The sequence below is a fragment of the Acinetobacter modestus genome (genome assembly GCF_014636095.1).
GTDB classification, from domain to species: domain Bacteria; phylum Pseudomonadota; class Gammaproteobacteria; order Pseudomonadales; family Moraxellaceae; genus Acinetobacter; species Acinetobacter modestus.
Genome location: NZ_BMDV01000006.1, coordinates 172,126 through 229,796, shown reverse-complemented (window position 1 = coordinate 229,796; position 57,671 = coordinate 172,126). Strand labels below are relative to the sequence as shown.

The following is a 57,671-nucleotide window of genomic DNA, read 5'->3' as shown; positions in this document are numbered from 1 at the left end:
AAAACGAGGCATTGTACCTTTAATTGGTCGTGTTTTAATTTTTCGATTTGTTTGAAATTCGATAAACAATTCTGGAGAACAGCTGAGTAGCTCAAAATCATGTATCTTGAGATAGGCAGCGTAAGGTGCATGGGTGAGCGCCCATAAATCCTGTGCTCGATCTAATAATGAACCTTGTGTTTTTGCAATAAACTCTTGAGTTAAATTAATTTGGTAGCAGTCACCAGCTTTGATATATTCCTGCACTTGATTAAATGCATGTAGGTATTGTTGCTTAGACCAGCGCGGATAGCATTTTTCTAATAATGAGAAAGGTGTCTTTTGAATATTGATTGGTTGATTGAGTAGATTTATGACATTTTGATAGATACTTTCAGCTTCATTTTCATTACTATAAAAATACCAAGCATCATCCTGAAACTTTAAAAAAGTCGAATATAGACCTAAGAAAAAACAGGGTTGATTTCGTGAAACCATCCTTATAAATTGATTTGCACTATAGTCATAACTAAAAAAGCCAATATATCCACCACTAAAAGTAGTTTTCATTGAACTTTCTGAATTGGCTTGAAAATTTAAAAAATCGCTAATAGGTAAAGTTGCTTGTTCATTCTTATATTTATTAAATTGAGTTTTATAAAATTTTTTTAGTTCTGACTGTTCTAATACTAAGAATTCTTGAGGCAAAAAACCAATTGTCGGAGTGTGATTATCATATAAATAAACTAAACCAGTTAGTTCATTCAGTTGTATAAGAAGGTCAAATGCAGAGGTGAGTTGCGTGTCAAGTTTTTGCTGAAAATGAGACATATAACAAAAATATATTCATATACATTTGGAAAATATAATTGTACTACAATCATCTAAACTCTACTGATATTTATCCTATAGATAAAAGCTTGAAAAATATTTGTGAAATGTATTGTGATTCTATCTACTGAAATTGCAAAACAAGTTGCAATTTTCATGAATTGATTTAAGAAAGCGCAATTGTTTACATTTTGCAGTGATTTGGGCGGATGATAAAAGGTCGAAATTGGATATTTGACTATGATTTTCTAAAAGTTCTGATTAAAAAATTATAGTGCTTTCCAGATGTTAGAAGATATAAGTTAAAGTGATGCATGAAAAAAGTATCATGCCGTTTATCGGGTTATTTATAAAAATCGATTAACAGTAGTTGAACATAAAATAACAAACCTGTAATTTAGTACTTGCTAAACGAACTACTCAAGGATTGGAAGTTCAAGTTGTCATTAAGAAAAAAACGACCGTGGACAGTTTAGAGTAGTGAAAGTCAAAAAATAAATGCTCTTGGGAGAGTGCTCAATGAAAATGTTTACTAAACTAGCTTTAGTTTCTTCAATGGCGATTAGCGCGAATGCAATGGCTATGCAGTCAATGGATGATGCTGCACTAAGCGCTGCAACAGGTCAAGACGGTATCAATATTGGTATTGGTATTTCTCGAATTGATATCGAAAAAGTTTTAATTCACGATAACGATGGTTTACAAACATCAACTGGTATTGCTGGTGCTACTGGTACTGCATCAACAACATCTTCTGGTGCGATTGTTATTAAAGGTAATGGTCAAGGTACTGCTGCAACGAACCCTAACTTTGCAAATGGTATTGTAATCACAGCTCCTATGAACGGTGGTGCGTTAGATACAACTCGTACTTTAGCATCTCATAACCTCATGGATCTTACAATTGATGCAGATAAGGGTACAGGTACAGGTAATACAGCATTCCTTAACGTTGCTGCAGCTGTTTCAGGCTTAGATATCTATATCGGTGAGATTGGTGTTTCTGCTTCTAATGTTCAAGGTGCTACAGTTCGTCGTGGTAATGACTCAGCTAACTATAATGCGATCTTGTCTGGTTTAACACTTAAAACAGGTGTTACAACTGCAAACATCCAATTAGGTGCTGCTCCACAAGGTGCTATGATTGTATTAAATACAACGATGCAAGGTGGTTTAGAACTTACAAACTTAGGTATTATTGATAGCTCAACTAAACAAGGTCTTGCTGATGGTACTGCAGGTAACCGCGCAGCAGGTCAAATTTACTTAGATAGTATTAAAGTTGTTGATTCTAACGGTGCAAATTTAACTGTTAATGCAAAAGTAAGCGTAGTTGGTAAAGAAACTGGTGCTACTAACCCGAATGGTTACCTTCAAATCGTTACTGGTTCAGGAAATGCTGCTGGTTCTTTAGTAGCTAGTGACTCAAGCGATATCTATATCAAAGGTGTTCATTTAGGTAGTCAAACTGCTGCTTCTATCGGTGACGTAGAAGTTCAAAAATTAACTACTTACTATAATAATGGTACAGCTAACGTAGCAGGTTCTATGATCACTATCTCTGGTCACTAAACCTTCTTTAAAAAAAGCGCACAATGTGCGCTTTTTTTATTTTTCCGAGACATAATTTTGTCTTGAAAAAAATCAATATAAAGTCAATGATGTCTATATCACAATAAATTACTTAAATACTACTAAGTTTTATCTTTGAACTACATTTCGTCAAAAAAAACTAAAAAAAAGCTGTTTTTTTTTATAAAAAAAGGTATCTTCAACATGCAGGGACGTAGTGTTTAAAAGCACTAAAATAAAATGAATAAGGCAGGTTGTGCCACGGTTAGAAAAAGAGACTTATGTTAGAGATCGCTTTAGGCTCAGCATTGATGTATTATTTTACAACGCAAGCCTTCGAAATAGAAAAAAAACCAGAGGGGACTGTATATTATACAGAGACCTTGGATTCTCGTAATCCTTCTTTTTCACGGAATCATCGTGAGGCGGTGACGATTAAACCCGCTATAGAAGATCAGTTCCGAGGAATTGTCCGTCAGGCTTATGATTATAGCTGTGGATCAGCTGCTTTAACTACTTTGTTAAATGGTTATGGTGGTTTAAATCTTACCGAACAACAAACGATGACTGGTTTACTTCAATACGGCGAATATCAGCGTATTATCGAACGTCGTAGTTTCTCACTATTAGATATGAAACGCTTTGTTACGGCTCTTGGATTAAACAGTGGTGGATATCGTGGAGAGTTCTCTGACTTAACTTCATTGAAGCAGCCAGCAATTGTTCCTATTACATATGCTGGCTTTAAACATTTTGTTGTGTATAAAGCATATAAGAATGGGCGAGTGTATGTTGCGGATCCATCATTAGGCAATATTAGTTTTGATGAAATTCGCTTTAAACAAATTTGGGATAATAATACGCTTTTTATCGTTGATATTCCTGAGCAGTACCGTAAAAACTTATTAGCTTTACAAGATTCTGATATGCGTCATGTAGAAGATGCTACGGTAAATAAATATGCTCTTGCTGAGATTCAGTTTCCGACACAAAAATTTGAACGCATAGCTGATAAAGCATCAACAATGCGTCGAGTATTAGATGCTGATCCTGCTTCCGCTACTTACAATCAACCAATTACGACTTTTATGCGCTTATATTACAAGCGGAAGTAATTTAGAAATCATTAAAATTAATGTATTAATAGGATGTAACGCAAAATGAAAAGTCCATGGATGAATATCAGCGTGTTGGCATTAAGTATGAGTGCAATCACAACAACACTTTATGCTGAGGAGCAAAAATCAACGGAAGTTCCAGCTGAGCAAACAACACAAACGAATCAAGCTTCTGATGCAGCCAAAGAAGATTCGGCTGTAGTAGTCGAAAACCAAGCAAATCAAGCAGCAAATGCATTACAAAAGCAAGAAGGCGATGCAACAAAAGAAACGAATTTACAAGAGGTTTTTACATCGAATGAACGTCAATATTCATTAATAAAGAAAGGTATTATTTCTTCATACTATGATATTGATTATACCTATTATAGAGATAGTAGGTTGGATCTTGCTACAGGTGATAGTACAAGCGCTTTAGCTAGACTGCGTGTTGAAGAAGATGCAAACCATACATTAACTAACACATTTACGACACAATATGGTTTACTCGATAACGTAACTTTATCTGCATCTATTCCACTCATTGCAAAAAAAGATTTGTTGCAACAAAAGACTGCTGCGGGTTTAGGAGATGTTTCTTTTGGTGCTCGTTGGGAACCATTTCCACTAAAGCAAGGTCGTCTCCCATTAGTATTGTTTGGTAGTTTATCAACGAAAACGGGTGATAGCCCGTATGAAATTGGTATTGATGAGTTATCCACAGGTAAAGGGTATTATTCTGTCGGTTTTGGTGCGAGTACTCGTAAATATATTGATCCTGTCGTGCTATTTACATCTGTTTCAGCAAACTATGGCCTGAAAGAAAGTGGTTTGAATCAACTGCGAGGAGGTGGTTCAAATGGTCCTCGTATTCTTGAAAGTTTCGATCCAGGTTTAAGTGGTGGGTTTTCATTTGGCTTCGCTTACTCATTTAACTATGACGTATCATTAACGATGTCTTATCAACAGAGCTTTAATACTGGAGCAAAATTCTATTTTAAAAATAATGAAAGTTATCAATCGGCGGATCAAAGTAGTGCCATGTTGTCATTTGCATTGGGCGTAAGGGTATCACCAGAGACAATTGTAAATGGTACCGTTGCTATTGGGTTAACGGAAGATGCGCCAGATGTGTCCTTGGGCTTATCATTCCCACTCGATATTATAGGTTTCGGTAAAAAAGTTCGTTAAGGAGATGTAATGGTGAAATACCTAAAATTATGTCCTTTAACGGCAGCAATTATTTTAGCAAGTTTATGTAATATTGCTAATGCTCAATTAGGACAAGACTTATCTGTAGATTTGCGCTCACTTTCGTTAGGTAATGCTGTTACGGCTGATCCACCAGGAATTAGTGCAGTACACTTTAACCCAGCTGCACTGGCGAAAATTGATGGTCTACAAACTGATGTGCAAGGTATCTTAGCTAACTTTGCAATCAAAAGAGAATACTCGGCGCCAGCTGGATATAATGTATTTGGTTACTCAGATGATCCGTTGGTCTGTAATGATGGTCCAGAAGTTAAAACTGGAATATGTACCGATTTTAAAGGAACGGTAAATGGTGATGTTGAGTATGCAAGTATTTATGTCCCAATCTTGAAGAAAATTGTAGATTTAGGACCTAATTCGCCACTAGCCGCACCTACTGCAGCAATTGCATATAAACCACCTGGATCAAAAGTAACTTATGCAACAGCAATGTATGCACCTTTAGTTGCCGGTTTTGGTGCTGAAGATGGTAATCCAAGTAACTATATGGGGCAACAGGTTGCCTTAGAGCGCATCACTTATTTATCACCTTCTTTTGGTTATCAAGTGAATGATCATCTGTCTATTGGTGCATCATTCGGTATGTCTTACCAAGCAATTGCACTTAAAACGGATCTACGATTTCCAAATGAAATGATTGGCGTACTACGAATGGTAGATGAAGTAGTGTGTACTCCGTTTAAGAACAATGGAGACATTATCACTGATTTACTATTATTTGGCATATGTAATGCTAAAGAGGGTATGAATCCATTTAGTAAAATGGGTGCAATGGATGTTTCATTGGAGCAATCATTAAGCCCAAGTTATAATTTAGGCGTATTATGGGAACCTACAGATGACTTCAGTTTTGGTATGGTTTATCAAAGTGAAGCCAAAATGCGACTGCGCGGAAAATATTTAATTAATAACGCAACTGCGCCTCAGCAACTTGTCGCTGGTCTAAACTCATCAGCAACTGGTCAGATTTTAGCAGCAATCCTTGGCTTACCAGGTTATGTACCAGATGTGGAGTCTGGTCTAGTAGCTATGGATTTTAAATATCCTCAGCATTTTAAAGCTGGTATAAAATATAAAATCTTCCCTGATTTACAAATGAATTTTGATCTTGGCTGGACAGACTTTGCTGCATGGGATAAATTCAAATTCGAATTTGATCGACAAATCTCTTTATTGAAAGTTGCTAAACTTCTTTCTGCTGATGTAACAGAGCGTTCGCTATCTTTACCTCTAAAATTTCAGTCTTCTTGGCGTTGGGGGATTGGCTTCGAGTATTCAGCAACAGATCGATTAAAGTTACGTATGGGCTATGAACCTCGTACAAGTTCGATTCCAGATGACAAACGAAACACGATGGTGCCTATTAATAATGCTCAATTGTTTGGTTTGGGTGTCGGTTATCGTTTTGATCAGGATACAGATGTGGATTTATCAATTGGTTTTCTACGTAGTCGTGATGATATTCCTGCAAATACTAGTAGTCTTGCCAATAAAACAGGGGTTGATAATATTTTGTTAAACCCATATGCAGGCTTAGATATTAAAACCAATACTAAAGTAACTTTGCTTGGTATCAACTATAGAACAAAATGGTAATGTTAACGACTATGATAATAAAACAATCTAAGCTTGCAATATCTGTAATTATTACTGTTATTGCAAGTACTTCGGTTGTATATGCGGAAGGTTTTTATACAATTATTGGTCCTGATGGAAGACCAATGATTATTCCTAAAAAACCAACAGAAAATGAGACGAGTACAGATAAGGTTATACATTCTATTAATGTTGATTCTTCAGCAGCATCAGAAAAAAATCTAGCAGTTGGAAATAATGTTAAATTAAATTTACCAAGAATATCAATGTCTCAACAAGACGCTGTTAAGAATACAGTTAAAATGCAATCACCTTCAGAATCAAGATTAGCGTCTGAAGCGGAAGTACTACATCAACCAAAATCTCAAAATTTTATAAATACTTCAAAAGAAAAGATTAATGCTAATACCAATAACAAGATAACATTAAAATCAATTGTTGATACTAAAAGTCTAACTAATATTGAGGCAGAATCATCTGCTTCATCTGCTTCATCTGCTTCATCTGCTTCATCTGCTTCATCTGCTTCATCTGCTTCATCTGCTTCATCTGCATTCATACAAGTAGATGGTGTTGAATATGTCAATAATGAATATTTAGAAGATCAGGAATTTAATTTAGAGGGTAAAAAGCGCTTTTATAGTATGCCTGATGGTACAGGACGTATAGAGACAATAGAGCGCAAAAAAGGTGTAAGTCGATCAATTTTGGATAAAATATTAAACAAATCAAACCAGAATCTAAATTCAGTTACTTTATCTAATAATTATGTGCGTTTATCTGAACAAGATTTATCTTTAACATTTGAGAATGATCGCTGTTTCTTAGAAAGTTATAGTAAAAATAAAACAATCAAGAGTTTAGTTCCTGAAAAAGAAATTGGCTTATGGCCTCGTAAACCTATAACAGAAAAATTTGAATATGAACTGGTTAAACTTGATCAAAATATTCAATACATGCAATTTGATTCTTATGCATCTAATACTGATAAACCGACATATTATTGGCCTCTGGTGATTTTTTTAGATAAGTCGGGTTGTATATTAGAAGGTGTAAGTGGGTTTAAGAATCGGAAGATTCCAGCAACATTATTACAACATGCAGCTCTTCAGGGCGTAATTAAGATACCACCTAAAAGTTATTATATGATGATGACTCCATTAGCGTCAGCCGTGGATGTTCCAGAGCAGGAACTTTCAAATCAAGGACAGATTAAGATTGCTGCTTTACAGTAAGCATTAATAGGATGAACCCATGACAAATAAGAAAATTTTATTACCTTTTGCTTTAACTGCATTAGTAGCTTTTCTACAAGGCTGTGGAGGTGAAAGTGCTAAAATTAATGAAGATCCAAACAAGGGTGTTAGTGGGGTAACAAGTAGTACAAGTTGTCTTGTAGGTAGTGATAATTGTTTACAATTTGTGATGGATTATCCTATTTCGGGTATCAATTTTGATTGTAGTAGCGATAAAATAAACCATTTTGCCACTAAACTTGAATCTGATGATCTTGTTAAAGGAGCTTGTAAATTAGGTGATGAGGTTAGTTTCTATATTCAGGGTGAAGGTGCTCGTAAAATTGATCTAGGTAAAGTTAAGTTAGATAATATTTCTAAATTAATTACTAAAAGCTTACCTAGAATTCGATTAATTGACTTAGCGATTGGCTTAACAGGTAAAACCCCTACATCTTTAGTAAATAGTAATGATGAAACAGTTCGTGTTGCTATAGGTATTGCTAAAGTTTTCCAAAGTTTGAGTGTTGAGCAAAATAATGTAATTGGTGATATACAGCGAGTCGAATTAACTAATGAGAGAAAAAACCAACTTACTAAAATAAGTAAAGATATTGGTATGACAGAATGGGCTAATAATGAATATATTAGTGTTCTAAAACCATGGCTAGATGTAGGAGCAGTTCCTGATGATGAAGCACTAGATGTAATTACAAAATTAACTAATTTAACTAATGTTGGTGTTTGGGAGGCTGCTTTACCTATATTTAAACCAGGTGGTGACATTCAATTAACTGGTGTAGATGGTTTCTTTGGATGTAATAAAGGGGTATATGATGATTGCGTATTGCCTAAGAATAATTTAATACATTCAATGGGAAGCTTTAATTTATTGTCTGATCGCCAAGGTTATGTAATTGGTTCGGGACAGCAATGGCGAGGTGCAGCAACTATTATAAATAATATGGTTTCACCTCCACTTGTATTGATCAATAAGGTAAAGCCAGTAAAACTACAAGTGAATGCACAAAATGAATGGTTAAATCCAATTTCTAGAGAGGTTAATGCTACTAAACCTTTACATTTTAGTTTAAATAATAATATGAACGATGATTTAATGCTTTATCAAGGTAAAGTCATTAATGATACAACAATGCCAGGAACAGAAGCATTTTATAAAAAATTATTAAATACTAAAGATAATGAAACAGTAAATCTAAATCATTTAACTTTGTGGCAACAAACTATATCGGGTGAGTCATATCGTGGTGGAATGGATATTATTAGAGCTGCTCCAGCGAATTATCTCGATAAAAATATTTTTAAGACTGAGAAAAATGTTAAAGTCGGACAAACATATATCTTTCCATTTTATGCAACTTTGAATTTTAAATTTCAAGATTCAAATACTCCACCTGTGAAAATTGGAATAGTGATCGACGAAAATGGTGATATCCGTACAGATATTAAAAATAATTCAACTGAAACGGACATGTCAGGAGTTTGTGGTAAACCGAAAACATTAAATCCAGATGGAACAATAACGGATACTAATGATCAAATACAATATCGTATAGGAACCACGGGTGCGACTTCGAACTTAGTAAATGAAAAGTCTATTACTGTTCGTATGATTTTATCAAATCCTAAATTTTCTAAAATTGATGGAACAGTGTTTGGATTGAATTTAAGTGCTGGAACAGGCGCAAAAATTAACTTATATAATTTATTAGCAGGTCAAAAGATTGTTAGTCTCACCAATTTTATGAATAATCCTGTAACGTGGTCAAATACATTTGCACAAGCTCAAGCTACTTATATTAATATATACGAAAATAGTGAAACGGATAAAAATCAATATGTACCACCTACAGATGAAGAACGTGCACTTGCGAAAAGGAATTCTGGTACAGTGACTATCGAGCTTGCCAATCAAAATATCCCAGAATGTAATGCTATTAGAACTAAGTAATATTCTATTATACTAATTTTAATCAACTAAAAGCCTCATTTTTGAATGAGGCTTTTAGTATTAAGAAAACTAAAACTATTTATTTAACCTGTACGATCTAAACGTGTACCTAATGTTTCTAAATGAGAAGGAAATAATCCTAGTTTACGATCTGCAAAATAATGTTTTAAAGTTTGTTCTACACTTGGAAATGCGAGTTCCGCCCAAGGGATATTATGTTCTTCAAATAAACGGCATTCGAGACTTTCTTCTCCAGCTCCAAAAACACCATCTTTCAATTGTGCTTTAAATAGAACATAAATTTGTCCAATACGTGGAATATTGTACATACAATATAACTGTTCGATTTCAGCTTCAGCTTCAGCTTCTTCTCGTGTTTCACGAGCAGCACCTTGTTCCATGGTTTCAAATAACTCCATGTAGCCTGCAGGAAGTGTCCATAGCCCATAACGTGGCTCAATAGCTCGCCGACACAATAAAACTTTATTATCCCAAATGGCTAATGCACCGCAAATAACTTTCGGATTTTCATAGTGGATGTTGCCACAGTGTGTACAGACGAGCCGTGTTTTATGATCACCTAGCGGGATTTTTGCTTCAGTTTGATGTCCACACGCAACGCAAAAGCTCATAATTATCATCAGCTACAGAGATAACTCAGCATAACTGAATTTTGATCACTTCGCATCATGATCTATGATTGTGATTGAAATTTCAGTTATGATGATTTGTAAGGAAAACGAGAAAAAGAGATGAGTCATATGGAAGAACCATCGTTAATACAGCTTTTACAACAACGGTTGCGTTTTTCCAAACGAATCCAACAAGCTGATGCAGCGGTTTTAATTGCAATTACACAAGAACAGCAACCTAAGGTCTTACTCACACGTCGTTCAATCCATTTATCTCAACATGCAGGTGAGGTGTCTTTTCCAGGAGGAAAGCGTGATCCGAGTGATACCAGCAATATTGTGGTGGCGTTACGTGAGGCACAGGAAGAAACAGCGCTTAATCCGTTCGATGTCAAACTGTTAGGTGATTTGCCAATACAACGAGCCCGTAGCGGTTTATCTGTGAAACCGATTGTAGGATTAATCCCTGCGGAGGTGGACTTAATTGCTCAACCTACAGAAATTGATCGTATTTTTTTTGCACCATTACAGCAATTAATTGATGCACCACCTTTACCCTATGAAGTACGTTTAGTTCGACAATCAATTTATTTTCCAAGCATGCAAGTGGAAAATGAAATTGTTTGGGGTTTAACGGCTCGGATGTTGGTGTCTTTATTTCAGTATGGGCTTGGGCATCAAAAAAAATGGCCTTTTTTAGTGAATCCACCACATTTTGGATTATCTAAATTCTAATCACGTCTTATTAAAATAGAGTAGTATTTTGTCATGATGTACACATATCAAGGATTGAGCCCTAAAGCATTACATGAACCTTGGGATGGCTGGGTAGCACCGAATGCAACGGTGATTGGTCAAGCTGAGTTAGGTCGCCAAGTCAGTATTTGGTTTGGTGCTGTTGTACGAGCGGATAATAGTGTCATTCGGATTGGAAATTTCTCGAATATTCAGGAAAATGCAGTTTTACATACCGATGCAGGCATTGAACTGAATATTGGGGATTATGTGACAGTCGGTCATCAAGCAATGTTGCATGGCTGTACGATTGGAGATAATTCTTTAATTGGTATCAATGCTGTGGTTTTAAATAATGCTGTGATTGGTAAAAATTGTATTATCGGTGCAAATGCATTGATTCCTGAGGGTAAAGTTATCCCTGATAATTCTGTAGTCATGGGGGCCCCAGGAAAAGTGATCAAAACATTAGATGAGCATGGCGCTGCACGGTTACGCTTGAGTGCTTTACATTATGCTGAACATTATAAGAATTTTTTAGTATTGGAAGAGTTTAATTTCTAATAATTACGAGTTGATATATTGTGTTTCTTTAGCCAAGTATATCCTTGGCTTTTTTGTATCTATAAAAAGCCAATAACTCGCTTAGGGCGCTTGAGTGGGGTATGATACTCGACGTTTTTTATCTCTTTTAAGCTAAGGTTTTTGCATGAAGTTGCTTGCATTGGAAACTGCAAATGAGCACTGTTCAGTTTCATTAATTGATGATGTTCAAGAACTCTATTTTCAATTAGATGAGCGACCAAAAGCACAAACGCAAACCATTTTGCCATTAACTGAACAGGCGCTATTACAGACTCAAACTCAATTGGCTGATTTGGCTGCAATTGCGTTTAGTCGTGGACCAGGTTCATTTAGTGGTGTACGTATTAATGCTGCGGTTGCTCAAGCTTTGGCATGGTCACAAGATTTGCCTGTTATTCCTGTATCAAGCTTGCAAGCGTTGGCGCAAGCTGCATATCGTTTGACAGGATTACAGCAGGTTACAGCTGTTTTAGATGCGCGTATGCAAGAAGTTTATATTGCTAATTTTAGTCTAGATGAAGATGGGATTATGCATGCTGTCGATGAAGAAAAATTATTAAATTATGAACAAGCGACCGCATATCGTAAATTTATCGCGATTGGCTCAGGTTCAGAATTGATTAAGCCAAGTCAAATAGACTCGCAAGAGGCTTCCATTCTAAAAACGTCTGCAACAGAAATTCGAGCAACTGCGCAGGATATTGCAACTATTGCGCGAATTTATGCTGTACAAAAAAAATGGGTTGATGCTAAGCATGCACTACCTGTGTATTTACGTGATGATGCATGGAAAAAAATTCCAGAACAAAGTAAAGCGAATTAAGGTTAATTATGGATCTTTTATTGCTATTTAAAGCAGCAATTATGGGTTTGGTGGAAGGGATTACTGAATTTCTACCGATCTCAAGTACAGGGCACTTGATTCTAGCAGGGCAGTTGCTAGATTTCTGGACGCTTGAAAAGCGAGAAATGTTTGCTGTTGCAGTACAAATTGGTGCAATTGCAGCTGTAATCTATGAATATTGGGGAAAGCTGTGGGGCGCATTAATTGGAGCACTCACCGGTCAAGAACAAGGTCGCCGTTTAAGCCTGAATTTAATTATCGCTTCTATTCCAATTGTGATTATCGGATTGACCTTTGGCGATGTGGTGAAGGCTTATTTGTTTAATGCAGTTACGGTCGCAATTGCGCTCATTGTCGGTGGTTTCGTCATTTTATGGGCTGAACGCCGCCAGCATAAAATTATAAGTCCTGAAGTTGAGGATTTGACATTCAAGCAGGCAACGCTGATTGGTTTGATTCAATGTTTTGCGTTAATTCCAGGGACTTCACGTTCTGGTTCAACCATTATCGGTTCATTATTCTTAGGCATTTCACGTAAAGCAGCGGCTGAATTTTCATTCTTCCTCGGTATTCCTGTATTGATGGGGGCAGGCTTACTGGATATGTATAAAATGCGTCATGAATTACATAGTAATGATATGGCTATTTTAGCAGTTGGAATTATTGTTGCCTTTGTTTCAGCTTTAATTGTGATTCGTGCACTAATTCGTTATGTCTCTAAGCATGATTTCACCGCTTTTGCTTACTACCGTATAGTCTTTGGTTTATTTATTTTGGCGACATGGTGGACAGGTTGGGTGCATTGGTAATGCAGATGATCTGTTGGTATCAGATGGAGTACGCGGAGCAATTTCAACAACTTCAAACTCGTTTAGCGAGTTTGGATGTCGAACTAAAAGGTCAAATCGTTGAAAAAGTGAATGCGCGTTTCCTTCGTCTGAATCCAGAAATGGCTTTAGTTTTAGATGAAGATGGACTCAGTCTGGCTGCGAATGGGATGAAAATGCAACCTGATTGGCGTGCTGAAATTCCTCGTTTAAAACGAGCCAGTCTGAAATCCGAAATGATTGCAAGAGCATGTCAATTAGGTGAAAAACCTAGCTTAATTGATGCAACAGCTGGCTTAGGTCATGATAGTTTATTGATGGCTTACTTGGGTGCTGATGTGCGTTTAATTGAACGTCATCCCATCCTATTTGTATTATTAGAATATACCAAAGCTCACGCAGAAAGAGATCCTTTTTTGCAATCTGTTATGCCACGGATTCAACTCATTTATGCTGATTCAACTGATTATTTACATGGATTAAAGCAGCGAGATGAACAGATCGATGTCGTTTATTTAGATCCGATGTTCCCACAGCGAGATCAAAATCACCAAGCACAGAAGAAACAGGCACAGGTCAAAAAGCAAATGCAATTATTGCATATGTTATTACCTGAAGATGGTGAAATGGATTTAGGTGATGAATTATTGCATCTTGCCAGTAAAATCGCTAAACGCGTTATTGTAAAACGACCACGACATGCTGTTTATTTGGCCGATCAAGCTCCAGATCATCAATGGCTAGGTGATGCTTGTCGTTTTGATGCATATTTTCCTAAAAGTTCAACTTAACTTTTATCCAAGTGATTGTTTAGCTTAGGTGAATGCTCGGTAAAGATTTGTGATATAGTGCAAAAGCATGATTGATAAAAAATTCTTGTCGAGCTTAAATGAAGGAAAGACATTGTTCCTTTTAGGAAAAGTCATATTCATTTTATAAAAGATAGACATATTCTCAATCTAAGCTTGAAAAGAGAAATACCCGAAGAACTTTATGATCGACCTCAAACCCTCCATTAATATCTGGCATGATTTTAAAAGTAACCAAATTGCTGGAATGTGGTTGTTCCTTGGGTCTCGGCGTTCTTTACAGATTGTTCATCCATCAATTACGCAGCTGATTATTTGGGGTATTTTAGGTGGTTGTACCAACTCACTTTATAGCTGGTTGGTGGCAGGGCAAATTGGTGAATTCAACCCTCAAGGTTTGATTGGTTACGCACTTTGGCCTTTTATTGCCTTAATTGTGGGGATTTTCCTTTCGCAACGCATGAACCAAGCCCGTTTAATGCTTGTACCCGCATTATTATGGTTAGTGCTTGATACCAATATCTTATTATTACAGTGCTTGATCCAATATTTAGGTTCAAATGGCTATCTAAATTTCATTCCCGATACAATCTATAATGGTTTCTTACCACCATTATTTGTTGGGCTATTTGTTTGGCAAAGTCTGGCTGTGATTTGGGTATTTTCACGGGCATTAAATTGGCCGTGGTGGGAGCGTGCTTTAGTTTTTATTGCGACTATTGCAACAATGGTGGTTTGGCAACTTTCGGTAAAAGATCAACCGATTTGGAAAGTTGAAGAAACACCACCAAGTTTTGCTGAAGATGCTTTTTATGCACAAAGTCATGTGCTGGACAAAGCTTTAGATCAAATCCAATATGGTGATATTGCGAAAAGCCATTGGTATTTTATGGGTGTAGCTGGGGATAGCTACGCTGATGTTTTCAAATCTGAAATTGAGCGCATTAGAGAGCAATTTGATACCCGTTTTGGAACGTTTGGACGTTCCATTATGTTGATTAACAATCCTGCGACACGTTTAGATGTTCCAATTGCATCTAAAACCAGTATTGAGTTAGCGTTGCGTCGGATTGGTCAGCAGATGAACCGTGATAGCGATGTATTATTTCTTTATATGACATCCCACGGTGAGCGTAATCATTTTGAAATCGAAAATGCACCATTAGAATTAGGGCAAGTCGATCCGAAATGGCTACGTGAAACGCTTGATAAATCAGGGATTCGTTGGCGAGTGATTGTAATTTCAGCTTGTTATTCAGGAAGTTTTATTCCAGCGTTACAGTCGCCTGAAACCTTAATTATTACTGCTTCAGCCGCAGATAAAACCTCTTTTGGTTGTAATAATGAAGCGGATTACACTTATTTTGGTCGTGCTTTCTTCGATTTGGCGATGCGTGAACAATCCTCAATGAAAAAAGCATTTGATCAGTCTAAACAAACTGTGACACAGTGGGAAACAGCTCAAGGATTTGAACCATCTGAGCCGCAATGGGCCATTGGTCGTAACATGGAATTGATGTTGCCACAACTTGAGCCGTATTTATTCCCAACGCAAAATATCACAACAACAGACATTACAAAAACACAGGATAATCAACATGCAGCTACTGCAAAAAAATCGTTGTTTTGAGGGTGAACAGCGTATTTATCAACTGGAATCACAGCATCTTAAAGGTCTAACCAAAGTTGGAGTGTATTTACCTCCTGCTGCTTTAGAAGGAAAGCCTTGTTCAGCATTATTTTATCTTGCGGGTTTAACTTGCACTGAAGACACCTTTGCAATTAAAGCACATGCACAACGTATGGCAGCTCGGCTGAGTCTGATTTTAATTAGCCCTGATACCTCTCCGCGTGGAGAGGGAGTTGCACAGGGCGATCATTGGGACATTGGTCAGGGTGCAGGCTTTTATATCAATGCCATTCAACAACCTTGGGCTGAACATTACCAAATGGAGTCTTATTTGGTTGATGAACTTTATGCACATGTTTTACAAGCATTTCCAATTATTGAAAGTCAGATTGGAATTTTTGGACATTCAATGGGAGGTCATGGTGCATTAACCTTGGCGTTTAAATACCCAGAGCAATTTAAATCGGTTTCAGCTTTTGCTCCGATTTGCGCGCCAAGTATTTGTCCGTGGGGAGAAAAGGCATTTAGTCACTATTTAGGTACAGATCAACAGCAATGGTTAGCACACGATGCAACGGCTTTAGTCCAGCAAAAGGGTGGAGTTTTTGAGGAAATTTTAATTGATCAAGGTCTAGAAGATCAGTTTTATGCTCAATTAAACCCTGAAAAGTTTAAGCAAGCTTGCTTGGATGCAGGGCAACATTTAACTTTACGCCAGCACAAGGGCTATGATCATGGGTATTACTTTATTCAAAGTTTTATTGATGATCATCTACAATTTCATGCGATTCAGTTAGAAAAGGGAATGGCTTAAAAAAAGAAGCTCGATTGAGCTTCTTTTTTTTAATGATGCTGCCATTCAACAATAAACTCTTGTTGTGCCATACGATTTAAATGATCAATAACCACCTGTTCTAGACGAGCAACATCTTGTTGCTGATTTTCAATCAATACATCTAAATGCTGTTCTTGTGGTGTAAGCGTCACTGTTGCTGTAGGCATAAAAATTTTTGAATACAGCTCAGTCTCTGATACTTCAAATTTGTGCTTCCAGTGATTCAGTAAACGTTTACTGATACGTTTACCTTCGTGAGTTGTAATTTGTGTCGTACTATTCATTTTTTAACTTCATATTTTGATTTCACCATTAAAAATAGCAAAATCATATGCAGTTAAAAACAGTATTCATGCAACGTGTTGTTGCAAGTTTGCAATGTCGTAATCGTATCTTTGTAACAGCCTAAAGCCGATGAATTTGTTATAATTCAATTATCATTTTTCAAAGTTTGCCAGGTCATTCATGTCCAAGCCTTATTTAATTGCTCCTTCGATTTTATCTGCTGATTTTGCACGTTTAGGTGAAGATGTAGAAAAAGTTTTAGCTGCAGGTGCAGACGTTGTGCATTTTGATGTCATGGATAACCATTATGTACCAAACTTAACTTTTGGTGCAGGTATTTGTAAGGCATTGAAAAATTATGGTATTACGGCACCAATTGATGTGCATCTGATGGTTTCACCTGTTGATCGTATGATCGGTGATTTTTTGGAGGCAGGTGCAGATATTATTACTTTTCATCCAGAAGCAACGGATCATATTGATCGTTCTTTACAACTGATCAAGGCGGGTGGTGCTAAAGCAGGTTTAGTTTTCAATCCAGCTACCCCTTTACATTATCTTGATTATGTTCTCGATAAAGTAGATCAAATTTTATTGATGAGTGTGAACCCTGGTTTTGGTGGGCAAAAATTTATTCCAATGACATTGGAGAAACTTCGCCAAGCACGCAAACTCATTGATGCCAGCGGTCTTGATATTCGCTTAGAGGTTGATGGTGGCGTCGGTCCAGCAAATATTCGTGAAATTGCTGAAGCGGGCGCGGATATGTTTGTAGCTGGTTCTGCAATTTTTGGTCAACCTGATTATAAAACTGTAATTGATCAAATGCGTGCAGAATTAGCTCAAGTTGGTGCAAAAGAAATTTAGTGTTTTCATACTATTTTTCACACAAGGTTGTGGATAACTTTGTTTATAACTGGGTGGATAACCGTGTTGATAAGCAAGTGGATAAGATGTTGTTAAAATAAACAAAATGAATTCAGTTGTTTATATTCTCAACAGGAATATCAAAAAAGGACAAATTTTTGTCCTTTTTTTGTGCGTCAAGTCCTTTATTTTGCTTTATTTTTGTTCATAACGTATTTTATCCTTTTCGCTTGATAAATCGGCAATCCTGTTGCTTAAATGCATGAAATTAGCATAAGTTGAACATAAAGTAGATTGTGCATAAGATAGAAAGAAATTATGCTAAGTAAATCGCATTCATTTGATGATTGATCCAAGGATATTTAGTGCAACTTCATAAAAAATACAAGCATCTATGGTTTGTATTCCTGATGATATTCTTCATCGGGGGAAGCGGTGCGTCTATTGCAGCAGTCCAAACGATTCAACTTGATCAAAAGATGCCTACAGCGCAAGTGATACCATGTCATGATCAACAAATGACACGTCAGCATCATCAAATGGATATGTCGCATGATGTAACCAATGTCGTTAAATGCCATGATGGTCATATGCAAGATCAGCAACATTGCCCTGATTGTAATAATATTTCGCATTGCCAAACGATTAATTTTGCACTCGATCAACAAATTCCAAGCCTGTCTGTCTCCCCTTTTTTTGAGCTAAACACATATAAAAATACTGCGTATCAAGCTCGTCATCTTGCAGGGCATTGGCAAGAAATTTTACGTCCTCCTAGAACCTAATCTGTCTTAGAAGCTCTTTTTCGCTTCAACGAGCGATTTAAAAATAGTTCACAGATTAGGAAAATATTATGTCCTCAAAAATATATGCTGGTGTCATTGCTGGCTTAAGTCTAATTTTTGCGCCTTATAGTTTGGCTGCAATAAAAGAATATCATCTGAACATTAATCAAGGAATGGTCAATGTCACTGGGAAATCTGTCAAACGTATTACGGTAAATGGCAAATTTATTGCGCCGTTATTAGAGTTTGAAGAAGGTGATGAAGCGGTCATTCATGTGCATAATCAACTCAAAGATCAAGATACGTCATTACATTGGCATGGATTACTTTTGCCAGGATTGATGGATGGTGTGCCTGGTTTTAATGGCTTTAAAAGTATTAAGCCGAATGGCAGTTTTGAGTATCGTTTTAAAGTTCGTCAAAACGGAACTTATTGGTATCACGCGCATAGTAAAGGACAGGAACAAGATGGCCTATATGGCCCTTTGGTAATTTATCCGAAAGGCAAACAACCTGTCGCGACACATGAGAAAGCTGAGCGAGACTATGTGGTGATGTTGTCTGATTTCCATGAAACGGAAAGTGACAAGATCATGGCGAATTTGAAGAAGTCGGCTGAGTATTATCAAAACCAACGTGAAACAGTGGGTGATGTATGGAAGCAGGTGAAACAAGACGGTTTAAAAGCAACTTGGAAAGATCGTTCGATGTGGAATCAGATGAGGATGCTTAAAACTGATTTATCTGATGTCACTGGTTATACCTTCTTGGTGAATGGACAAACACCACAACAAAATTGGACTGCTATTTTTAACACCGATGAAAAGATTCGTTTGCGATTTATTAATGCTTCAGCGATGTCTTTTTTTGATGTACGTATTCCAAACTTAAAAATGACGGTGGTTAGTGCCGATGGTCAGCCAGTGAAACCCGTTCCTGTGGATGAGTTTCGTATTGGCACAGCAGAAACTTATGATGTGTTAGTGGAACCTAAGCAGGCACATTATCAAATTGAAGCTGAATCAATCGACCGTTCTGGTTTTGCGATTGCTTCATTGCACAATAGCATGACACCGAATACGCAAAAGGTTCAGATTCCTAAGGCGCGCCCACGTGTATTTTTGACGATGGAGGATATGGGTATGGATCATGGTTCGCATGGTCAGATGGATATGAGCGACATGGATCATGTTTCAGATCAGCCAATGAATATGGCCAATATGAATCATAGTCAGCATCAGATGCCTCAAGCTAAAGCACAAGTTGCACCAATGCAAAAAACAGCGATGGATCATAGCTCACATGAAAAAATTGACATGTCGAAAATGGATCATAGTTCGAATGGACAGATGAACATGCCAGGTATGGACCATATTACACATGGTCAGATGGATATGTCAGCTTCAGCAACGCTGTCAGATCATAACCAACACCAGATGGTGGTATCGTCTGAAAAAACAACTTCAGATACCGTTCAGGGGTGGGCGAATGCAGCAACACCAATCGGTCAGAAAGCCTTAACTTATGCCGATTTGCAATCCTTACAGCCACAACCTGAGCGTTATAGTCGCTCAGCAGAGCGTGAAGTGATGATTCGTTTGGGTGGAACCATGGAGCGTTATATTTGGACGATTGATGGTAAGAAATTTAGTGATCCTGACTTCAAACCTTTAACCGTGCGTTATGGCGAGCGTATCCGTCTCAAATTTGTGAATGAAAGTATGATGGCGCATCCAATGCATTTACATGGCATGTTCATGCAATTGGAGAATGGTCAGGCACCACAGGATATGCCAAATAAACATACGGTGATCGTGCCGCCGGGCAAAACTGTTACAGCTCTACTTACTGCTGATGAGCTAGGCGAATGGGCGATTCATTGTCATCTGTTGTACCACATGAGTGCGGGCATGATGAGTAAATTGATTGTCGCAAATGTTGATGATTCAAAAGCACTAAAACAAACATCTGTTCAATCATCTCAAGGAGCGAGTCATGCACATCACTAAGCAAGCTTCTACGATGAAATGCTATACGCAATTATTGGCAATTGGTGGCATGATTTCTTCTTTGAGTGTATTTGCATCTGCACATGAGGGGCATGATCAAATGATGCAAATGGATCGGTCGGTACAACAGGATATATTGATGGAGACATCATCTCCTATTGATCATTCGGAACATCAACCTGAATTAAAGCAAGTACCATCTGATATTCAACATGATATACATGATCATCATCGTGAACATGGTGGACAAATTTATCAAGCCACCGCGATTAAAAATGCATGGATCGTTGATGACGATGGTCGAGGTAGTGCCAGTACTGAGCTAAAAACATGGGTGGGAAGTGATAAAAATAAAATATTCATTCAAGCACACGTTGAAAAAGCAGAATCGGAAAAAACTCAAACCGAAACAAAGCTGTTATACAGCCGCAATGTTGCTGACTTTTGGGATGTACAAACCGGTGTTCGTTATCAATATCAGCCTGAACAAAAGTATGCTCAAAATCAATGGGACGCGGTATTAGGTTTACATGGTCTAGCACCGTATTTCTTTGAAACCGAAGCTTATATTTATGCAGGCCAAAACCAACGTTGGCAATTGAGTTTAGAAACAACACGGGATGTATTATTTACGCAAAAGTTGATTGCTCAACCTTATTTAAATGCAGATGTAATATTCAATGATGAGTCAAGTTATGCAAGTAAATCTGGATTATCTAAACTTCGGATAGGCCTGCAAACGCGTTATGAAATCAGTAAAAAAATAATGCCATTTATTGATGTTGCTTATGCATACAACAAAGGTTTGAAACAAACCGAATTTCAATCGGCTACAGACAGTAAAAAAGGTTGGCTATATGGTTTGGGACTTACGTTAAAGTTCTGATCCTTTGTCTAAAAGGTCACTATCCTGAGATACTGTTGGTTTATACTAGCAGTATCTTTTTTGAGTCATTCATGGTGCATAAATGGCTTTAGAACAACAAGACAATTTAATAACTGATAAAGCAAATGAATCTCTAAGTCGGAGAGAAAAAACACAAAATTTGATAACTCAATTTGACGCTGTTCCATGTGATGGCAGTATGAAAGTCAGTTTTTATTATATTCCACACATGAGTAGTTTGGTGGAAGTACAACGTATTCGAAAAGCATTATTGCCATTTGCAGAAATTTTAGTTGAACATAGTATTGATTTAGATACACGTCATCTAACTTTATATCATCATTGTGGAATTGATGAGGTGACAATTGCTCTAATTCGCTTGAGCTTGGGAGCTGAGTTACAACAAACCTTGTCACATTATGAACCTTTAGAAATGAATACTTTGAATACAGATACTGCAACTTTACAGGAGCATAAAGTTGAGTCACAGGATAATTATTTAAGTGTTTTAGGTCATTTTTTAATTTCATGCTTAAATCATTTAAAGCAATGGATAAAATGCTTACAGAGAAAGAAGGATAATTAAGCATGCCAAGATGGATGTATGGTGTACTAGGATTGGCTATCGCATGGTTGGTTTGGACACAGGTATTAAAACCAGCGCCAAATATTAGTCAAATGACCACCCAACAAGGCGTACAGATTAATGCATTGGAGAGTTATGAAGGTGCATTTCGTGTGCTTTCTAGAGAAGACTACAATTTAGGGCGTGAAGCTGAATTTTCACCAATGGATATTGCTGTTGGTTGGGGAGATATGGCAAATCCACAGATCTATAAACAAATTGATGTATCACAAAGTAATCGTTGGTATCACTGGCGTATAGATCATCAACCGCCTATTTCTTTGAGAGAAATCGCAACGCATAGTGCCAATATGCATCTAGTTCCTGCCAATGCTTATGTCGCATCTCAAATGAAAAAAATTAAAAAAGATGATTTAGTCTATTTAAAGGGTTCTTTAATCGAAATACAGACAAAAGATGGCTGGCATTGGAAAAGTTCTTTATCCCGTGAAGATACAGGAAACGGGGCATGTGAGCTAATGCAGGTCGATCAGATTTCATGGCAGTAAATCTTAACCTTAGATAAAGCGATTTAATTTTTAAAATACTGCACTGGAATCCATACATAACCTTTCACATAATCTCGAAATTTTACAGTACACTGCTTTTCCTAAGAGGACGACCTCACTTCAAAAGCATCACGTTGGGACGACCCAACTCTTGTTAAGGTTGAGTGTAAAAAATGGCATGGGCAATTTTAATTTTGGCGGGTATTTTTGAAATTATTTGGGCATATTCAATGAAGATGTCTGAGGGTTTCACCAAACTAACGCCAAGTATCGTGACCATCATTTTTATGATTTTAAGTGTCGTATTATTATCAATTGCAATGCGATCATTGCCTTTGGGTACAGCTTATACGGTTTGGACGGGAATTGGTGCGATAGGATCATTTATTGTTGGCATCATGGTTTTAAATGAACCAATGACTGCGATGCGAATGATTGCTGCAATATTAATTGTATCTGGCTTAATGTTGATGAAATTATCGTCAAATTAATGGTTTAAGGAGAGAGTAATGCAACTGGTGTATATGTACATGGATTCTCCTGTGGGTGCATTAAAACTGGTTGCTCATGATCATGCATTGGTCGCCGTGATGTGGGACAATGAAGATCATAAACGAGTTCGACTCGCTGAACTGATAGAAGATCATCAACATCCGATGTTACTTCGAGTAAAAAAACAATTAGAACAATATTTTGCAGGGCAACGTCAGCAATTTGATTTACCTTTAGATTTTAAAGGGACAGATTTTCAACAACAGGTTTGGCAGACTTTATTAACTATTCCATATGGCGAAACACGGAGTTATAAAGAGATCGCCGTTCAGTTGGGCAATGAAAAAGCCGTGCGTGCAGTTGGGGCAGCCAATGGTAAGAATCCGATTTCGATTATTGCGCCGTGTCATCGGGTGATTGGTTCGAGTGGAGCTTTGGTTGGTTTTGCTGGTGGTTTGGATAAGAAGCAGATTTTACTCAGTTTAGAGCAAAGCAAAGCTTAAATAATTTTAATTTCAAACTCTGCATAGCCTCATAAATAAGTAAGGGATTAGATGTATTTTGCGTAGGCATTCTTTTACTTTTCAAAGATGAAAAGTAACAAAAATCTTTTGTTTGGCTGATGGTACATCCTTGATACCACAGCCAAACTGGCGGCATCCATGCCGCCTATCAAGATAGTCAGTCTTGAGTATAATTCTAAAAAAACTAACTTTATTTTATAAATTATCCATGTCGTTAATACTCGATTTTAATTGCCTTTTGGAATAAGCTTAAGCCTTTCATAACAAGTTGAATGGAAGTTTAAAAATGGCTGTTGGTGACGTAACAATGCCACTTATGCATGTGGTGCAGGGTGTAAAAATTGGCTCAACTGAAGCGTATGTACGTTATCCAAATCGACGAGATCTAGTCATTTTTGAATTTGCTGAAGGCTCAAATGTTGCAGGGGTGTTTACCCAAAGCGCTTTTGCTGCTGCGCCTGTTCAATTGAGTAAAAAGCATTTAGCAGAAAATAAACCACGTTACTTGATTATCAACACGGGTAATGCCAATGCTGCAACAGGCACAGTCGGTTATAAAAATGCAGAAGCCACTTGTGCCAAGTTGGCTGAGTTAACTGGTGTTGATGCCAATCAGATTTTACCGTTTTCAACGGGTGTAATTGGTGAGCAATTGCCAATTGAACGTTTAGTGCAAGGTATTCAACCTGCACTCAATGATTTAAATGCCGATCGTTGGGCGGATGCTGCATCAGGCATTATGACCACAGATACCACACCAAAAGGTGCATCTGAGCAGTTTGAGCTTGACGGCGTAATCTATACGATGACGGGGATTAGTAAAGGTGCAGGCATGATTCGTCCAAATATGGCGACCATGCTCAGCTTCGTTGCAACTGATGCCCCGATTAGTGCTGAATTGGTACAGCGGTTATTGCAAACCACGGTTGAGCATTCTTTTAACCGTATTACCATTGATGGTGATACCTCAACCAATGATTCTTGTATCTTTGTCGCAACTGGATTAGCAGGTGGTGTTGAGATTCAGAGCCAAGATGATGCACGTTATCAACAGGTTCTTGATGTGCTGGCGCGTATTATGAACCGTTTAGCGCAATTGATTGTGCGTGATGGTGAAGGTGCGACCAAGTTCATTACTGTACAGGTTGATGGTGGAGAAAATACTCAAGAATGTTGTGATGTTGCCTATAGCGTTGCCGAGTCGCCGTTAATTAAAACTGCTTTATTCGCTTCAGATCCAAACTGGGGGCGAATTGTGATGGCGATTGGTAAGGCAGGTGTGCCCAACCTAGATAGCAGCAAAGTTCAAGTTTGGCTTGGTGATGTACAGATTTGCTTAGATGGTGGTGCAAACCCAGATTATACTGAAGAAGCAGGTGCAGCTGTCATGGCTGAAAAGGAAATTAGCATTCGTATTGACCTCGGTCGTGGTACAGCAAAAGACACGGTTTATACCTGTGACTTTTCTTACGACTATGTCAAAATTAATGCCGATTATCGCTCATAAATTTGCGTTATAATAAAGCCTCCACAGTGGGGCTTTTTTTATAAGCTAGTTTGTGGATGAGGTGATTTTTTCCCAAATGATCACGCCATTACCCACGTTAAAAGTTTGCAGTAATGCAAGCACGCAGGATAGAGAAGACGTTTTATGAATGATGCGAATTTAATTGCGAACGAAGCCAAAAATATTGTGCAGGCGCATTTAGATCGTTTGGGCGAGCCAAAGGACAATAGCCTTAGCCCAGAAGTGAAACAAGAAAAGTTTGCCCAAATTGCAGCCGAGTTGAAAAAGCGCAATGCAGTGCTTGTGGCTCACTATTACTGTGATCCTGAAGTGCAGGAGCTTGCCGAACTGACAGGTGGCTGTGTTTCTGATTCATTGGAAATGGCGCGTTTTGGTCGTGATCATCCTGCGACGACTTTGGTGGTTGCTGGGGTGAAGTTTATGGGTGAAACCTCTAAAATCTTATCACCTGAAAAAACCGTGTTGATGCCAACTTTAGAAGCAACCTGTTCACTCGATTTGGGTTGCCCTGTGGATGAGTTCACAGCATTCTGCGATCAGCATCCTGATCATACTGTGGTGGTGTATGCCAATACCTCAGCGGCTGTGAAAGCGCGTGCCGATTGGGTGGTGACATCAAGTTGTGCGGTTGAGATTATTGAGCATTTAGATAGTTTGGGTGAAAAAATTATTTGGGCACCAGATCAGCATTTAGGCCGCTATATTCAAAAGAAAACTGGCGCTGAAATGTTGTTGTGGGATGGTGCATGTATCGTGCATGAAGAGTTCCGTGCGCGTGGTATTGCGCAAATGAAAGCACTCTATCCAGATGCTGCGGTATTGGTTCACCCCGAGTCACCTGAATCAGTGGTGGATATTGCAGATGCGGTGGGAAGTACCTCGCAACTGATTAAAGCAGCACAGACCTTGCCGCATAAACAAATGATCGTGGCAACAGATCGCGGTATTTTCTACAAAATGCAGCAAGCTGCACCAGATAAAGAATTATTTGAAGCACCCACTGCAGGTGAGGGGGCGACTTGTCGTTCATGCGCACATTGCCCGTGGATGGCAATGAATGAACTGGATGGCATTTTGCATGTATTACAACATGCTGATCAAGAAATACACGTTGATCCAGCCCTAGCTGAACGTGCGAAATTACCCTTAGATCGAATGTTGAACTTTAGTGCTTCTTTGAAACGCTAAAATGTCTGAAAATGCTTGTTAAATATACATTTGATAAGGATTTATTAGTTTTTTGGAAAATAGGTGTTGACGTTCTAAGGCGTCGCGCCTAGAATGCACACCGTACCGCACGATGTGCGATACAGTAAAAGCTGAAAAGAAATCGGAGCATAGCACAGCCTGGTAGTGCACCTGGTTTGGGACCAGGGGGTCGTAGGTTCGAATCCTACTGCTCCGACCATTTAAAATATGTTGAAAAACATAGTTTTAAATATCGGCGAAGTATCGTGATAGTATTATCATCGTTATGCGCCTGTAGCTCAGTTGGATAGAGCATCCGCCTTCTAAGCGGATGGTCACAGGTTCGAATCCTGTCAGGCGCGCCATTTGGCAGCTTGGTATATAGAATCAAAGTTTTGATGGTGGATGTAGCTCAGTTGGTAGAGCCCTGGATTGTGATTCCAGTTGTCGCGGGTTCGAATCCCGTCATTCACCCCAATTTCGGAGCATAGCACAGCCTGGTAGTGCACCTGGTTTGGGACCAGGGGGTCGTAGGTTCGAATCCTACTGCTCCGACCATCATATTAAAAGATGAGATAAAATACCGCTAAGTTAGCGGTTTTTTTACGTCTGGATTAATTGATTATGTTATTAATATAATATTTATAACGTATTAGATTCATTATTTTAAACTTTAAAAACTATAAGTGATTGGGAAGAGATGCTTTTCTATTTTATTTTTATCATTATTATTTTAGCTGTTCTTACTTATTTGAAATCGCCCCATTTTAAAGGAAAGATGGGTGAACTCATGGTTGCCGTACATGTCGATAAAGCATTAGGAGATGAGTATATTCTGTTAAATAACTGTACGATTCCAGATCAAGAGCAAGGAACAACACAAATTGATCACATTTTAATAAGCCCTTACGGTATTTTTATTATAGAAACGAAAAACTATACGGGGTGGATTTTTGGTAGTGCTCGTCAGAGACAATGGACGCAAAAGATTTATAAAAAAAGTTATAAATTTCAAAACCCATTACATCAAAACTACAAGCATATGAAAGTTTTGGAGATGATTTTAAGTGATATAGTTGAGCCAAAAGATTTGCATTCAGTTATTGTTTTTACCCCTAGAAGTGAATTCAAAACAGAAATGCCTGAAAATGTATTTCGTGGAAAGGCATGGATAAATTATGTAAAGAGCTTCAATGAAGAAGTAATTAGTTCAATCAAGCAAAAAAGAATTCATTTCAGAATAGAAAAAGAAATATTGGAATCTTCATGGAAAACAGATCGCCAACATGTTGAATATCTAAAACAGAAAAGCACGAAGAAAGATACGATAAATTAGCTTTTTGCTTTATCTGATAATTTATCTCAAATTCCTTGCTTAGTTTAGCTATTGTGGTTTGAATGATATCCAGTTAATTTTTAATTGTAGAGCATGGAGCTGTTAGACAAGTAATGCCGCTTATTTATGTGGTTTTAGGCATAATATTTTAACTTTTTAAAAAATGAAAATAACAGGGATAGAAATGACACAAGCAGCTTTTGATTTTGTAATTATTGGTGGTGGCTCAGCAGGTTGTGTACTTGCAGGTCGGCTTTCAGAAAATCCAAATATATCAGTTTGTTTACTTGAGGCTGGTGGTGATGGCAATAGCTGGTTGGTGAATACACCATCAGCAGCAGTGATCAGTATTCCAACCAAGATTAATAACTGGGCTTTAGAAACCATTCCACAAAAAGGTTTAAATGGGCGTAAAGGCTATCAACCTCGTGGAAAATGCTTAGGTGGTAGTTCTGCGATTAATGCGATGGTCTACATCCGTGGTCATCATAGTGATTATGACCATTGGGCAGCTCTAGGTAATATAGGATGGTCTTATCAGGATGTATTGCCATACTTTATAAAATCAGAGCATAACGAGCGTATTCGTAATGAATATCATGGCCAACATGGTCCACTCAATGTCAGTGAATTACGTTCGGACAATCCGTATCAGAAAACCTTTGTTGAAGCTGCGAAGCAGGTCAATTATCCACTTAATGATGACTTTAATGGCGCAGAACAAGAAGGGCTCGGTGTTTATCAGGTTACACAAAAAAATGGTGAACGTTGGAGCGCAGCACGTGGTTATCTGTTTCCTTATTTAGGTAAGCGACCAAATTTACATGTAGTGACTCAAGCAAAAGTTTCACGTATCGTTATTGAAAATGGTCGTGCAGTTGGAGTTGAATACGAACATAAAGGGCAAACTACCGTTGTTCGTGCAAATAAAGAAGTTTTACTCTCTGCAGGGGCATTCCAATCACCACAAGTCTTGATGTTGTCGGGGATTGGCCCACGCCAAGAACTGGAAAAACACGGTATCCCTGTAATTAAAGATTTAGCGGGTGTTGGTGAGAACCTACACGATCATCCTGACTTTATTTTTGCTTATAAGACCAAGCAAATGGAAGGAACCTTTGGAGTGTCGGTTGGGGGCAGTGTTGATTTAGTCAAACAGATTGGGCGTTATCGTAAAGAACGTCGTGGTTTAATCACCACCAATTATGCTGAATGTGGTGGTTTCTTAAAAAGTCGTCCTGAATTGGATAAGCCGAATCTACAGTTGCATTTTGTGATTGCGGTGGTGGATAACCATGCTCGAACTATGCATATGGGACATGGAATTTCATGCCATGTTTGCTTGTTGAATCCACGTGCGCGGGGTTCAGTCAAACTCAGTGGCAAAAATGTCGATGATCCACTATTAATCGACTTTAAATTCCTCGAGGATGAACAAGATCTGCAAGATATGGTCGATGGGTTTAAAGTCACGCAAAAGTTAATGAATGCACCTGCTTTAGGTGAAAAAATTAAAGAAGATATGTTTACAGCGAATGTGCAGTCTGATGATGAAATTCGTGAGATTTTGCGCCAACGTGTCGACACGGTCTATCATCCTGTTGGTAGTTGTAAAATGGGGGTGGATGCGATGGCAGTGGTCGATCCTGAGTTAAAAGTGTATGGTATTGAAGGACTACGCGTGGTGGACGCGTCGATTATGCCAACCGTGGTCAATGGAAATACTAATGCGCCAGCGATCATGATTGCTGAAAAAGCGGTGGATTTGATTCGTCAAACTTGGAAGTAAGTTCTAAGTTATTGTGGAGCTAAGCTATTTGCCTTAGCTCTTTTCATTTTCAGCGGAGTTGCGTGGTGTTTCCAACATACGTGGAAAGGTGAAGTTGTAATTTTCCAGTGCATAGCGAAACAATTGAGCGGGGCGTTTGCCGACAATTTTTTGCTGTCCTGTTTCTTCAACTGCACCTGCTTCCTGCATACGCCGTCTGAATGATTTCTTTTCTAATGTATGCCCTAAAATAATTTCATAAATGGTTTGTAATTCGGTCAGGGTAAAAAGTTCAGGCATGAGGCTGGCGGGTAGAGCGGTATAACGGGTTTTATTGGCAAGGCGATCATAAGCGAGTTTTAGCAGTTGTTGATGATCAAAGGCTAAATCAAGTTGCAAGGCTTCTTCTATAGAAAGCCATTTACTCATTTCAGTTGTTGAAGTCTTTTGAATTTCAAATTTACTAAAATCAATCAGTGCAAAATAAAGTGATGTAATGGACCAACCACGTGGATCACGATGTTGATTGCCAATGGTTTCGACTTGTTCTAGATAAGGGGAGTGAATCCCTGTTTTTTCATGTAGTTTACGGTGCGCCGTTGCCATTAAATCTGGATCGGTTTTTAAATCGACAAAGCCACCCGGTAGCGCCCATTTGCCTTTTTCGGGAAAGTTGGAGCGTTGAATCATTAAGACTTGTAATTGACCTTTTGCCACAGAAAAAATTGCCATATCGACCGTAAACAGAGGCGTGTCATAGTCTGTTTTTTGATAGTGGGCAAGGTATTCCTGTTCGGAGGTATAGGTCATTTGGCGTTGTCTCATGGATGAGTGAATCAAGTATAAAGGTTTTTTATAGATTTGAATGAGCTGATGGTACATCCTGAGCGAAGTTCAAAGTAATACTTTGAACTTCGTGCAAGACAGTTAAAGAGACAGCATCCATGCCGTCTATCAATGTAGCGTAGATGAATTTCAAATTTGAAATGAGAGATATTGATATCGCTTTAGACCAATCTCTCCCGAATTTGATCAAGTGAGCATTCTCTTAACAATTGACCATTTTCAAATACCGTTTGCAGTGCGCCCATTTTCTCCTGTTCAAAGCTTTGTTGATCAAATAACTCAAAACCATTTTCAGTTTGTTCAACCCGTAACAAGCCTTTGGCTGACTTTTTAACACCTGAATCCGTTACAGGGTCTTTAAACAGTTCACGACCGACACCGTTAACCTGACCCCAAGTAGCTTTGACTGCAAAACCAAAGCTATCACGAGTCAAATAGTTATAAGTATAGCTGCCGATTCCAAAGACCAGATTATTTGAAGCAAAGCCTTTGGCCTCCAAACCTTTTAAGATATTTTGGGCACGTTCTAGGGTAATAGAGTCACCATAAATCAAGCCAACCCGTTCATTCAATACCTTATAGTCTTGAGCGGTTTCTGTGCCGCCGAAAATTTCCCATAAACATTGCACTGCACCTTTATAAGCGGGACTATCTCGGTCTGCATCAGGATCGCCACAGATAATTTTCACGGGATCACCTGAGTCAGGACGAAACACCACTTTGGCGAGTCCGAGGGTATTCGGTTGGCGTTTTAAAATCTCTGCTTTTAATTCCACACTAAACTCGGTAATCACACGCCAGAAATCCCAAGTATCTGAAACGATACTGACCACACCCGCAAGATAAAGTTCACAGATCAAACGTCTAAAAGTCTCTATTTCACTTTCTTCACTGCCCATACACATTACACTGTGTTCTGTTGCAGGCACTGAAACACCGACGACACCAGTGGCGTTATAATATTCTTCTGCATAGTCAATGTAAGCAACTGAATCTGTCCCAATAAAACTGGTCAAGTGCCCCACGCCTGATTGGGCTGCATCATAAATCCCACTCATTCCTCGGCTACTAAAATCATGGCCTTGAACGGGAACAAAGTCTAAAGCTGCACCTGTTTTTTCTGCATATTGGGTCAACAAGCGTTTGTATTCATAGGCAATGCTGGCCGTGGTACAGCTTTTCCATAATTCGGCACTGAGCACAGTTTCGATATAGTTGGTTAACCAAAAGAAATTCGGATCAGTATTGATAATGGTTAATACCGGCACTTTGATATTGACTCGGCTACCTTCTGGCAAGGCTTTAATTTTTAATGGTAAATAGCCGAGATCGTGCAAGGCTTTGATGTGCTCGACAGGCACTGCACCTTCACCTAAAGAATTGTCCATACGGCGTTTATAGGCTGCGACCACTTTGGCTTTAGGTTGATTGAAGAAGCCTTCATTCCAGATTTCGATTAGAAAGTGTTTTATAAAGCCTTGCAAACCAAAAAACACAATCTTGTCATCAAAATCAGGCAGCATTTTAGCTAAACGTGATGAACGCGGGGTAAAGTTGGCATAGACGTATTCTGTTCCCACTGGATACTGGCGACGGTGGTCGGCTTTATAGAAATCAATTGCATTGAGGGGGGTAATTTTAATACTCATTTTTATTGGTCTCGTGCTTTAAATCTTAATTTTGAAAATTGATAATGTTGAGTTTGCTTGCTTCTGTTTGTGGCAGGCTATTGCTGGTAAAAACCTGATCGACCAAGCCATCAAATACCGCGAGACCTTTGCTAAAAATGCCATGCGTGACATATAAAATAATGTTTTGGCAGTTTAGGCTGCGTAATTGTTTGGCAATACCAATAAAGGTTGCACCACCATCGCAAATATCATCGGTAATCACGGCTGTTTTTTCTGTCAAATCAGGGCTATCCACCGCCGTTGTGCTGATTTTGCCAGTGCTTGGATCGCGTTTCTTTTCACAGTGAATCACTTCAATGGCTTGTTGGCGTTGCGGATTGATACCGTTTGCAATTGCTTGGGTGCGCTGTATTGCGCCTGCATCAGGACAGATCAATACACTATTGTCGGCGCTTAAAATCTGTATCAATGCTGGGCTTTGCTGAATAATCTCAATCGGTTCGATATTGATCACTTCTTTGAAGCTGGTATTTTTGCGTAACAGCTCAAGCGTCACTGAGCTATGACAATCCCACACCAAAATTTTCTGACGCTGTCCTGCAAATTTTTTGCTATTGCTATTCAATAATCTGGTCATTAAATCCAGTGAGAAGGCCTGACCTTGTGCGCAGATACGGTCTTGACGTGCATAGGGAAAATAAGGGATTTCCACCAAAAGGCGAGTGCCTTGTTCTAGTAACACATTTTCTAGTAATAGATAATCCATCAGATCTGCACTGTTATGCAGAGAAGCTTTGATCTGAGTGTCAGCTGTTAATTGGTTTAATAATTCAGGTTGCAGTTGAATATGACGTTCACCACCTGAAAACTGCAAAAACTCGATGGGAACATTCGCTTGAGCTGTAATAAGTTGAATCGTCATTTTTAACTTCTCCTTTATAGTGGCTTAAAGCCATTAAATATATATTGGCATAATGACACTATTAAATACAAGTGTTAAATTTGATCGTTTTAATGAAAATAGGGAAGTAACTTAGAAAAATAGACTCATCTATTTGAAGTTAAAAAAGAATGATTTTTAACCTTTTTCATTGGGTGATTTATAAAGCTGACCTTATTTGATAGGGATATTGATTTTTAAGTCATATATTCTGACAATGCTGTATGTCAAAATTAAAATGAAATAAGTGAGCTAAACTGTTTTAATAAAAAAAATTAAAACAGTTAATACATGCAATAAAACAATAAGGAAAGCATCCTATGAAATCACTGGTTTGTCAGAACGCTGAGTTGAAACTGCAAGATAGTCTTCAATTGATTCCTGCAAAAGGACAAGTACTTCTTGAAGTCGTACGTTGCGGGATTTGTGGTTCAGATTTACATATGCAGCATCACTGTGATCATATGCATGATCTGGCAGCAAGAGTCGGGTTTAATGGGGTTGCCAAATCCTCTGATAAGTTAGTTTTCGGCCATGAGTTCTGTGGCAAAGTCTTAGATTATGGTCCAAAAACACGCCGTAAATTGAAAGCGGATACTTTGGTTTGTGCCATGCCATTATTAAATGTTGAATCTCTAGGTTATGCGCCAACAGGACTGTCACCCAGTGCTTCAGGGGGATATGCAGAGCAAGTCTTGGTGCAATCCAGCCTAATGTTTGAAGTGCCGAATGGTTTAGACGCAGATAGTGCAGCATTGACTGAGCCAATGGCTGTTGCGCTGCATGCAGTACGTCGTAGTCGAATCAAGAAAAATGAGCCAGCGATTGTGATTGGTTGTGGTCCAGTGGGTTTGGGTGTGATTATTATGCTCAAGGCTGCAGGGGTTAAAACTGTGGTTGCCAGTGATTTTTCACCGAACCGCCGTCGCTTGGCTGAGCAGTGTGGTGCAGATATCTTGATTGATCCTAAACAGCAATCGCCATTTAGCAGTTGGAAAGAGCTGGGTTTATTGGGCAATGTTTCTGAAGCAATTAATATGGGGATGGGGCTTTTTGACAAGGTTCAGACTTACTCATTACCTTGGGTGAATGCCATGCGTGTCGGGGATAAACTCGGGTTATTGCCAAAACGTCCAGTGATTTTTGAGTGTGTGGGTGTGGCTGGAATTATGCAGCAGATTTTGGAAGGTGCACCACTGTTCTCTCGTATCGTAGGGGTGGGGGTTTGTATGCAAAGTGACAAGATTGAACCTGCCTTGGCGATTAATAAAGAGTTGGAAATCCAGTATGTGTTGGGTTATACCCCACTTGAATTCCGTGACACGCTGCATATGATTGCGGAGGGTAAAGTCGATTGTTCACCGTTGATCACGGGTGTGGTCGGTTTGGAAGGGGTAGGCAATGCTTTTGAGGCGCTGCGTGATCCAGAGCAACATGCCAAGATTCTGATTGATCCCAAACGTGCAGGCTCAACGATTGAGTTGATCAAGCCTTAATATCCAAGATTCCAAAAAGCCGCTTGCAATGAAGCGGCTTTTTTATGTCAGAAGGCTTGATCCAGCTAGGATTAGAAACTTTTGGTCAATGATAAAGTCACGGTTGAATCAATTGGATTGGAGACTTTAGCGTTGGGATTGCCATTGCTGTATTGCTGATAAAAACCTTCTTTATCCCATGCTTTGCTATAGGTCAAACTGCTGGAAAGATTGTATGGCAGTTCTTTGTTGACGGCAAAACTGGCATCTTGGAAGCTGGCTGCAGAAAAGTTTTTAATGCGTTGGTTGCCATAATGCGCATCGACAGACCAACCTTGCGTAATCGGTTGATGCCAATTGACATCCAAATACCCTGAGCCACGTGAATGCTTATTGTTGCCGATGCCCAAGGTATCCGAATTATTGCCGAAATAATCTTGGGTATAGGTAATCGCATATTTAACGCTGAGCGGGCCGTAACTGATTTCAGGAATAATTTCCCCATAATCAAAACGGCTATTGCCTGTATCCGCAGTGGTTTTTGCCCCTGGATAATAGTAATAGGCGACTTTGGTGCCAACGGTGACATCACCAAAACTACGGCTATAGCCAGTATATACATCCCATTCGACTGAAGCATCCCGAATAAAATGATCGCTTACGGTCGATGCCCATGTACCCGCATAAAAACCGCTGGGATGATTGTAGTCCAGCCCACCTTGTAAGGCAGGTTTACCCCAAGTCTGCTGAAAACCGCGTGAAACGTATTGGCTGGCCGCAGTAATATTGGCTGAGTAGGGGGAAGTGGTTTCAGTGGCGTGTGTGCTTTGAAAATAAAAAGCTAAAGGTGCAATCAATAATAATTTTTTCATCATTTCTCCCTGAATGAAGTGAAACCCGAAGCTCAGCTTCGGGTATCCCCTAAAGGAATTTCTTTCTTATAGTATTGGACGTAACGGCGCTTGACGTACAGGTGCTGTACCCGCTTTGTAATAAGCTGCTTCAGAACGAGGGAGTTTTTTGCCACGGATTTGATCGGCAATTTTTTCTGCGATCATAATGGTGGTGGCATTTAAGTTACCGGTAATAATCAGTGGCATGATGGAAGCATCGACCACACGTAAGCCTTGTACGCCATGGACTCGACCTTGTCCATCGACCACCGCCATATCATCTTCGCCCATCTTACAGCTACATGATGGGTGGAACGCCGTTTCTGCATGGCTACGTACGAACTCATCCAGTTCTGCATCGGTCTGGATATGTTTACCTGGACTGATTTCTTCACCACGATACGGATCAAGTGCAGGTTGCGCCATAATTTCACGGGTGATACGGATCGCATCACGGAATTCACGCCAGTCTTGTTCTGTTGACATGTAGTTGAACAGGATGCTTGGATGCTCAAACGGATCTTTTGATTTCAGTTGGATACGACCACGCGAAGGCGAACGCATTGAACCAACATGGGCTTGGAAACCATGTTCTTTCACTGCGTTACTGCCGTTATAGTTAATCGCGACAGGCAAGAAGTGGTATTGGATATTTGGCCAGTCAAATTCTTCCGAACTACGGATAAAACCGCCTGCTTCGAACTGGTTACTTGCACCCACACCTGTGCCATTGAATAACCACTCCGCGCCAATGGCAGGTTGGTTATACCATTGCAATGCAGGGTAAAGTGAAACAGGTTGTTTACATTGATATTGCAAGTACATTTCCAAGTGATCTTGCAGGTTCTCACCGACACCCGGCAAATCATGCACGACATCAATATCCATCGATTTCAGGAAATTGCTTTCACCTACACCTGAGCGTTGTAGGATTTGTGGTGATGCAATCGCACCAGCACAAAGCAAAACTTCACGTTTCGCTTGTGCCTGTTTCATATTGGCTTGGTCTGCACCAATAATATATTCCACACCCACCGCCTGTTTTTGATTAAACAAGATTTTATTGGTGGTGGCATGTGTGACGATGGTTAAATTGGGACGACCTTTGGCTAGATCCAGATAACCACGGGCAGTACTTGAGCGACGACCTTTTGGGGTCACGGTACGATCCATTGGACCGAAACCTTCTTGTTGATAACCGTTTAAGTCATCGGTACGTGGGTAACCTGCCTGTACGCCAGCTTCAACCATGGCATGGAACAGCACATTATTGCCATTTTTAGGAGTAGCGACGGATACAGGACCTTTGTCGCCATGATAGTCATTGCCGCCAATATCACGGGTTTCGGCTTTTTTATAGTAAGGTAAGCAGTCGGCGTAGCTCCAGTCTTCCAGACCTTTCATGCTTGCCCACTGATCCAGATCCATGGCATTGCCACGGATATAGCACATGCCATTAATCAGTGAAGAACCACCGAGGCCCTTACCACGACCACATTCCATACGGCGATTGTTCATGTGGGGTTCAGGATCGGTTTCATAGGCCCAGTTATAGCGACGACCTTGTAAAGGAAAAGCCAAAGCGGCTGGCATTTGAGTACGGAAATCTAAACGGTAGTCTGGACCACCAGCTTCCAAAAGTAAAACAGTCACGTCTTTGTCTTCAGTCAGACGTGTTGCGAGTACATTTCCGGCAGATCCTGCGCCAATGATAATGTAGTCATATGCTTGAGTATTCATCGTTATCCCTTTTTCTATTCTTGAGGATGCCGATGCAATCATGGGATTGCTCGGCATAGAGGATTAATTTTGAGGGTGAAAGCTGAGCGCATTAGAAAATGCTGTGATACTCACCTAATTCAACTTGAACGGATTTGATACGGGTGTAATGACCCAAAGTGGTTAAGCCATTTTCACGGCCAACACCAGATTGCTTGTAGCCGCCCACTGGCATTTCCGCAGGTGATTCACCCCAGGTATTGATCCAGCAGATACCGGCTTCAAGTTGATGAATCATACGATGCGCTTTGCTGATGTCTTGAGTCACGACACCTGCGGCTAAGCCAAAGCTGGTGTCATTGGCACGACGGATCACTTCTTCTTCTGTTTCATAGCTGAGAATACTCATTACAGGCCCGAAGATTTCTTCTTGCACAATGGTCATGTCATCTTGGCAATCACTGAATACAGTCGGTAGTACATAAGCACCTTTGGCAAGATCGCCTTCAGTGGCACGACCACCACCGATCAGTACTTTTGCACCTTGCTGCTTGCCAGACTCAATGAATGACAATACTTTTTCCATATGCGGGAAGCTGGTGAGTGGACCAAAATTGGTTTGCTCAGTCATTGGATCACCGATACGGATACGTTTCACACGTTCTACAACGGCCGCTTCAAAATCAGCAAGCATGGCTTTAGGTACAAACACACGCGTACCGTTGGTACAAACCTGACCAGAGCTAAAGAAGTTTGCCATGACTGCAATATCCGCAGCACGGTCAAGGTTGGCATCATCACAAATGACCAGAGGGGATTTACCACCAAGCTCCATAGTCACTTCTTTCAAAGTTGAACCTGCAGCACTAGCCATTACTTTTTTGCCTGTCTCTACGCCGCCAGTGAACGAGATTTTTTCAATCACTGGATGCTCAGTGAGCCATTGACCGATGTCACGACCCGCACCTTGTACCACGTTAAATACGCCGTCTGGTAGGCCAGCTTCAGTATAGATTTCAGCAAGTTTAAATGCGGTCAGTGGCGTAGTTTCACTTGGTTTGAAAATCATGGCATTACCCGCTGCTAGGGCAGGTGCAGATTTCCACATTGCGATTTGAATTGGATAGTTCCAAGCACCGATACCAGCCACTACACCAAGTGGTTCGCGGCGGGTATAAAAGAAGCTTGATTCACGCAGTGGCACTTGCTCGCCTTGAATTGCAGTTGCAAGACCAGCGTAGTATTCGATGACATCGGCACCTGTCACAATATCAACAGTCGATGTTTCGCTGTAGGCCTTACCGGTATCGAGGGTTTCGAGCTGGGCAAGTTCATCATTACGTTCACGTAAGATATCAACCGCACGTCGTAGGATGCGAGAACGCTCCATCGCTGTCATCGCTGCCCAGATTTTTTGGCCTTGTTGTGCGCTTTGAACAGCCGCTTCAATGTCCTGTTGTGAGGCTTGTTGAAGTGTTGCGATCACTTCACCGTTGGCAGGGTTAATACTGTTAAATGTTTGACCACTGGTTGCTGCGACATAACGTCCGTGGATATATAACTGATGAACTTGTGCATCACTCATTCTGTCTCTCCTGCAAAGGTTTGTTCGCAAATTGCAATTGCGTTTTTACATAATCGTAAGCAATGGAACGTGCCAACTGGCTGTCAAACACATCGTGACCGCTCAAACTACCACGTAACCATAATCCGTCAATCAAAGCCGCCAATCCGCGAGCGGCAATGCTGGCCTGTTGTTTATCCTCTATCAATATCAGAAAATAATGTTTCAAGTTGGAATACAGGCGTTGATCATTAATTCGTTGTAAACGTCCAAGTTCGGGCAAGTGCATACTGGCTGACCAGAAGTCTAACCAGACCCGCATGGCTTGTTTGTTGACCTGACTGATATCGAAGTTGGAATCAATAATTGCCTTGATTTGGCTTTCTGGATGCGCATCTGCTTCGGTTTTGTATTGGTCAGTCTTTTGACGCAAAACGTTGAGCATTTCCTGCATACAGGTATTGATTAGACCCTGTTTGTCACCAAAATAGTGACTCACGATACCGGTCGATAGTTCGGCCTTTTTCGCAATCTGTGCAATGGTGGTATTGGATAACCCCACTTCAGAAATTACATAAAATGCGGCGTTAATAATTTCTTCACGTCGCACATGCTCTGGTTTAACTCTACGCTTTGTCATGCTTATCCATTTCAAGCCCAGCCAAGGTGCTTTTTATTCAACATTTCTCGATGTAGAGCATCATAACATTTTTTTATCATACTTTTTATTGATTGAACGTTCAATCAATAAAAAGTATACTCTGTAAAAATCAATGAATTTTTGATTGGCAAGAAGAGATATAAATTAATAAATCAAAGATTCTTATGGATAAAGCGATAAGCAGAATTAAATACTTATCACATTATTTTTTAAGAAAAAACACCAATTGCAAGGAGCAAGATCATGGTGTCAGAAAGTAATGAAGAATCCCCATCTGAACCTATACGTTTAAATTTGTTTGTTTTTTGGAGCTCCGCAATCAGTATCGGCATTTTTGGCCTACTGTTTGTGTTGTTTCCAGAGCGAAGTCAGTTCTGGTTGACCTATATACAAGGGCAGGCGAACCAATTGTTTGGCTGGTACTACATGCTGGTGATTGTGGTTTGTTTAGGTTTTGTAGCGTGGTTGGCTTTTTCTCGGGTTGGGCAGATTCCATTAGGCAAAGATGACGATAAACCAGAATTTGGTTATCTGGCTTGGGTGTCGATGCTGTTTTCGGCAGGCATCGGGATTGCATTGTTATATTACGGTGTTGCTGAACCAGTTGATCATTTCCTTCGACCACCAGAAGGTCAGGGCGGCACCATTCAAGCTGCACGTGATGCCATGATGTATAGCTTTTTACATTGGGGCATTCATGGTTGGGTGCTGTATGCCTTGCTGGGTGTCACCTTGGGTTATTTTGCTTTCCGTCGAGATTTGCCGTTGGCTTTGCGCTCCGCGCTCTATCCAATCTTTGGTGAGCGGATTCGTGGTCTGATCGGTGACTTTGTTGATGGTTTCGGAATTTTAGCTACGGTCATTTCTCTGGTCACTAACTTGGGCATCGGAGCTTTGGTACTGGTCTCAGGTCTACATTATCTGCTTCCAGAAATTCCCAATAACCAAACCACACTGATTGCGGTGGTGTTACTGATGATGTCCGTGGCGACCATGACCACCGTGGTCGGGATTGAAAAGGGCTTGGCTTGGTTATCCCGCATCAACTTGCGTTTGCTTTATGCCTTATTGCTATTCGTGTTCCTGACAGGGCCAACCAACCACTTGCTCAATGGTTTAGTCCAGAACATGGGCGATTACCTCGATCATTTTCTGGCAAAAAGCTTTGATATGTATCTCTACAACAGCAAGGCGGGTGAGTGGTTAGGTTCGTGGACCGTGTTCTATTGGGCATGGTGGATCGCATGGGCACCATTCGTGGGTATGTTTATTGCGCGTATTTCCAAAGGCCGTACCATTCGCGAAGTGGTGTTGGGTGTCTGCCTGATTCCACTCGGTTTTACCTTGGCTTGGATCTCGATTTTTGGCAATACTGCAATCTATTTTATTCTGGAACAGAAGCAAAAAATCCTCGGTGACTTGGTGCTGACTGACCCTGCTTTGTCCTTATTTAAGCTTCTCGAATTTTTACCGTTCAATCCCTATATTGCTGGGATTGTTGTTGTGATTTGTTTCGTATTGTTTTTGACCCCTGTGGGTTCTGGTACACTCATGATCGCAAATCTGTCCTCGAAAGGGGGTAGCAATGAAAGTGATTCACCGATTTGGTTGAGAATTTTCTGGTCTGTGGTGATTACCATTGTCAGTATTGGCCTGCTGTTGGCAGGGAGTTTCCACTCCATGCAAAGTGCCGTGGTACTGTGTGGTTTACCATTCTCCGTTATTATTTTGCTGTATATGTTTGGCTTGGCCAAAGCACTAAAACAGGATCAGTTTCGTCCTACATCGCCGCAAGTGATAACGCAGGTAGCTCAGTCATCACAAGCTATAACTGAAAAATCAGAAACATTGTAATTCGGGTAAATGACTTTTATTTTTCATTTTTTATTCAGACATGTCTTTTCATTGATGCAAAGGTGGAAAGACGTAGATGAATATTTTCTTTTTCTTCTCTAACTCCCTGAGGATTGTATGGCAACAGATAATCCAAGAGCGGTTGATGATTCTACATTAGCGAATAAAGACCATTTAAATCGTGTGGTCTTTTATGTTTCAGCTCTACTTATTTTAACATTTGCACTGGTTACGATTTTTTTTAATGACTTTGCCAACCACTTACTCAATGTGGTGCTGGCTTGGGTCAGTGATAAATTCAGCTGGTATTACTTGCTGGCAGCAACGCTATATCTGATCTTCGTGATCTTTATTGCCTGCTCGCGTTATGGTGATATCAAGCTGGGTCCGAAGCACTCCAAACCTGAATTTAGCCTACTGAGTTGGTCGGCCATGCTGTTCGCAGCAGGGATCGGCACAGACTTAATGTTCTTCTCGGTGGCTGAGCCGCTGTCTCATTATATGAATCCCCCAGTGGGCGAAGGTCAAACCTATGAAGCGGCCCGTCAAGGCATGGTCTGGACGCTGTTCCACTATGGCTTAACGGGTTGGGGCATGTATGCGCTGGTCGGGATGGCATTGGGTTATTTTAGTTATCGCTATAACCTACCTCTGACCATTCGTTCTGCTTTATACCCGATCTTTGGCAATAAAATTGATGGGCCCATCGGGCATACCGTCGACACAGCCGCCGTTATTGGTACGATCTTTGGTATTGCCACTACCTGTGGTATTGCGGTGGTGCAGATCAATTATGGCCTGCATGTGCTGTTTGACGTACCTGAAAATCTATGGATTCAGATCGCCCTGATTGGCCTTGCTGTGATTGTCACGATTATTTCGGTGACGGCAGGGGTAAATAAAGGCATCAAGGTACTGTCTGAAATTAATATCTATGCCGCGATTGGTCTGATGTTGTTCGTCCTGTTCCTCGGTAATACCGAATTCCTGCTCAATGCCTTGGTACAAAACTTTGGTGACTATATCAGTCGTTTCCCAAGTTTGGCCTTGGAAAGCTTTGCCTTTGACCGACCAAAAGACTGGATGAACAGTTGGACTTTGTTCTTCTGGGCATGGTGGGTGGCATGGTCGCCCTTTGTGGGGCTGTTCTTGGCACGTATTTCGCGTGGTCGTACCATTCGTGAATTCGTCTGCGGCACCTTGATCATTCCTTTATTGTTCACGATTACGTGGTTATCTATTTTTGGAAACAGTGCTTTATATAACGTGATTTTTGAAGGTAATACGGCATTAGCACAAACTGTACTGACGGATCCTGCACATGGTTTTTATGACCTATTGGCGCAATATCCGGGCTTTACCTTTATTGCGGGGATCGCCACTATTACGGGTCTATTGTTCTATGTGACGTCTGCTGATTCAGGTGCTTTGGTACTCGGTAACTTTACCACCAAGTTCTCAAATGTCGATAATGATGCTCCACGCTGGCTTCGAATATTCTGGGCAACTGCCATTGGTTTGCTCACCGTGGCGATGTTGATGGCAAACGGGATTACCGCCCTGCAAAGTGCTACCGTAATTATGGGCTTGCCGTTTAGTTTTGTGATGCTATTAGTGATGGCCGGCTTATATAAATCCTTACGTTTAGAGGATTATCGTAAAGCCAGTCGGAGTCTGAATGCCGCACCTGTGGTCGGAAACGTGGATATTTTGAACTGGAAACAGCGTTTATCCCGTGTCATGCATCATCCAGGCAGCAGTGAAACTCAGCGCATGCTCGATAGCGTGTGTAAACCTGCGGTACAAACCGTGGCGGATGAGTTGGTGAAGCGTGGCATGAATGTCGAATTGACGCAGGGTGAAGTTGAAGAAAGCGAAACCCTGTATCATCTTGATCTCACCATTTACATCGAAGAAGAACATAACTTCGTGTATCAGATCTGGCCAGTACGTTATATCGCGCCGACTTTTAGTGAGCGCGGTAAACGTGGCAAGCAGTTCTATTACCGCTTGGAAACCTTCTTGTATGAAGGCTCTCAGGACAATGACTTGGTTGGATATACCAAAGAGCAGGTGATTAATGACATCTTGGATAAGTATGAACGTCATATGACTTTTTTACATATCAATCGTATTAGTCCCGGCAATCGTCCTTTGTATCCTGATTCACAAGACTAATTGTTGCAATAAAAAAACCTCACGTCATGTGAGGTTTTTTTAAACCTAGAAGATTTTGCAAAGTATAATCTGGTCAATGTTCTAGCTTGCAATGATAATAATCTGCATATCATCTGAAAAGAATAATGATCTTGTATATTGATTCTCAATCAATATGAGACTTGAGAGGAGCTTCAAATGAAAAGACTAATCATATTTTGCGCTCTTATTGTTGTGATATTCGTATCTGTATTATTTGTTAGTCCTAAACCAACGATTTGGTTATTGCAGCATAGTTTATTTAGTATTCCAAAAGATTTACGGCCTGCTCAATACCAAGAGTCAAATGTGGCTGTGTCAACAAACTTAACCTATCCATCAAAATATCAGAGAAATACATTCGATTTCTATAAAACTCAAACTCCGTTACCTGATCACCCAGTCGTGATTTGGGTTCATGGTGGTGGTTTTGTGGGTGGCGATAAGCTTGAGGTCAAAGACTACGCAACTCAATTAGCAGCGCAAGGTTACGCTGTAATCGTGCTCAATTATGAACTTGTACCGACTACGAAATACCCTGAACCCGTCATCCAAGTTTCGGAAGCGATTCGTTATATAAAAAGTAGTGTTGCTAAAAAACATGATTTAAATATGTCGAATATTTTTATTGCAGGTGATTCTGCGGGAGCACAAATTGCGTTGCAATTTTTACTTATTCAATCAAACCCTTCATATGCAAATTTAATGAATATTCCCAATACCTTAAATCCATCTGAGATTCGAGGAGCTTTATTATATTGTGGTCCCTATGATCTAAAAAATATGGTTCTCCAAGCAAACTCAGCAATTACCCAATTTGTCTTTGGACGTATTGGTTGGGCATATTTGCACGATAAAGATTGGCTGACGCGAACTGAGAATCAAGGATTGGTCGTGTCTGAATATCTAAACTCAGCACTGCCGCCAATTTATTTAACAGATGGCAATACTGCATCATTTGAACAACAAGCACGTGAATTAGAAAAACAATTACAGAAAGTCGGTGTAGTAACGCAATCAAGATATTTTGATCAGAAAACTGATCCTACAGGACACGAATATCAATTTCTATTGGACACTAAACCTGCTCAACTGACTTTGCAGGATACACTTCAGTTTATGGCTACATATAGACAAAAATGATTTGATCAAGAACACAAAAAATATAAATGTTAGGGTTTATAGCGCACCATATTTTTGCCATGTTTCACCCGTTTCATAGTTTGTATAATGGCTTTTCAGTTCATGCAGTGATTGGCTTTGATAGATCGCAAAAATGATCATGATCAAAAATAGGCTGATCAATTTAATGGCGCGTTTATGCTTATATTCACCCGCATATAAATAGAAAATACAGTAAAAAGCGATGATCAAATAGGTGCAAAATAAAGAGTGAAAGCCCAGATAGAGCAACAGTAGTGCTGTAATCGCCAGAGCGATTCGATTTTTAAAAATGCTGGGGCGTAGACTGAAGAGATTTAAGATAAGCAGGCCGAATGAAGTCCAGAACAGATAGGCTTGACCACCGATAATAACGATATAGGTCGATTGAAGCCACAACAGGACCAGCCATAGAAAAACTGAAAAAATAATAAATTTAGAGAGGCCTGAAGACGCGGGCAAAGTGTGTTTCATATGATATTGGTTTTTTAAATAGCTGTTTGTTGGGGGGGAGATTAAAAACGAAACTTCAATAAATCTTTGGTTTTGATCTTGGTCAGCATTACGCAGAACAAAGACAGTGAACCGCCAATCAACATGGCTGGTACCACGCTAAAAAAGCGTGTCATCACACTGGACTGCAATGCACCCAGCTCATTGCTGGACGTGACAAAGATGCCATTAATGGCAGCGACACGACCAAGCATGTCTTTGGGTGGAATCAATTGCAGTATGGTTTGACGAATAATTATGTTGATGCTGTCACATGCCCCCATAATAATGAGAACTGTGATGGAAAAATACAGCTGTCTGGTAACAGCAAATAACAAGGTGCATAGCGCAAAGCCAGTGACCGCAATCAGCATCATCTGCCACGGTCTGGATTTGGGTGGGTAACGCACCAAAATCAGCAGCATGATCAAGCCACCAAATGCAGGTGCGGCGCGTAATAGACCAAAACCATCTGCACCGACATGCAAAATATCTTGGGCAAAAATGGGCAGCAGCGCGATGATGCCACCAAAGAAAACTGAGCCGAGATCGAGAAACATCGCCCAAAAAATAATTTTGGTTTTAAAAATAAATTGTAGTGCGTCTTTTAGACTTTGAGTCACCGACTCCGTTTGGATTTGAGGAAACGCGCGCTTCTGTAAGCACCATAGTGCCATACTGCCGGTAAAAAAAAGCGCCACAATCACGGCAAAGGTAATATCCAAATCCAGATGCGCCAACAGAAAACCGCCAACCACGGGTGCAAGTATACCGCAAGCTTGCCAGCACATACTGGTCCATGTCGCTGCATTGGTATACAGATGCTCGGGTACGACAAAAGGACGTAAGGAGTTAAAGCAGGGGCTATAAATACCGCGAATACAGCCAAATAAAAACAGAATACTCAAGCATGAGATTAATAAGAAATTTGCACTGATGGTTTGGTTGTGGAAAAGATCAAAACTTATCCATAAAGCAATCGATAAGGGAATGGCAAAGCTAAAGCTGATCTGCAAAATACGTTGACGATTAAAACGGTCAGCAATATAACCGCCCCATAAAGAGAGGATGAGAAAGGGTAAAAAATCCATGATCCCAACTAGGCCGAGAATGAGCGGATTCTTGGTGATTTGATAGAGATGAAAAGCCACCAGCACTTCTTGAATCAGCACCGCAAACGTTAAGCAGCATTGATTGAGGGTCAATAACCTAAAGTCACGACTGGAAAATGCAGCAAAAGCAGAATGAGGTACAGCAGAAGACATAAGGCGTAGATTTATAAAATACAAATAAAGAAAAAGGGAAGAGTGGAAACTCCTCCCTTTTTAATCTGCTTAGCTTCGCTTATTGAGCAACAGCTTCCGCTTTTTCGACTTTCTTGGCAGGAACCAAGTTTGTAGGAGTCGTATAGTTCAAGCCTAAAGTTGAACTTGAGTACTGACGGATTTGATCTAACAACGCTGGATCAGTTGAAAGGTCTTTACCATAAGAGCGCACGATTTCATGTAACTTGCCATTCCATTCACCTTTAGTTTGCTCAGGGAAGGCTTTTTCAAGCAAGCTGAGCATAATGTACGGTGAAGTTGAAGCACCCGGAGAGGCGCCTAACAATGCGGTTACAGACTTGTCTTTAGAGGCAAAAATTTCTGTACCAAATTGCAATTTCGCAGGTTTACCTGGCTCTTTTTTGATGATCTGAACACGTTGACCACCTTGTTGTAAATGCCAATCTTTTGGATTAGCTTCAGGGTAGTATTTTTTCAACTCGTTGAAACGATCTGCATCAGACATCAATACTTGGCTTACCAGATACTGAACAAGATCAGCATTTTGTAGACCAATTGCAGCCATAGGCAACACGTTATTTTTGTTGGTCGATGCAAGCAAATCAAGCTGTGAACCATGTTTTAGGAACTTGTTTGAATAGGTTGCAAATGGGCCAAACAACACATATTTTTTACCGTCGATATAACGGGTATCGATATGTGGAACAGACATCGGAGGCGCACCCAGATCTGCACGACCATAGACTTTGGCTGTGTGTTTTGCTGTTACTGCAGGATTGTCAGTCACAAGGAACTCACCACCCACAGGGAAACCAGCATATTGTTGCGCTTCTGGTAAACCAGTCATTTGCAATAATTTAATTGCAGCACCGCCAGCACCAATAAACACGAAACGTGTTTTTACATGACTGACTTCACCAGATTTGACATCTTTGAATGCAACAGACCAAGTATGATCGTCATTCTTACTAATCCCAGTGACTTCAGTTGAAGTTCTGAGTTTAAAGTTTGGACTTTTCTCGAGATTGTTAATCAATTGCTTGGTGATTGCACCGTAATTCACGTCAGAACCAACGTCCATGCGGGTTGCAGCCACTTTTTGCTGAGGATCACGACCGTCCATCACCAATGGTGCCCATTGTTGAATTTCAGCTTTGTCTTCACTCAATTTCATGCCAGCGAATAACGGATTTTGAACCATGGCAGCATAACGCTTTTCCATGAAGTTGACGTTATCGCCCCATACGAATGCAATGTGTGGTACTGGGTTAATGAATGTACTAGGTGTTTCTAATACACCTTGTTTCACTTGGTAAGCCCAGAATTGCTTAGCAATTTCAAATTGGCTTGCCACTTTAACCGCTTTAGAAATGTCCATTTTACCGTCTTTTTCTTCGGTATAATTCATTTCCATAAAGCCAGAGTGTCCTGTACCCGCATTGTTAAAGCCATTTGAACTTTCTTGTGCGACAGCATCAAGACGTTCATACATGCGGATGTTCCAGTCAGGTTGTAACTCATTGAGGTAAGTACCAAGTGTGGCACTCATGATTCCACCGCCGACCAATACAGCATCAACAACAGTTTCATCATTTTTCGTTTTAATTGCCTTAGACGTAATTGGTCTAAAAAGAAAGGCAATAGCAATCACTATTAGTACTACCAATAGTACTAATAAATACTTCCAGAATTTTTTCATTCAATTTACCTTAAAAATTAAATGACTCCCTATATCGGTAATATAGAGAGAAAGGATTTCGATAAGAATTGGCGCAATAAAGGCACATCAGTAAAAGGGTTGTCTTGACTGATGTTTGGAGAAAAAGTTTGTGAATTTTACTTTAAAATAGAAAGGATTTTGGTATACCAAGTGTTGCAATATGTATTATTCAAGTCATTTTGAATAGTAGATTATAGGTTTTATTGTTTCTTATTCTAGTCAATCTAAGTTTTGTAGGTTAAAGGGACATTTAATATTTATAACCATTAAAAAAGGCTGTCTAATGACAGCCTTTTTCCACTCGGTAAATGACCTTACCAGCTTAACGCACCACCAGTTTGGTAGTCTGTTACGCGCGTCTCAAAGAAATTCTTTTCTTTACGCAAGTCCATCATTTCAGACATCCATGCAAATGGGTTTGTTACACCAGCGAATTGCTCTGGTAAACCAAGTTGCGATAAACGACGGTTACAGATGAACTTCAAATATTCTTCCATCATGCTTGCATTCATACCTAATACACCTCGTGGCATCGTGTCACGTGCATATTCGATTTCAAGCATTGTACCTTCAAGAATCATTTGAATGACTTCTTGTTGGAATTCAGCAGTCCAAAGGTGAGGGTTCTCAATCTTGATTTGGTTGATCATATCAATACCAAAGTTCAAGTGCATAGATTCATCACGTAGGATGTATTGGAACTGTTCAGCAACACCGTTCATCTTGTTACGACGACCCATACTCAAGATTTGAGTAAAGCCACAGTAGAAGAAGATACCTTCAAGTACACAGTAGAATGCGATCAAGTTACGAAGTAAACGTTGGTCGTTTTCAGGTGTTCCTGTATGGAAATTAGGATCAGTTAAAGATTGTGTATATTTCAAGCCCCATGACGCTTTACGCGCAACACTAGGAATCTCACGATACATGTTGAAGACTTCGCCTTCATCCATACCTAAAGATTCAATACAGTATTGATACGCATGTGTATGAATCGCTTCTTCAAATGCTTGACGCAAAATATATTGGCGGCATTCAGGGTTTGTAATATGGCGGTAGATTGCTAATACCAAGTTGTTTGCAACCAACGAATCTGCAGTTGAGAAGAAACCTAAAGAACGCATTACAATCGTACGCTCATCTTCTGTTAAGCCATTTTCAGACTTCCAAAGCGCGATGTCATGGTTCATGTTCACTTCTTGCGGCATCCAGTGGTTTGCACACCCGTCAAGATACTTTTGCCAAGCCCACTCGTATTTAAATGGAACAAGCTGGTTTAAGTCTGCACGACAGTTGATCATAGCTTTATCATCAACTTGTACGCGCTGTGCACCCATTTCAAGCTCTTCTAAGCCTGGTGCAACATCAAGGTTTTCTAAGGCTTGAGATGCTCGAGCCAACGAATCGGTTGGATTTGTTGATCGGATGGTACTGGTTCCAGTGGGTTGTGCAACTGCCACGCGCGGCGATGGTTGCTCTGAATCAGATACCACTTGCGTATTAACCGTTTTTTGCGAGTCGAGGGACGCAGACTTGTGTTCAGGTGCAGTCGGTTTTTGCGTATCATCTTCAAAATCGTCCCAGCTAAGGATAGACATATTTAATCTCACTATAATCTTAATTTATTTACATTGCAGTTTTAAAAAATGAAAATGGCGCATAAAAAACACAGCAGAACAAAAACGGTAATAATCAATCCCATCATCGCTAAACGTTTGAGATTGATAGTTGCGGGAAGTGAGTTTGGCGTTAATAATTTGCCTGTTTCATCATAAATGGCAATCGCTCTTGCCCCGCTATTTAGCCCTAGCTCTTGTAATGCTCGTATTTCTACTTGTGTTAAACCAAATTCCATTCGCTCCATTGCTTGAATAAACATATAAGGAGCTAGATACTTAAAACCGCCACCACCACGTTTGAGTAACTGCGTTAATGCAGTTTCAGCGATATTAAAATCACCTAATAACGAACGTGGATGTGAAAACTGTGCACATTCAGTTAGATATTCTGTTGAAGATGGATAATGAAGTACTATCCGATCGACATAAATCTGTACTAAAACAGCAGGGGCATTAGCATATCGTTCTAAATCAGGTTGAAGCATAGTTCTACTTCCCAATAAAGCACTTTATTGATCTTGCTTGCGCTGTTGTTTCCGAATGGCTAAAAATGCATAGACCATTGGTACATAAAAGAAAATAAAGGCAAAGATTAAAACACCTAGTCCTAACATGTAGTTATGGCTAATATTCAACATAATCTTTGCCTCTTTCCTTTAAATCTTAAATAAACCCTACTTTATTTAAGAAGGGTTTCTCCAAGATCTAATTACTGACAAGCTTCACAATCTGGATTGTCGATTGAACAAGCCATTGGTACTGGAGCTGCTGTTGTGAAACCATCTTCTTCAACTTGAACTTCAGGTTTTTTCTCTTCAACTGCTTGAGCCGCAACGATAGGTGCTTCAATTGTCGCTGGTTTTACTGCATTCAGTGCACCAGTATTAATTGTTGATTTCTCAGCAGATGTTGCACCTAAAGCTCGGAGGTAATACGTAGTTTTAAGACCACGTAACCATGCCATCTTATAGGTGATGTCAAGTTTCTTACCATTCGCGCCAGCGATGTAAAGGTTCAATGACTGTGCTTGATCGATCCACTTTTGACGACGAGATGCAGCATCTACGATCCAACGTGTATCCACTTCAAACGCAGTTGCGAAGATTGCTTTTAATTCTTCAGGAATACGCGCAATCTTTTGTACTGAGCCTTCGAAGTGTTTCAGGTCATTCACCATCACAGTATCCCACAGACCACGTTGTTTTAATGCACGAACAAGGTAAGGGTTGATTACAGTGAATTCACCAGAAAGGTTAGATTTCACATACAAGTTCTGGAATGTTGGCTCAATTGATTGAGACACGCCACAAATGTTAGAGATCGTTGCAGTAGGTGCAATTGCCATCACATTCGAGTTACGCATACCGTCTTTTTGAACTTTAGTACGTAAGCTATCCCAATCTAAACGTTGAGTACGATCAACTTCGAACATACGCTCTGGACGAGATTTCGCAACGATTTCTAAAGAGTCGATTGGCAGAATCCCTTGATCCCACAATGAACCTTTAAATGTTGAATAAGCACCACGTTCGATTGCAAGGTTACTTGATGTTTCGATTGCGTAATAGCTGATTACTTCCATTGATTCATCAGCAAAATCGACTGCTGCATCTGAACCATAAGCAATGCCCATTTCATAAAGTGCATCTTGGAAGCCCATGATACCCATACCCACAGGGCGGTGTTTCATGTTCGAGTTTTTCGCTTGTGGTACAGCGTAGTAGTTAATGTCGATGACGTTATCGAGCATACGTACCGCAGTTTTAATGGTGCGTGCTAATTTCTCACGATCCAATACACCGCCTTGAACGTGTTGTACAAGGTTAATCGAACCTAAGTTACAGACCGCGATCTCATCTTGGTTTGTATTTAAAGTGATTTCTGTACACAAGTTAGATGAGTGAACTACGCCCACGTGTTGTTGTGGTGAACGTAAGTTACATACGTCTTTGAATGTAATCCACGGATGACCTGTTTCGAACAACATCGAAAGCATTTTGCGCCATAAGTCTTTCGCACGTACTTTCTTGTGGAGCATGTTTTCTTGTTTTGCTACAGCTTCGTAGTGTGCATAACGCTCAGCAAATTCAGCACCCGTTAAATCATGCAAGTCTGGTGTTTCAGAAGGCGTGAATAGTGTCCATTCAGCATCTTCAAATACACGTTGCATGAACAAGTCAGGAACCCAGTTCGCTGTATTCATGTCGTGAGTACGACGACGATCATCACCTGTGTTTTTACGTAGCTCTAGGAATTCTTCAACATCTAAGTGCCAAGTTTCGAGGTATGCACAGACTGCACCTTTACGCTTACCACCTTGGTTCACTGCAACAGCCGTATCGTTGGCAACTTTCAGGAATGGAACAACACCTTGTGATTTACCGTTTGTGCCTTTGATATACGAGTTCAAAGCACGCACAGGTGTCCAGTCATTACCTAAACCACCCGCCCATTTAGACAGCATAGCGTTGTCACGCATTGCACCATAAATGTCATATAGGTCATCACCAATTGTTGTTAAATAACAGCTTGATAATTGTGGACGTAATGTACCAGAGTTAAACAGGGTTGGCGTAGAAGCCATGTAGTCGAAGCTAGACAATAAGTTATAGAACTCAATTGCACGTTCTTCTTTATTTTCTTCATTTAATGATAGACCCATCGATACGCGCATAAAGAATAATTGCGGTAATTCGAAACGTACGCCATTTGAGTGAATGAAGTAACGGTCAAATAAAGTTTGTAGACCTAAATAAGTAAACTGGTTTGAACGTTCTGGTTGGATCGCTGCTGCCAATTTTGCAAGGTCAAAATCAAGAAGATCAGCAGAAAGAAGGTCAAGCTCGATCCCTTTCTTCAAGAAAGTTTCTAAAGCATCATTTTCTAATGTGTCTGTAGATAGACCTAAGAACTCTAAACCTGTGCTCACTAGCTCATTACGTAATAAGCGTGCAGTCACATACGTGTAGTTTGGCTCTTGCTCGATACGAGTACGTGTTGCCATCATCATGGTCGTTGCGATGTCGCTTTCTTTTACGCCGTTGTATAAGTTTTTAACGGTTTCATCGACGATCGCTTGAACATCAATCCCTTCCAAACCTTCACTTGCTGTTTCGATTGTCGCTGTGAGTGCACCGAGGTCTAATGGTTGGAGCTGACCATTATTATCAGTGATTTGAAGGGTAGGATGGTGGTTCGCGCCTGCTTGCTGACGAGCAGTGGCACGTTGTTCACGATAAATAACGTAGGCACGTGCAACTTTTTGCTCGCCTGTACGCATCAATGCCAATTCAACTTGGTCTTGAATTTCTTCGATATGAATCGTACCGCCAGAAGGTAAACGACGATTAAAAGTATTGAGTACCATCTCTGTTAATTGAGTGATACGGTCATGGATGCGACTAGAGTCAGCACCTTGTTGACCTTCAACAGCTAAAAAGGCTTTCCCGATCGCAACAGAAATCTTCTCGGCATTAAAAGACGCGATTTCACCAGTGCGCTTAATTACCTGAATTTGACCAGGAGTAGAAGTGATGATGCTCATGTCAGCATAGCTCCATTATCATCTATTTTTATGTTCATAGACCGTTTGAATCGAGCAAAATGTATGCCACGATGTTTGAGGGATAAACACAATACTTAGTGGTTAAAGTTTATTTTCAACACAAGATACGGGATTTTTTACAGCAGATCAATCCTTGACATTTTGGTAAATTTTTTTTCATGTCTTAACTGCTGAATTCACAGGCACATAGCATAACAAAGCCATTAAAAAAGGCTTATAGATAACTCTGTGGATAAGTCAAAAAACAAACACTTAAATTATTTTGGGTGAAGAAAGAAACAAATTGTTTAACATTGGCACAAAATCTATACTAAAAATTCATCCTGTCGGAAAAAGCAGATGAAATTAAAAAATATATTAAAATTCATAATTTTAATAAAAATATAACAAAAGTGCTTAGCCGTGTATCAGTTTGGTGAACGCCTACTTGTTTACAATGTAAACGTGTGTATATTGCAAAACATAAACCAATGTATCTGTCAGATTTTTATAGATAGATTCACTCTAATTGTAGGGGCATACAAATGAGCCAAGAAGAAAAGTTACCAAAGATTTTGATCGTTGAAGATGACGAACGCTTAGCACGCTTAACACAAGAGTATTTGATTCGTAACGGTTTAGAAGTTGGGGTCGAAACAGATGGTAATCGTGCGATTCGCCGTATTATCAGTGAGCAGCCAGATTTAGTTGTATTGGATGTGATGTTACCAGGTGCAGATGGTTTAACCGTTTGTCGAGAAGTTCGTCCACACTATCATCAGCCTATTTTGATGTTAACTGCACGTACTGAAGATATGGATCAGGTACTTGGTTTAGAAATGGGCGCAGATGATTATGTTGCTAAACCCGTTCAACCACGTGTTTTATTAGCTCGTATTCGTGCTTTATTACGCCGTACTGATAAAACAGTTGAAGACGAAGTTGCTCAACGTATCGAGTTTGATGATCTCGTGATTGATAACGGTGGCCGTTCAGTAACTTTAAATGGTGAGCTGGTTGATTTTACGAGCGCTGAATATGACTTATTGTGGTTGCTAGCTTCAAACGCAGGGCGCATTTTATCTCGTGAAGATATTTTTGAGCGTCTCCGTGGTATTGAATACGATGGTCAAGACCGTTCGATCGATGTGCGTATTTCACGTATTCGTCCAAAAATTGGTGATGATCCAGAAAATCCAAAACGTATCAAAACTGTGCGTAGCAAAGGTTATTTATTCGTTAAAGAAACTAACGGGATATAATTTGCGTCTTGCTTTAAATTAGCTTGGATTTATTTCCCTTATGGTAAGTCGAGTACTAAAAAACAGCATTTTCTTGCGAATTTATGCTGGATTAGTGGTTTTAGTTGTTGTTGTTGCCGCATTTTGTTATTTGCTGGTACAGGTCATCAACTATCAACGCGCGCAAGAATATCGTGAATCTCTGACGGATGGTATTTCATATGTCATCAGTGAGGGGGTATCTCGACAGCCTCAAAAACAACAAAAGCTAGATTGGATTTCTGATGCCTCCGATTTACTAGAACTTCCAATCTACTATGTTGATGCAGCACGTGTAGAGCTTTCTCGTACTGAGAAAAAGCGGATTGCTGAACAGAAATCAGTGGTTCGTTATGATGCCAATAATGGTGTGGGTTATATCATTATTGGCCTGAAAGATGATGCGAAACATTATCTTTATATCAAAGTGGATAAGCTCGGCGAGCGCCAAATGAAGGCATTGCCAATTTTTGTACTGGATTATTTGATTTTTTATCCGGGGCAAGAGCGTGAATATTTAGAAAGAATTAAAAAGCATTTTTACTATCCGATTACGATTGCCAATATTAAAGATATTAATCTAGATTCAGAGCAAATCGGTCGTTTACGTCAAGACCAAAGTATTCTGTTATATAAGGATAGTGCAACTGTACGTGGTACAACGATTTCAATTGTTTCTCCAATGCCAAATCATCCTGCACAAGTCCTTATCTTAGGTCCAGTTCCAATGTTTAATTGGATGCCTTTTCAGCTTTCAGCAGGTATTACCTTATTTAGCTTATTCTTATTAAGTCTAGGTGTTTACGGTTTAATTCTACCGCTTGAGCGGAAAATTCGTCAGGTTCGTCTTGCTTTAAATAAAATGAAGTCTGGTGATTTGTCATTACGTGTTCCGATTGAAGGTACAGATGAAATGGCAAATTTGGCATCTAGTTATAACAATATGTCAGATCACATTCAGCGGTTGATTGAAGCACAACGTGAATTAATGCGTGCAGTGTCGCATGAACTCAGAACACCTGTGGCACGAATTCGTTTTGGCATGGAAATGTTAGCTGAAGAAGATGACTATAATTATCGAATTCAGCAAGTCGATATGATTGATAAAGATATTGAAGCACTCAATACTTTAATTGATGAAATTATGACTTACGCCAAACTAGAGCAGGGTACGCCATCTTTAGACTTCGAAGATGTAGTATTGGTTGAAGTGCTCGATCAGGTTGCAATGGAAACAGAAGCATTGAAGACTCAAAAAGAAATTGAGTTAATTGCACCGCCGTTGTCATTATCTGTAGATGCTGAACGTCGCTATTTGCATCGTGTGGTACAAAACTTGGTTGGAAATGCCGTTCGTTATTGCGATCATAAAGTTCGAATTAGTGGTGGTGTTCGTGCTGATGGTAAGGCATATGTGTGTGTAGAGGACGATGGACCAGGGATTCCAGAGCAAGAGCGCACACGTATTTTTGAAGCGTTTGCTCGTTTGGATGATAGTCGTACACGCGCATCAGGTGGGTATGGTTTGGGTTTATCAATCGTGAGTCGTATCGCGTATTGGTTCGGTGGAGATATTATGGTAGACCAAAGCCCTAACTTAGGTGGCGCACGTTTTACCATGACATGGCCAGCGAAGCGCTATAAACAAAACATAAAAAAATAGTTTTAATTCATTTAAGCTTGTATGAAGAATATAAGAAAGCCAAAGCATCAAGCTTTGGCTTTGATTTTTTATGAAGCATAAATATTGCTTATTCATGAACAGATGAATCAGGTTCGATTAATGGATGACCAGACCTTAAGCCATTCAGTGCATCTATATTAAAATCCAGAAGTAATGAATTATTTTTTACGTCTATTTTATAACTTTTGATCAATGGTTGATCGCCATTTAATGTTTCAACTTTATAGCTATCAGTAATGTTTAGAATACTTTCAAGATTGGTTGTTGTTGCAGCAAAGTCTTCTCTAAAGACTTCATAGATATCTCTTAGGTCGAAAATTGCATTATCAGCATCAGGGTGTTTCCGAATATAACTTTCAATGTGCCGCATCAGCAGCTGTGAAAAAAAGAAATAATCTGAGTCATGTGTATATTCTAAATGCATATTTTTCTCCTTGTTTGCTACTTTTAGAATACCGATCTCTCAGCCAAATAGTGTATAAAGTTAATTAAAGCATGTAGCTGAATTGCAACATATTATGTCGAAATGACAACCTGATTTCGACCTTGGCGTTTGGCTTGATATAAGGCGTCATCTGCTTGCTTGAAATGATGTTCGATAGATTGTAGGTTTTCTGCCTCGCAGATATAAATTCCTAGACTCGCTTGGATATAAAAGTCATTTTGCTGTTCTAATTTGATAGGTGTTTGGCTAATTCTTTTTCTGATGTTCTCAGCAGCTTGATAGGCTGTGTTTGCATCTATATCAGTCATGAAAATGGCAAATTCTTCACCGCCTAAACGACCAAGTAAATCATGCGGTCTCAGCATGGTTTGAATGGTCTGGACGCAACTTTGTAGCGCACGATCTCCAATTTGATGGCCATAGTTATCATTCACTTGTTTAAAATGATCGATATCTAACATGAAAAAAGCGGTCGTTTTGGCAGAGTTTTTTGCTTGCTGTTGTAAAAGTTGAACTGACTGTAAAAATTGACGGCGAGTCAGGCTTGAGGTGAGTTCATCATGAGCAATAATATGTTGTAACTCTTGGATTAGCTTCGTTCTCACCATATTAATGCTGGAAACTGTGAGCGGTCCAATCGTCATCATGATTAAACCCAAACGTATAGAAATGGTGTTATTTAAATATCGCTCTGGATAGAGCAGTAAATAGTTTTGTGAGACGTGATAAATAATAAAAGCACAACTCACAGACGTGATAATTGTGACTGAAAAATGACGATAGCGTAAAGCACACCAAATTAATGCGGCAATTGGATAAAGCACTGAACCGGGGCCGGTATCATAGTAAGCGATTACAATTGAAAAAATAACACTAAATAACGGTAGGCTTTCCTGAACAGTGAGTGCTTTAAATTCTTTAATTTGTTGCTTGAATTCTCCAAGCACAGGTGCACTTAGCATAGCAGGGAGGATTAACAAAGCATTTTGAATTTCAGCGGTAAACCAATGTCCAAAATCAATCCAAAACGAACCAAGAGCGAATTTGGTATTAAAGTAGGGAAGGGAAAATGCAGCAAATAAAGAACTTGATACCGCACCGACACAGCAGAAGCTAAATAAAAATAAGTAGAAGTAACCTTGATGCATGGAGCGAATCAGTGAGGTTAACTTGATGTAAAGCAAGAGTGCGGTCAGGACATAGCACAAGTTGGCTGTAGTTAAACAGAGGTTGAGCAAAAATGGAGTATTTTGCAAAGTATCCGCAAGCAAGTAGCCTACGATTGCACCGATCAAACTAATCGGGTGCCGTGTTTGTGGAAAACGAATCAGTAAACCCAGTAAAACAGAATTGGCTGGCCAAAACGAAGCAAGAAATGTTAAGTGTCGGGTAGCGATACCGATGAGAC

At 39.8% G+C, this 57,671-nt stretch carries 50 protein-coding genes and 4 tRNA genes (2 of these 54 only partly in view); 35 read left to right on the top strand and 19 right to left on the bottom strand.

Annotated features, from left to right (window positions below):
- Nucleotides 1–810, bottom strand: the 5' portion of a protein-coding gene (locus tag IEV17_RS14115) for an anthranilate synthase component I family protein (protein ID WP_004663833.1). Its footprint begins 540 nt before the window's first position; 810 of the gene's 1,350 nt are visible here — the first part of the coding sequence; its start codon is at nt 808–810; its stop codon lies off the left edge, out of view.
- 519 nt (nt 811–1,329) lie between these two features.
- On the opposite strand from IEV17_RS14115, the gene filA reads away from it, so the two are divergent.
- From filA to filF, 6 genes are all read left to right on the top strand, one after another.
- Nucleotides 1,330–2,382, top strand: a complete 1,053-nt coding sequence (filA, locus tag IEV17_RS14110) for a putative pilus system protein FilA (protein WP_004663831.1) — start codon at nt 1,330–1,332, stop codon at nt 2,380–2,382.
- A gap of 281 nt (nt 2,383–2,663) precedes the next feature.
- Complete coding sequence (gene filB / locus IEV17_RS14105) at nt 2,664–3,497, top strand: putative pilus system C39 family peptidase FilB (protein ID WP_004663829.1); 834 nt, start codon at nt 2,664–2,666, stop codon at nt 3,495–3,497.
- A 45-nt stretch (nt 3,498–3,542) separates the two neighbouring features.
- Nucleotides 3,543–4,670, top strand: a complete 1,128-nt coding sequence (gene filC / locus IEV17_RS14100) for a putative pilus system protein FilC (protein ID WP_004663827.1) — start codon at nt 3,543–3,545, stop codon at nt 4,668–4,670.
- Between the two features lie 12 nt (nt 4,671–4,682).
- Nucleotides 4,683–6,347 carry a putative pilus system OmpP1/FadL family transporter FilD gene (gene filD / locus IEV17_RS14095; RefSeq protein WP_171062464.1) on the top strand — a complete coding sequence of 555 codons (1,665 nt, stop codon included), beginning with the start codon at nt 4,683–4,685 and terminating at the stop codon, nt 6,345–6,347.
- A gap of 11 nt (nt 6,348–6,358) precedes the next feature.
- A complete protein-coding gene (gene filE / locus IEV17_RS14090; protein WP_034601859.1) occupies nt 6,359–7,582 on the top strand; it encodes a putative pilus assembly protein FilE in 1,224 nt (407 codons plus the stop codon).
- 19 nt (nt 7,583–7,601) lie between these two features.
- Nucleotides 7,602–9,554 carry a putative pilus system protein FilF gene (filF, locus tag IEV17_RS14085; protein WP_004663822.1) on the top strand — a complete coding sequence of 651 codons (1,953 nt, stop codon included), beginning with the start codon at nt 7,602–7,604 and terminating at the stop codon, nt 9,552–9,554.
- An 83-nt stretch (nt 9,555–9,637) separates the two neighbouring features.
- Here the strand turns inward: filF and IEV17_RS14080 are convergent, their stop codons facing one another.
- Nucleotides 9,638–10,186: an NUDIX hydrolase gene (locus IEV17_RS14080; RefSeq protein WP_034601671.1), complete on the bottom strand. Its 549-nt coding sequence runs from the start codon at nt 10,184–10,186 to the stop codon at nt 9,638–9,640.
- A 120-nt stretch (nt 10,187–10,306) separates the two neighbouring features.
- Between IEV17_RS14080 and IEV17_RS14075 the strand changes: the two genes are divergently transcribed.
- The 7 genes from IEV17_RS14075 to fghA all read left to right on the top strand — a co-directional run bounded on the left by IEV17_RS14075 (nt 10,307) and on the right by fghA (nt 16,430).
- Nucleotides 10,307–10,921 carry a CoA pyrophosphatase gene (locus IEV17_RS14075; protein WP_004663818.1) on the top strand — a complete coding sequence of 205 codons (615 nt, stop codon included), beginning with the start codon at nt 10,307–10,309 and terminating at the stop codon, nt 10,919–10,921.
- Nucleotides 10,922–10,957: 36 nt separating this feature from the next.
- Nucleotides 10,958–11,485 carry a gamma carbonic anhydrase family protein gene (locus tag IEV17_RS14070; RefSeq protein ID WP_171062463.1) on the top strand — a complete coding sequence of 176 codons (528 nt, stop codon included), beginning with the start codon at nt 10,958–10,960 and terminating at the stop codon, nt 11,483–11,485.
- A 145-nt stretch (nt 11,486–11,630) separates the two neighbouring features.
- Nucleotides 11,631–12,329 (top strand): tRNA (adenosine(37)-N6)-threonylcarbamoyltransferase complex dimerization subunit type 1 TsaB, encoded by a 699-nt coding sequence (gene tsaB, locus IEV17_RS14065; RefSeq protein ID WP_004663815.1) that lies wholly within the window; start codon nt 11,631–11,633, stop codon nt 12,327–12,329.
- An 8-nt stretch (nt 12,330–12,337) separates the two neighbouring features.
- A complete protein-coding gene (locus IEV17_RS14060) occupies nt 12,338–13,159 on the top strand; it encodes an undecaprenyl-diphosphate phosphatase (protein ID WP_004663813.1) in 822 nt (273 codons plus the stop codon).
- Nucleotides 13,159–13,968 carry a class I SAM-dependent methyltransferase gene (locus IEV17_RS14055; protein ID WP_004663811.1) on the top strand — a complete coding sequence of 270 codons (810 nt, stop codon included), beginning with the start codon at nt 13,159–13,161 and terminating at the stop codon, nt 13,966–13,968. The genes IEV17_RS14060 and IEV17_RS14055 overlap by 1 nt, the downstream gene beginning before the upstream one ends.
- A 202-nt stretch (nt 13,969–14,170) precedes the next feature.
- Nucleotides 14,171–15,616 carry a C13 family peptidase gene (locus IEV17_RS14050; protein WP_004663809.1) on the top strand — a complete coding sequence of 482 codons (1,446 nt, stop codon included), beginning with the start codon at nt 14,171–14,173 and terminating at the stop codon, nt 15,614–15,616.
- Nucleotides 15,585–16,430: an S-formylglutathione hydrolase gene (gene fghA, locus IEV17_RS14045; protein ID WP_004663808.1), complete on the top strand. Its 846-nt coding sequence runs from the start codon at nt 15,585–15,587 to the stop codon at nt 16,428–16,430. The genes IEV17_RS14050 and fghA overlap by 32 nt, the downstream gene beginning before the upstream one ends.
- Before the next feature lie 29 nt (nt 16,431–16,459).
- On the opposite strand, the gene IEV17_RS14040 is transcribed toward fghA, so the two are convergent.
- Nucleotides 16,460–16,735, bottom strand: a complete 276-nt coding sequence (locus IEV17_RS14040; protein WP_004663806.1) for a DUF2218 domain-containing protein — start codon at nt 16,733–16,735, stop codon at nt 16,460–16,462.
- 181 nt (nt 16,736–16,916) lie between these two features.
- Between IEV17_RS14040 and rpe the strand changes: the two genes are divergently transcribed.
- The 16 genes from rpe (at nt 16,917) to IEV17_RS13960 (ending at nt 29,274) form a co-directional block, all read left to right on the top strand.
- Nucleotides 16,917–17,603 (top strand): ribulose-phosphate 3-epimerase, encoded by a 687-nt coding sequence (gene rpe, locus IEV17_RS14035; RefSeq protein ID WP_004663804.1) that lies wholly within the window; start codon nt 16,917–16,919, stop codon nt 17,601–17,603.
- Nucleotides 17,604–17,968: 365 nt separating this feature from the next.
- Nucleotides 17,969–18,388, top strand: a complete 420-nt coding sequence (locus tag IEV17_RS14030; protein ID WP_004663803.1) for a hypothetical protein — start codon at nt 17,969–17,971, stop codon at nt 18,386–18,388.
- Nucleotides 18,389–18,456: 68 nt separating this feature from the next.
- The gene (locus tag IEV17_RS14025) at nt 18,457–20,397 is read left to right on the top strand and encodes a copper resistance system multicopper oxidase (protein ID WP_004663801.1); all 1,941 of its coding nucleotides are present in this window, start codon (nt 18,457–18,459) and stop codon (nt 20,395–20,397) included.
- Nucleotides 20,384–21,283, top strand: coding sequence for a copper resistance protein B (locus IEV17_RS14020; RefSeq protein ID WP_004663800.1), 900 nt, complete (start codon nt 20,384–20,386; stop codon nt 21,281–21,283). Before IEV17_RS14025 ends, IEV17_RS14020 begins: the two co-directional genes overlap by 14 nt.
- Nucleotides 21,284–21,365: 82 nt before the next feature.
- Nucleotides 21,366–21,869 (top strand): hypothetical protein, encoded by a 504-nt coding sequence (locus IEV17_RS14015; RefSeq protein ID WP_004663799.1) that lies wholly within the window; start codon nt 21,366–21,368, stop codon nt 21,867–21,869.
- Nucleotides 21,870–21,871: 2 nt separating this feature from the next.
- Nucleotides 21,872–22,417 (top strand): hypothetical protein, encoded by a 546-nt coding sequence (locus IEV17_RS14010; RefSeq protein ID WP_004663798.1) that lies wholly within the window; start codon nt 21,872–21,874, stop codon nt 22,415–22,417.
- 173 nt (nt 22,418–22,590) lie between these two features.
- Complete coding sequence (locus tag IEV17_RS14005) at nt 22,591–22,908, top strand: DMT family transporter (RefSeq protein ID WP_004663797.1); 318 nt, start codon at nt 22,591–22,593, stop codon at nt 22,906–22,908.
- 18 nt (nt 22,909–22,926) lie between these two features.
- Complete coding sequence (locus IEV17_RS14000) at nt 22,927–23,412, top strand: methylated-DNA--[protein]-cysteine S-methyltransferase (RefSeq protein WP_004663796.1); 486 nt, start codon at nt 22,927–22,929, stop codon at nt 23,410–23,412.
- A 307-nt stretch (nt 23,413–23,719) separates the two neighbouring features.
- The gene (gene argJ, locus IEV17_RS13995) at nt 23,720–24,940 is read left to right on the top strand and encodes a bifunctional glutamate N-acetyltransferase/amino-acid acetyltransferase ArgJ (RefSeq protein ID WP_004663795.1); all 1,221 of its coding nucleotides are present in this window, start codon (nt 23,720–23,722) and stop codon (nt 24,938–24,940) included.
- A 144-nt stretch (nt 24,941–25,084) separates the two neighbouring features.
- The gene (gene nadA / locus IEV17_RS13990; protein ID WP_004655525.1) at nt 25,085–26,149 is read left to right on the top strand and encodes a quinolinate synthase NadA; all 1,065 of its coding nucleotides are present in this window, start codon (nt 25,085–25,087) and stop codon (nt 26,147–26,149) included.
- Nucleotides 26,150–26,292: 143 nt separating this feature from the next.
- Nucleotides 26,293–26,369, top strand: a tRNA-Pro gene (locus IEV17_RS13985).
- 68 nt (nt 26,370–26,437) lie between these two features.
- Nucleotides 26,438–26,514, top strand: a tRNA-Arg gene (locus tag IEV17_RS13980).
- A gap of 36 nt (nt 26,515–26,550) precedes the next feature.
- Nucleotides 26,551–26,626, top strand: a tRNA-His gene (locus IEV17_RS13975).
- Nucleotides 26,627–26,630: 4 nt separating this feature from the next.
- Nucleotides 26,631–26,707 (top strand) — tRNA-Pro (locus tag IEV17_RS13970).
- A 142-nt stretch (nt 26,708–26,849) separates the two neighbouring features.
- Entirely contained in the window at nt 26,850–27,485 is a 636-nt protein-coding gene (locus IEV17_RS13965; RefSeq protein ID WP_004663794.1) for a nuclease-related domain-containing protein, read from the top strand.
- A 184-nt stretch (nt 27,486–27,669) separates the two neighbouring features.
- Entirely contained in the window at nt 27,670–29,274 is a 1,605-nt protein-coding gene (locus IEV17_RS13960) for a GMC family oxidoreductase (protein ID WP_004663793.1), read from the top strand.
- A gap of 33 nt (nt 29,275–29,307) precedes the next feature.
- Here IEV17_RS13960 and ntrR read toward each other — a convergent pair whose 3' ends face one another.
- The 3 genes from ntrR to IEV17_RS13945 all read right to left on the bottom strand — a co-directional run bounded on the left by ntrR (nt 29,308) and on the right by IEV17_RS13945 (nt 32,652).
- The gene (gene ntrR / locus IEV17_RS13955) at nt 29,308–30,063 is read right to left on the bottom strand and encodes an ADPR responsive transcriptional repressor NtrR (protein WP_004663792.1); all 756 of its coding nucleotides are present in this window, start codon (nt 30,061–30,063) and stop codon (nt 29,308–29,310) included.
- A 197-nt stretch (nt 30,064–30,260) separates the two neighbouring features.
- Nucleotides 30,261–31,748, bottom strand: coding sequence for a nicotinate phosphoribosyltransferase (locus tag IEV17_RS13950; RefSeq protein ID WP_004663790.1), 1,488 nt, complete (start codon nt 31,746–31,748; stop codon nt 30,261–30,263).
- A 25-nt stretch (nt 31,749–31,773) separates the two neighbouring features.
- Nucleotides 31,774–32,652 carry a phosphoribosyltransferase family protein gene (locus IEV17_RS13945; protein WP_004663788.1) on the bottom strand — a complete coding sequence of 293 codons (879 nt, stop codon included), beginning with the start codon at nt 32,650–32,652 and terminating at the stop codon, nt 31,774–31,776.
- 338 nt (nt 32,653–32,990) lie between these two features.
- On the opposite strand from IEV17_RS13945, the gene IEV17_RS13940 reads away from it, so the two are divergent.
- Nucleotides 32,991–34,166, top strand: a complete 1,176-nt coding sequence (locus IEV17_RS13940) for a zinc-binding dehydrogenase (protein WP_004663786.1) — start codon at nt 32,991–32,993, stop codon at nt 34,164–34,166.
- Nucleotides 34,167–34,237: 71 nt separating this feature from the next.
- On the opposite strand, the gene IEV17_RS13935 is transcribed toward IEV17_RS13940, so the two are convergent.
- From IEV17_RS13935 to betI, 4 genes are all read right to left on the bottom strand, one after another.
- Nucleotides 34,238–35,020 (bottom strand): TorF family putative porin, encoded by a 783-nt coding sequence (locus tag IEV17_RS13935; protein ID WP_081399790.1) that lies wholly within the window; start codon nt 35,018–35,020, stop codon nt 34,238–34,240.
- Nucleotides 35,021–35,083: 63 nt separating this feature from the next.
- Nucleotides 35,084–36,778, bottom strand: coding sequence for a choline dehydrogenase (betA, locus tag IEV17_RS13930; protein WP_034601654.1), 1,695 nt, complete (start codon nt 36,776–36,778; stop codon nt 35,084–35,086).
- A 91-nt stretch (nt 36,779–36,869) separates the two neighbouring features.
- Nucleotides 36,870–38,342: a betaine-aldehyde dehydrogenase gene (gene betB, locus IEV17_RS13925; protein WP_004663781.1), complete on the bottom strand. Its 1,473-nt coding sequence runs from the start codon at nt 38,340–38,342 to the stop codon at nt 36,870–36,872.
- On the bottom strand, nt 38,335–38,961 hold the full coding sequence (gene betI, locus IEV17_RS13920; RefSeq protein ID WP_004663779.1) for a transcriptional regulator BetI: 627 nt from the start codon (nt 38,959–38,961) through the stop codon (nt 38,335–38,337). The genes betB and betI overlap by 8 nt, the downstream gene beginning before the upstream one ends.
- Before the next feature lie 264 nt (nt 38,962–39,225).
- On the opposite strand from betI, the gene IEV17_RS13915 reads away from it, so the two are divergent.
- The 3 genes from IEV17_RS13915 to IEV17_RS13905 all read left to right on the top strand — a co-directional run bounded on the left by IEV17_RS13915 (nt 39,226) and on the right by IEV17_RS13905 (nt 44,175).
- Nucleotides 39,226–40,836 (top strand): BCCT family transporter, encoded by a 1,611-nt coding sequence (locus IEV17_RS13915; RefSeq protein ID WP_004663778.1) that lies wholly within the window; start codon nt 39,226–39,228, stop codon nt 40,834–40,836.
- A 117-nt stretch (nt 40,837–40,953) separates the two neighbouring features.
- Entirely contained in the window at nt 40,954–43,014 is a 2,061-nt protein-coding gene (locus tag IEV17_RS13910; protein ID WP_004663776.1) for a choline transporter, read from the top strand.
- 177 nt (nt 43,015–43,191) lie between these two features.
- Nucleotides 43,192–44,175, top strand: a complete 984-nt coding sequence (locus tag IEV17_RS13905; RefSeq protein ID WP_004663774.1) for an alpha/beta hydrolase — start codon at nt 43,192–43,194, stop codon at nt 44,173–44,175.
- 36 nt (nt 44,176–44,211) lie between these two features.
- Here the strand turns inward: IEV17_RS13905 and IEV17_RS13900 are convergent, their stop codons facing one another.
- From IEV17_RS13900 to IEV17_RS13870, 7 genes are all read right to left on the bottom strand, one after another.
- The gene (locus tag IEV17_RS13900) at nt 44,212–44,667 is read right to left on the bottom strand and encodes a hypothetical protein (protein WP_004663772.1); all 456 of its coding nucleotides are present in this window, start codon (nt 44,665–44,667) and stop codon (nt 44,212–44,214) included.
- 41 nt (nt 44,668–44,708) lie between these two features.
- A complete protein-coding gene (locus IEV17_RS13895; RefSeq protein WP_004663771.1) occupies nt 44,709–45,950 on the bottom strand; it encodes an MFS transporter in 1,242 nt (413 codons plus the stop codon).
- A 79-nt stretch (nt 45,951–46,029) separates the two neighbouring features.
- Nucleotides 46,030–47,670 (bottom strand): malate dehydrogenase (quinone), encoded by a 1,641-nt coding sequence (gene mqo, locus IEV17_RS13890; RefSeq protein WP_004663770.1) that lies wholly within the window; start codon nt 47,668–47,670, stop codon nt 46,030–46,032.
- 335 nt (nt 47,671–48,005) lie between these two features.
- Entirely contained in the window at nt 48,006–49,289 is a 1,284-nt protein-coding gene (locus tag IEV17_RS13885; protein ID WP_004663768.1) for a ribonucleotide-diphosphate reductase subunit beta, read from the bottom strand.
- Between the two features lie 41 nt (nt 49,290–49,330).
- A complete protein-coding gene (locus IEV17_RS13880; RefSeq protein WP_004663766.1) occupies nt 49,331–49,795 on the bottom strand; it encodes a hypothetical protein in 465 nt (154 codons plus the stop codon).
- 24 nt (nt 49,796–49,819) lie between these two features.
- Entirely contained in the window at nt 49,820–49,948 is a 129-nt protein-coding gene (locus IEV17_RS13875) for a hypothetical protein (protein ID WP_004663764.1), read from the bottom strand.
- A 71-nt stretch (nt 49,949–50,019) separates the two neighbouring features.
- The gene (locus IEV17_RS13870; protein WP_004663762.1) at nt 50,020–52,854 is read right to left on the bottom strand and encodes a ribonucleoside-diphosphate reductase subunit alpha; all 2,835 of its coding nucleotides are present in this window, start codon (nt 52,852–52,854) and stop codon (nt 50,020–50,022) included.
- 545 nt (nt 52,855–53,399) lie between these two features.
- On the opposite strand from IEV17_RS13870, the gene bfmR reads away from it, so the two are divergent.
- Together bfmR and bfmS are read left to right on the top strand one after the other, a co-directional pair.
- Nucleotides 53,400–54,116, top strand: a complete 717-nt coding sequence (bfmR, locus tag IEV17_RS13865) for a response regulator transcription factor BfmR (protein WP_004655457.1) — start codon at nt 53,400–53,402, stop codon at nt 54,114–54,116.
- A 40-nt stretch (nt 54,117–54,156) separates the two neighbouring features.
- A complete protein-coding gene (gene bfmS, locus IEV17_RS13860) occupies nt 54,157–55,797 on the top strand; it encodes a sensor histidine kinase BfmS (protein ID WP_004663761.1) in 1,641 nt (546 codons plus the stop codon).
- An 88-nt stretch (nt 55,798–55,885) separates the two neighbouring features.
- On the opposite strand, the gene IEV17_RS13855 is transcribed toward bfmS, so the two are convergent.
- Both IEV17_RS13855 and IEV17_RS13850 read right to left on the bottom strand, forming a co-directional pair.
- Nucleotides 55,886–56,242, bottom strand: a complete 357-nt coding sequence (locus IEV17_RS13855; RefSeq protein ID WP_004663760.1) for a hypothetical protein — start codon at nt 56,240–56,242, stop codon at nt 55,886–55,888.
- A gap of 92 nt (nt 56,243–56,334) precedes the next feature.
- Nucleotides 56,335–57,671, bottom strand: the 3' portion of a protein-coding gene (locus IEV17_RS13850; RefSeq protein WP_004663759.1) for a GGDEF domain-containing protein. The gene runs 82 nt beyond the window's last position; 1,337 of the gene's 1,419 nt are visible here — the last part of the coding sequence; the start codon falls outside the window, past its right edge; the stop codon is at nt 56,335–56,337.

Coding starts and splice junctions, on each gene's coding strand:
- filF (WP_004663822.1), top strand. CDS start 7,602: ATGACAAATAAGAAAATTTTATTACCTTTTGCTTTAACTGCATTAGTA.
- IEV17_RS14075 (WP_004663818.1), top strand. CDS start 10,307: ATGAGTCATATGGAAGAACCATCGTTAATACAGCTTTTACAACAACGG.
- IEV17_RS13885 (WP_004663768.1), bottom strand. CDS start 49,289: ATGTCTATCCTTAGCTGGGACGATTTTGAAGATGATACGCAAAAACCG.
- IEV17_RS14080 (WP_034601671.1), bottom strand. CDS start 10,186: ATGAGCTTTTGCGTTGCGTGTGGACATCAAACTGAAGCAAAAATCCCG.
- IEV17_RS13895 (WP_004663771.1), bottom strand. CDS start 45,950: ATGTCTTCTGCTGTACCTCATTCTGCTTTTGCTGCATTTTCCAGTCGT.
- IEV17_RS14000 (WP_004663796.1), top strand. CDS start 22,927: ATGCAACTGGTGTATATGTACATGGATTCTCCTGTGGGTGCATTAAAA.
- fghA (WP_004663808.1), top strand. CDS start 15,585: ATGCAGCTACTGCAAAAAAATCGTTGTTTTGAGGGTGAACAGCGTATT.
- tsaB (WP_004663815.1), top strand. CDS start 11,631: ATGAAGTTGCTTGCATTGGAAACTGCAAATGAGCACTGTTCAGTTTCA.
- IEV17_RS13875 (WP_004663764.1), bottom strand. CDS start 49,948: ATGTTGAATATTAGCCATAACTACATGTTAGGACTAGGTGTTTTAATC.
- argJ (WP_004663795.1), top strand. CDS start 23,720: ATGGCTGTTGGTGACGTAACAATGCCACTTATGCATGTGGTGCAGGGT.
- nadA (WP_004655525.1), top strand. CDS start 25,085: ATGAATGATGCGAATTTAATTGCGAACGAAGCCAAAAATATTGTGCAG.
- IEV17_RS14010 (WP_004663798.1), top strand. CDS start 21,872: ATGCCAAGATGGATGTATGGTGTACTAGGATTGGCTATCGCATGGTTG.
- IEV17_RS13910 (WP_004663776.1), top strand. CDS start 40,954: ATGGCAACAGATAATCCAAGAGCGGTTGATGATTCTACATTAGCGAAT.
- betA (WP_034601654.1), bottom strand. CDS start 36,778: ATGAATACTCAAGCATATGACTACATTATCATTGGCGCAGGATCTGCC.
- IEV17_RS14015 (WP_004663799.1), top strand. CDS start 21,366: ATGGCTTTAGAACAACAAGACAATTTAATAACTGATAAAGCAAATGAA.
- IEV17_RS13880 (WP_004663766.1), bottom strand. CDS start 49,795: ATGCTTCAACCTGATTTAGAACGATATGCTAATGCCCCTGCTGTTTTA.
- betB (WP_004663781.1), bottom strand. CDS start 38,342: ATGAGTGATGCACAAGTTCATCAGTTATATATCCACGGACGTTATGTC.
- filC (WP_004663827.1), top strand. CDS start 3,543: ATGAAAAGTCCATGGATGAATATCAGCGTGTTGGCATTAAGTATGAGT.
- IEV17_RS13950 (WP_004663790.1), bottom strand. CDS start 31,748: ATGAGTATTAAAATTACCCCCCTCAATGCAATTGATTTCTATAAAGCC.
- filE (WP_034601859.1), top strand. CDS start 6,359: ATGATAATAAAACAATCTAAGCTTGCAATATCTGTAATTATTACTGTT.
- IEV17_RS14025 (WP_004663801.1), top strand. CDS start 18,457: ATGTCCTCAAAAATATATGCTGGTGTCATTGCTGGCTTAAGTCTAATT.
- filB (WP_004663829.1), top strand. CDS start 2,664: ATGTTAGAGATCGCTTTAGGCTCAGCATTGATGTATTATTTTACAACG.
- betI (WP_004663779.1), bottom strand. CDS start 38,961: ATGACAAAGCGTAGAGTTAAACCAGAGCATGTGCGACGTGAAGAAATT.
- filA (WP_004663831.1), top strand. CDS start 1,330: ATGAAAATGTTTACTAAACTAGCTTTAGTTTCTTCAATGGCGATTAGC.
- ntrR (WP_004663792.1), bottom strand. CDS start 30,063: ATGACCTATACCTCCGAACAGGAATACCTTGCCCACTATCAAAAAACA.
- mqo (WP_004663770.1), bottom strand. CDS start 47,670: ATGAAAAAATTCTGGAAGTATTTATTAGTACTATTGGTAGTACTAATA.
- IEV17_RS14070 (WP_171062463.1), top strand. CDS start 10,958: ATGTACACATATCAAGGATTGAGCCCTAAAGCATTACATGAACCTTGG.
- IEV17_RS14020 (WP_004663800.1), top strand. CDS start 20,384: ATGCACATCACTAAGCAAGCTTCTACGATGAAATGCTATACGCAATTA.
- IEV17_RS14040 (WP_004663806.1), bottom strand. CDS start 16,735: ATGAATAGTACGACACAAATTACAACTCACGAAGGTAAACGTATCAGT.
- IEV17_RS13960 (WP_004663793.1), top strand. CDS start 27,670: ATGACACAAGCAGCTTTTGATTTTGTAATTATTGGTGGTGGCTCAGCA.
- IEV17_RS13915 (WP_004663778.1), top strand. CDS start 39,226: ATGGTGTCAGAAAGTAATGAAGAATCCCCATCTGAACCTATACGTTTA.
- IEV17_RS14055 (WP_004663811.1), top strand. CDS start 13,159: ATGCAGATGATCTGTTGGTATCAGATGGAGTACGCGGAGCAATTTCAA.
- bfmS (WP_004663761.1), top strand. CDS start 54,157: ATGGTAAGTCGAGTACTAAAAAACAGCATTTTCTTGCGAATTTATGCT.
- IEV17_RS13900 (WP_004663772.1), bottom strand. CDS start 44,667: ATGAAACACACTTTGCCCGCGTCTTCAGGCCTCTCTAAATTTATTATT.
- IEV17_RS13855 (WP_004663760.1), bottom strand. CDS start 56,242: ATGCATTTAGAATATACACATGACTCAGATTATTTCTTTTTTTCACAG.
- IEV17_RS13905 (WP_004663774.1), top strand. CDS start 43,192: ATGAAAAGACTAATCATATTTTGCGCTCTTATTGTTGTGATATTCGTA.
- IEV17_RS13870 (WP_004663762.1), bottom strand. CDS start 52,854: ATGAGCATCATCACTTCTACTCCTGGTCAAATTCAGGTAATTAAGCGC.
- IEV17_RS13965 (WP_004663794.1), top strand. CDS start 26,850: ATGCTTTTCTATTTTATTTTTATCATTATTATTTTAGCTGTTCTTACT.
- bfmR (WP_004655457.1), top strand. CDS start 53,400: ATGAGCCAAGAAGAAAAGTTACCAAAGATTTTGATCGTTGAAGATGAC.
- IEV17_RS13935 (WP_081399790.1), bottom strand. CDS start 35,020: ATGATGAAAAAATTATTATTGATTGCACCTTTAGCTTTTTATTTTCAA.
- IEV17_RS14005 (WP_004663797.1), top strand. CDS start 22,591: ATGGCATGGGCAATTTTAATTTTGGCGGGTATTTTTGAAATTATTTGG.
- IEV17_RS14050 (WP_004663809.1), top strand. CDS start 14,171: ATGATCGACCTCAAACCCTCCATTAATATCTGGCATGATTTTAAAAGT.
- IEV17_RS13940 (WP_004663786.1), top strand. CDS start 32,991: ATGAAATCACTGGTTTGTCAGAACGCTGAGTTGAAACTGCAAGATAGT.
- IEV17_RS13945 (WP_004663788.1), bottom strand. CDS start 32,652: ATGACGATTCAACTTATTACAGCTCAAGCGAATGTTCCCATCGAGTTT.
- IEV17_RS14060 (WP_004663813.1), top strand. CDS start 12,338: ATGGATCTTTTATTGCTATTTAAAGCAGCAATTATGGGTTTGGTGGAA.
- rpe (WP_004663804.1), top strand. CDS start 16,917: ATGTCCAAGCCTTATTTAATTGCTCCTTCGATTTTATCTGCTGATTTT.